The organism is Zhihengliuella sp. (assembly GCF_031178195.1).
GTDB lineage: Bacteria > Actinomycetota > Actinomycetes > Actinomycetales > Micrococcaceae > Zhihengliuella.
Map to the genome: position 1 here is coordinate 361,254 of NZ_JAPSJL010000002.1, position 57,671 is coordinate 418,924.

The 57,671-nt window shown below is 70.6% G+C and carries 47 protein-coding genes and 1 tRNA gene (2 of these 48 cut by a window edge); 39 read left to right on the forward strand and 9 right to left on the reverse strand.

What is annotated here, in order from left to right:
- Nucleotides 1-1,381, reverse strand: the 5' portion of a protein-coding gene (gene aceE / locus RIN46_RS04310; RefSeq protein ID WP_309080120.1) for a pyruvate dehydrogenase (acetyl-transferring), homodimeric type. 1,358 nt of this gene lie to the left of the window's left edge; 1,381 of the gene's 2,739 nt are visible here — the first part of the coding sequence; it begins with the start codon at nt 1,379-1,381; its stop codon lies beyond the left edge, outside the window.
- A 323-nt stretch (nt 1,382-1,704) separates the two neighbouring features.
- On the opposite strand from aceE, the gene RIN46_RS04315 reads away from it, so the two are divergent.
- The 19 genes from RIN46_RS04315 to RIN46_RS04405 all read left to right on the forward strand — a co-directional run bounded on the left by RIN46_RS04315 (nt 1,705) and on the right by RIN46_RS04405 (nt 23,767).
- Nucleotides 1,705-2,121 (forward strand): DUF3052 domain-containing protein, encoded by a 417-nt coding sequence (locus RIN46_RS04315; RefSeq protein ID WP_309079814.1) that lies wholly within the window; start codon nt 1,705-1,707, stop codon nt 2,119-2,121.
- A gap of 43 nt (nt 2,122-2,164) precedes the next feature.
- On the forward strand, nt 2,165-2,665 hold the full coding sequence (locus RIN46_RS04320; protein WP_309079813.1) for a redoxin domain-containing protein: 501 nt from the start codon (nt 2,165-2,167) through the stop codon (nt 2,663-2,665).
- Nucleotides 2,656-2,731: transfer RNA gene (locus RIN46_RS04325), tRNA-Val, on the forward strand. The genes RIN46_RS04320 and RIN46_RS04325 overlap by 10 nt, the downstream gene beginning before the upstream one ends.
- Before the next feature lie 292 nt (nt 2,732-3,023).
- Nucleotides 3,024-4,460: an NADP-dependent phosphogluconate dehydrogenase gene (gene gndA, locus RIN46_RS04330; RefSeq protein ID WP_309079812.1), complete on the forward strand. Its 1,437-nt coding sequence runs from the start codon at nt 3,024-3,026 to the stop codon at nt 4,458-4,460.
- 378 nt (nt 4,461-4,838) lie between these two features.
- Nucleotides 4,839-5,153 carry a DUF6504 family protein gene (locus tag RIN46_RS04335; protein WP_309079811.1) on the forward strand — a complete coding sequence of 105 codons (315 nt, stop codon included), beginning with the start codon at nt 4,839-4,841 and terminating at the stop codon, nt 5,151-5,153.
- Nucleotides 5,150-8,701, forward strand: coding sequence for a DNA polymerase III subunit alpha (locus RIN46_RS04340; RefSeq protein ID WP_309079810.1), 3,552 nt, complete (start codon nt 5,150-5,152; stop codon nt 8,699-8,701). Before RIN46_RS04335 ends, RIN46_RS04340 begins: the two co-directional genes overlap by 4 nt.
- 64 nt (nt 8,702-8,765) lie before the next feature.
- Nucleotides 8,766-9,374: a bifunctional pyr operon transcriptional regulator/uracil phosphoribosyltransferase PyrR gene (gene pyrR, locus RIN46_RS04345; protein WP_309079809.1), complete on the forward strand. Its 609-nt coding sequence runs from the start codon at nt 8,766-8,768 to the stop codon at nt 9,372-9,374.
- Complete coding sequence (locus RIN46_RS04350; protein ID WP_309079808.1) at nt 9,371-10,333, forward strand: aspartate carbamoyltransferase catalytic subunit; 963 nt, start codon at nt 9,371-9,373, stop codon at nt 10,331-10,333. Before pyrR ends, RIN46_RS04350 begins: the two co-directional genes overlap by 4 nt.
- A 147-nt stretch (nt 10,334-10,480) precedes the next feature.
- The gene (locus RIN46_RS04355; protein ID WP_309079807.1) at nt 10,481-11,827 is read left to right on the forward strand and encodes a dihydroorotase; all 1,347 of its coding nucleotides are present in this window, start codon (nt 10,481-10,483) and stop codon (nt 11,825-11,827) included.
- On the forward strand, nt 11,824-12,375 hold the full coding sequence (locus RIN46_RS04360) for a hypothetical protein (RefSeq protein WP_309079806.1): 552 nt from the start codon (nt 11,824-11,826) through the stop codon (nt 12,373-12,375). The genes RIN46_RS04355 and RIN46_RS04360 overlap by 4 nt, the downstream gene beginning before the upstream one ends.
- Nucleotides 12,372-13,553 carry a glutamine-hydrolyzing carbamoyl-phosphate synthase small subunit gene (gene carA, locus RIN46_RS04365; RefSeq protein WP_309079805.1) on the forward strand — a complete coding sequence of 394 codons (1,182 nt, stop codon included), beginning with the start codon at nt 12,372-12,374 and terminating at the stop codon, nt 13,551-13,553. Before RIN46_RS04360 ends, carA begins: the two co-directional genes overlap by 4 nt.
- The gene (carB, locus tag RIN46_RS04370) at nt 13,553-16,870 is read left to right on the forward strand and encodes a carbamoyl-phosphate synthase large subunit (RefSeq protein ID WP_309079804.1); all 3,318 of its coding nucleotides are present in this window, start codon (nt 13,553-13,555) and stop codon (nt 16,868-16,870) included. The genes carA and carB overlap by 1 nt, the downstream gene beginning before the upstream one ends.
- On the forward strand, nt 16,863-17,732 hold the full coding sequence (gene pyrF / locus RIN46_RS04375; RefSeq protein ID WP_309079803.1) for an orotidine-5'-phosphate decarboxylase: 870 nt from the start codon (nt 16,863-16,865) through the stop codon (nt 17,730-17,732). Before carB ends, pyrF begins: the two co-directional genes overlap by 8 nt.
- Nucleotides 17,733-17,941: 209 nt before the next feature.
- On the forward strand, nt 17,942-18,256 hold the full coding sequence (gene mihF / locus RIN46_RS04380) for an integration host factor, actinobacterial type (RefSeq protein ID WP_309079802.1): 315 nt from the start codon (nt 17,942-17,944) through the stop codon (nt 18,254-18,256).
- A 32-nt stretch (nt 18,257-18,288) separates the two neighbouring features.
- Entirely contained in the window at nt 18,289-18,867 is a 579-nt protein-coding gene (gene gmk, locus RIN46_RS04385) for a guanylate kinase (RefSeq protein ID WP_309079801.1), read from the forward strand.
- A 44-nt stretch (nt 18,868-18,911) separates the two neighbouring features.
- Nucleotides 18,912-19,175: a DNA-directed RNA polymerase subunit omega gene (gene rpoZ, locus RIN46_RS04390; RefSeq protein ID WP_309079800.1), complete on the forward strand. Its 264-nt coding sequence runs from the start codon at nt 18,912-18,914 to the stop codon at nt 19,173-19,175.
- Between the two features lie 19 nt (nt 19,176-19,194).
- Nucleotides 19,195-20,484: a bifunctional phosphopantothenoylcysteine decarboxylase/phosphopantothenate--cysteine ligase CoaBC gene (coaBC, locus tag RIN46_RS04395; protein ID WP_309079799.1), complete on the forward strand. Its 1,290-nt coding sequence runs from the start codon at nt 19,195-19,197 to the stop codon at nt 20,482-20,484.
- 10 nt (nt 20,485-20,494) lie between these two features.
- A complete protein-coding gene (metK, locus tag RIN46_RS04400) occupies nt 20,495-21,697 on the forward strand; it encodes a methionine adenosyltransferase (RefSeq protein WP_309079798.1) in 1,203 nt (400 codons plus the stop codon).
- A 12-nt stretch (nt 21,698-21,709) separates the two neighbouring features.
- Nucleotides 21,710-23,767, forward strand: coding sequence for a primosomal protein PriA (locus RIN46_RS04405; RefSeq protein WP_309079797.1), 2,058 nt, complete (start codon nt 21,710-21,712; stop codon nt 23,765-23,767).
- A 30-nt stretch (nt 23,768-23,797) separates the two neighbouring features.
- Here the strand turns inward: RIN46_RS04405 and RIN46_RS04410 are convergent, their stop codons facing one another.
- On the reverse strand, nt 23,798-24,745 hold the full coding sequence (locus RIN46_RS04410) for an alpha/beta fold hydrolase (RefSeq protein ID WP_309079796.1): 948 nt from the start codon (nt 24,743-24,745) through the stop codon (nt 23,798-23,800).
- Entirely contained in the window at nt 24,742-25,749 is a 1,008-nt protein-coding gene (locus RIN46_RS04415) for a sugar-binding transcriptional regulator (RefSeq protein ID WP_309079795.1), read from the reverse strand. Before RIN46_RS04415 ends, RIN46_RS04410 begins: the two co-directional genes overlap by 4 nt.
- A 187-nt stretch (nt 25,750-25,936) precedes the next feature.
- On the opposite strand from RIN46_RS04415, the gene RIN46_RS04420 reads away from it, so the two are divergent.
- From RIN46_RS04420 to holA, 8 genes are all read left to right on the forward strand, one after another.
- Nucleotides 25,937-27,628, forward strand: a complete 1,692-nt coding sequence (locus RIN46_RS04420; RefSeq protein ID WP_309079794.1) for a glycerol-3-phosphate dehydrogenase/oxidase — start codon at nt 25,937-25,939, stop codon at nt 27,626-27,628.
- Nucleotides 27,629-27,818: 190 nt separating this feature from the next.
- Nucleotides 27,819-28,550 (forward strand): MIP/aquaporin family protein, encoded by a 732-nt coding sequence (locus RIN46_RS04425; protein ID WP_309079793.1) that lies wholly within the window; start codon nt 27,819-27,821, stop codon nt 28,548-28,550.
- Nucleotides 28,551-28,593: 43 nt separating this feature from the next.
- Nucleotides 28,594-30,108: a glycerol kinase GlpK gene (glpK, locus tag RIN46_RS04430; protein ID WP_309079792.1), complete on the forward strand. Its 1,515-nt coding sequence runs from the start codon at nt 28,594-28,596 to the stop codon at nt 30,106-30,108.
- A gap of 246 nt (nt 30,109-30,354) precedes the next feature.
- Complete coding sequence (gene leuS, locus RIN46_RS04435; protein ID WP_309079791.1) at nt 30,355-32,847, forward strand: leucine--tRNA ligase; 2,493 nt, start codon at nt 30,355-30,357, stop codon at nt 32,845-32,847.
- A gap of 4 nt (nt 32,848-32,851) precedes the next feature.
- Nucleotides 32,852-33,799, forward strand: coding sequence for a DegV family protein (locus RIN46_RS04440; protein ID WP_309079790.1), 948 nt, complete (start codon nt 32,852-32,854; stop codon nt 33,797-33,799).
- 92 nt (nt 33,800-33,891) lie between these two features.
- Nucleotides 33,892-34,689, forward strand: a complete 798-nt coding sequence (locus RIN46_RS04445; RefSeq protein WP_309079789.1) for a ComEA family DNA-binding protein — start codon at nt 33,892-33,894, stop codon at nt 34,687-34,689.
- Nucleotides 34,686-37,274, forward strand: coding sequence for a ComEC/Rec2 family competence protein (locus RIN46_RS04450; RefSeq protein ID WP_309079788.1), 2,589 nt, complete (start codon nt 34,686-34,688; stop codon nt 37,272-37,274). Before RIN46_RS04445 ends, RIN46_RS04450 begins: the two co-directional genes overlap by 4 nt.
- A gap of 34 nt (nt 37,275-37,308) precedes the next feature.
- On the forward strand, nt 37,309-38,325 hold the full coding sequence (gene holA, locus RIN46_RS04455) for a DNA polymerase III subunit delta (RefSeq protein WP_309079787.1): 1,017 nt from the start codon (nt 37,309-37,311) through the stop codon (nt 38,323-38,325).
- A 102-nt stretch (nt 38,326-38,427) separates the two neighbouring features.
- On the opposite strand, the gene rpsT is transcribed toward holA, so the two are convergent.
- Both rpsT and RIN46_RS04465 read right to left on the reverse strand, forming a co-directional pair.
- Nucleotides 38,428-38,688 carry a 30S ribosomal protein S20 gene (rpsT, locus tag RIN46_RS04460; RefSeq protein WP_309079786.1) on the reverse strand — a complete coding sequence of 87 codons (261 nt, stop codon included), beginning with the start codon at nt 38,686-38,688 and terminating at the stop codon, nt 38,428-38,430.
- Nucleotides 38,689-38,870: 182 nt separating this feature from the next.
- A complete protein-coding gene (locus tag RIN46_RS04465) occupies nt 38,871-39,419 on the reverse strand; it encodes a type II toxin-antitoxin system PemK/MazF family toxin (RefSeq protein WP_309079785.1) in 549 nt (182 codons plus the stop codon).
- A 113-nt stretch (nt 39,420-39,532) separates the two neighbouring features.
- On the opposite strand from RIN46_RS04465, the gene lepA reads away from it, so the two are divergent.
- On the forward strand, nt 39,533-41,386 hold the full coding sequence (gene lepA / locus RIN46_RS04470; RefSeq protein ID WP_309079784.1) for a translation elongation factor 4: 1,854 nt from the start codon (nt 39,533-39,535) through the stop codon (nt 41,384-41,386).
- A gap of 1 nt (nt 41,387) precedes the next feature.
- The gene (gene hemW / locus RIN46_RS04475) at nt 41,388-42,617 is read left to right on the forward strand and encodes a radical SAM family heme chaperone HemW (protein ID WP_309079783.1); all 1,230 of its coding nucleotides are present in this window, start codon (nt 41,388-41,390) and stop codon (nt 42,615-42,617) included.
- Between the two features lie 54 nt (nt 42,618-42,671).
- Here the strand turns inward: hemW and RIN46_RS04480 are convergent, their stop codons facing one another.
- Together RIN46_RS04480 and RIN46_RS04485 are read right to left on the reverse strand one after the other, a co-directional pair.
- Nucleotides 42,672-43,079 (reverse strand): DUF4870 domain-containing protein, encoded by a 408-nt coding sequence (locus RIN46_RS04480; RefSeq protein WP_309079782.1) that lies wholly within the window; start codon nt 43,077-43,079, stop codon nt 42,672-42,674.
- A gap of 151 nt (nt 43,080-43,230) precedes the next feature.
- The gene (locus tag RIN46_RS04485) at nt 43,231-44,079 is read right to left on the reverse strand and encodes a DUF3097 domain-containing protein (RefSeq protein ID WP_309079781.1); all 849 of its coding nucleotides are present in this window, start codon (nt 44,077-44,079) and stop codon (nt 43,231-43,233) included.
- A gap of 176 nt (nt 44,080-44,255) precedes the next feature.
- On the opposite strand from RIN46_RS04485, the gene hrcA reads away from it, so the two are divergent.
- From hrcA to RIN46_RS04500, 3 genes are all read left to right on the forward strand, one after another.
- Nucleotides 44,256-45,269, forward strand: coding sequence for a heat-inducible transcriptional repressor HrcA (gene hrcA, locus RIN46_RS04490; protein ID WP_309079780.1), 1,014 nt, complete (start codon nt 44,256-44,258; stop codon nt 45,267-45,269).
- A 78-nt stretch (nt 45,270-45,347) separates the two neighbouring features.
- Nucleotides 45,348-46,478 carry a molecular chaperone DnaJ gene (dnaJ, locus tag RIN46_RS04495; protein WP_309079779.1) on the forward strand — a complete coding sequence of 377 codons (1,131 nt, stop codon included), beginning with the start codon at nt 45,348-45,350 and terminating at the stop codon, nt 46,476-46,478.
- A 10-nt stretch (nt 46,479-46,488) separates the two neighbouring features.
- Complete coding sequence (locus tag RIN46_RS04500; RefSeq protein WP_309079778.1) at nt 46,489-47,316, forward strand: 16S rRNA (uracil(1498)-N(3))-methyltransferase; 828 nt, start codon at nt 46,489-46,491, stop codon at nt 47,314-47,316.
- Between the two features lie 46 nt (nt 47,317-47,362).
- On the opposite strand, the gene RIN46_RS04505 is transcribed toward RIN46_RS04500, so the two are convergent.
- Nucleotides 47,363-48,328: a GerMN domain-containing protein gene (locus tag RIN46_RS04505; protein ID WP_309079777.1), complete on the reverse strand. Its 966-nt coding sequence runs from the start codon at nt 48,326-48,328 to the stop codon at nt 47,363-47,365.
- A gap of 553 nt (nt 48,329-48,881) precedes the next feature.
- Here RIN46_RS04505 and RIN46_RS04510 point away from each other — a divergent pair.
- From RIN46_RS04510 to RIN46_RS04540, 7 genes are all read left to right on the forward strand, one after another.
- A complete protein-coding gene (locus RIN46_RS04510) occupies nt 48,882-49,973 on the forward strand; it encodes a PhoH family protein (protein ID WP_309080119.1) in 1,092 nt (363 codons plus the stop codon).
- Nucleotides 49,974-50,447 carry an rRNA maturation RNase YbeY gene (gene ybeY, locus RIN46_RS04515; protein ID WP_309079776.1) on the forward strand — a complete coding sequence of 158 codons (474 nt, stop codon included), beginning with the start codon at nt 49,974-49,976 and terminating at the stop codon, nt 50,445-50,447.
- Complete coding sequence (locus RIN46_RS04520) at nt 50,444-51,763, forward strand: hemolysin family protein (protein ID WP_309079775.1); 1,320 nt, start codon at nt 50,444-50,446, stop codon at nt 51,761-51,763. Before ybeY ends, RIN46_RS04520 begins: the two co-directional genes overlap by 4 nt.
- A complete protein-coding gene (gene era, locus RIN46_RS04525) occupies nt 51,760-52,761 on the forward strand; it encodes a GTPase Era (protein WP_309079774.1) in 1,002 nt (333 codons plus the stop codon). Before RIN46_RS04520 ends, era begins: the two co-directional genes overlap by 4 nt.
- Before the next feature lie 237 nt (nt 52,762-52,998).
- Nucleotides 52,999-54,753, forward strand: coding sequence for a 2-isopropylmalate synthase (gene leuA / locus RIN46_RS04530; RefSeq protein WP_309079773.1), 1,755 nt, complete (start codon nt 52,999-53,001; stop codon nt 54,751-54,753).
- A gap of 78 nt (nt 54,754-54,831) precedes the next feature.
- On the forward strand, nt 54,832-55,581 hold the full coding sequence (recO, locus tag RIN46_RS04535; protein ID WP_309079772.1) for a DNA repair protein RecO: 750 nt from the start codon (nt 54,832-54,834) through the stop codon (nt 55,579-55,581).
- Complete coding sequence (locus tag RIN46_RS04540; RefSeq protein WP_309079771.1) at nt 55,581-56,441, forward strand: isoprenyl transferase; 861 nt, start codon at nt 55,581-55,583, stop codon at nt 56,439-56,441. Before recO ends, RIN46_RS04540 begins: the two co-directional genes overlap by 1 nt.
- Here the strand turns inward: RIN46_RS04540 and RIN46_RS04545 are convergent.
- Nucleotides 56,416-57,671: the 3' portion of an alpha/beta hydrolase gene (locus RIN46_RS04545; RefSeq protein ID WP_309079770.1), read on the reverse strand. It continues 37 nt past the right edge of the window; 1,256 of the gene's 1,293 nt are visible here — the last part of the coding sequence; its start codon lies off the right edge, out of view; it ends in the stop codon at nt 56,416-56,418. The genes RIN46_RS04540 and RIN46_RS04545 overlap by 26 nt on opposite strands.

Here is a 57,671-nt window from a genome sequence, read left to right on the forward strand (position 1 = left end):
CGGGTCCCGGATGGAAGTACGGGGGACGGTACGGGTCGGCCTCGATCTGCTCGTCCGTGATCGGGATCCGCAGGTGGTCGCGGAAGGCCTTCAGGTCATCCTGCGTCAGCTTCTTCATCTGGTGCGTCGCGTTCCGAGCCTCGAAGTGCGGGCCCAGGCCGTAGCCCTTGACGGTCTTGGCCAGGATGACGGTCGGCTTGCCCTTGAACTCGGTGGCGGCTTTGTAGGCGGCGTAGACCTTGTGGTAGTCGTGGCCGCCGCGCTTGAGGTTCCAGATCTCGTCGTCGCTCATGTCGGCGACGAGCTCCTTCGTCTCGGGCGACTTGCCGAAGAAGTGCTCGCGGACGAAGGCTCCCGACTCGGCCTTGTAGGTCTGGTAGTCACCATCCGGAGTCTGGTTCATGATGTCGACCAGGGCACCCGTCTGGTCCTTCTCGAGCAGTGAGTCCCACTCGCGGCCCCAGACGACCTTGATGACGTTCCAGCCGGCGCCGCGGAAGAAGGCCTCCAGCTCCTGCATGATCTTGCCGTTGCCGCGGACCGGGCCGTCGAGGCGCTGCAGGTTGCAGTTGATGACGAACGTCAGGTTGTCGAGCTTCTCGTTCGCCGCCAGCTGCAGGAAGCCGCGCGACTCGGGCTCGTCCATCTCGCCGTCGCCGAGGAAGGCCCACACGTGCTGGTCGGAGGTGTCCTTGATCCCGCGGTTGTGCAGGTAGCGGTTCGTCTGCGCCTGGTAGATCGCGTTGGCCGGACCGATGCCCATCGAGACCGTTGGGAACTCCCAGAACTCGGGCATGTTCCGCGGGTGCGGGTAGGACGGGATGCCGTTCTCGCCCTTGGACTTCTCCTGGCGGAACCCGTCGAGGTCCTCCTCGCTCAGGCGTCCCTCGAGGAACGCCCGGGCGTACATGCCCGGGGAGGCGTGGCCCTGGAAGAAGATCTGGTCGCCGCCCCCGGGGTGGTCCTTGGCCCGGAAGAAGTGGTTGAAGCCCACTTCGTAGAGGGTGGCCGCACCGGCGAAGGTGGAGATGTGGCCGCCGACGCCGATGTCCGGGTGCTGTCCGCGGTGCACCATGACCGCGGCGTTCCAGCGCATCCACGCCCGGTAGCGGCGCTCGACCTCCTCGTCGCCCGGGAACTCGGGCTCCTGGTCGACCGGGATGGTGTTCACGTAGTCGGTGGTCGTCACCATGGGGACGCCGACGCTCTTGGCGCCCGCACGCTGCAGCAGGGAGCGGACGATGAACTGGGCGCGCTCGGTGCCCTGACTGGCGACCAGGTCGTCGAAGGATTCGATCCACTCGGCGGTTTCTTCCGGATCGCGGTCCGGCAACTGACTGGTCAAGCCAGAGCGGATGTGTGAAATGTGATCGTCAGCCACGTCCAAATTCTCCTTGTAGCGGGTTACAGCGTGGTGCAGGCGGCGGGAGAGGACGATGTCGTAGTGGATCGTGCTCACCAGGCCGTGGCAGGTCGGCCGCCGTGCTCGGTTAGGTTCCCGCCGTGATGCAGCGGAAGCTATCCACGCCACTCTAATGCGCGTGGCTTGCGAATGCGTAGCTCGTGGCCGCCGGGTGCCGGAGGTCGGGCCGCTGGCCCGGCGGGCCCGTGCGAAAAGCGGCGTGTCAGGGGTCTCACGCTTGATACCGGGGGAGGAAACGTGTTGTCTTAGTGAGAGTAAGACCACCATAGAGGAGGAAGATTGTGAGCGAGGCCGCAGCAGCCACCGAATCGGCTGCCGCCAAGATGGGATTCAAAGAAGGGGATCTCATCCAGGAACTGGGTTATGACGACGACGTCGACTTCGATCTGCGCGACGCGCTCGAAGACGGCATCGGCTCAGAATTGCTCACCGAGGAAGACCAGGACGTCGTCGACGGCGTCATTCTGTGGTGGCGCGAAGGCGATGGCGATCTTGTCGACGCCCTCGTGGACTCGCTCACGCAGTTGGACGACGGCGGCGTCGTCTGGCTGCTGACCCCCAAGAACGGCCGCGACGGGCACGTCAAGCCGGCCGAGATCCTGGAGGCCGCCCCGACGGCCGGTCTGCACATGACGACCAGCGAGGGCGTGTCCGCGGAGTGGTCGGCGTCCCGGCTGGCTCCGCGGCGCAAGAACTGAACGGCCGCCCGAACTGAAAGACCACGAGGGGTCCCGCTGCGTCATGCCGTCTCCACGGCCGGGCGCGGCGGTGCCCGAGTTCGACCTCGTCAACCAGCACGGTGAGCCGGTCACGAGCCGGTCGCTCGGCGACCGCGCCTACTGCCTGGTCTTCTACCCGTTCGCCTTCTCCCGCGTCTGCACCGCCGAGCTGCGGGAGCTGGCGTCCGAGCACGCCCGCTTCGCGGCGGCCGGGGTGCGTCTCTTCGGGGTCTCGGTGGACCACAAGTACGCGCTGCGCGCCTACGCCGATCAGGAACGGCTGCCCTTCGAGCTGCTCGCTGACTTCTGGCCGCACGGGGCCGCCGCCCAGGCGTTCGGGTGCTTCGATCCGCAGGCCGGCAGGGCCGGGCGCTCGACGTACCTCGTCGCCGGGGGCCGGATCATCACGGCTTTCTCCTCCGAGGCCGGTCAAGCGCGGTCCCTCGGTGAGTACCGCCGGGCCCTGCTCGAGTTGGACGGTGACGAAGGTGTCGGTAGGCTTGTCCGGCGCAAGGGTCTTTAGCTCAGCTGGTAGAGCGCCACGTTTACACCGTGGATGTCATCGGTTCGATCCCGGTAGGACCCACCATCTGCAAACCCCGTCATCCCACGACTTCCGAGTCGGGCTGGCGGGGTTTCCGTGGTTCTCGGGGCAGTGCCGGAGCGCCGCCGGTTCCCACGTATTCCGGGAGTCCCCGGCCTGCACCTGCGGACAGAAGGCGCACGGAGGCTCCTCGATGGCCGCACGAAGGACCTGGAAACATGGCCGCGCAAAGGTATTACTTTTTGGCCTTCTGCGGGGCAGTGTGGGCTAGGCTACTGAGCAGCGTCTGGCGACCAGGCGCCCCGCACACATCAACCGTTCCGGAGGATCCTTCCGTATGCCTGCACAGATTGGCGTGACCGGCCTGGCCGTCATGGGCGCAAACCTGGCCCGCAACTTCGCGCGTAACGGGTACACCGTCGCCGTCCACAACCGGTCGGCCGGCAAGACCGACGCCCTCCTCGAGGCCCACGGCGGCGAGGGTGACTTCGTCCGGACGGAGTCCCTCGAAGAGCTGGTGCAGAGCCTCGAGACCCCGCGGCGGGTCATGCTCATGGTCAAGGCCGGCAAGCCGGTCGACGCCGTGATCGAGCAGCTCGTGCCGCTGCTGGAGCCGGGTGACATCGTCATCGACGGGGGCAACTCGCACTACGAGGACACGCGCCGCCGCGAGGCCGCGCTGGCCGAGAAGGGCCTGCATTTCGTGGGCGTCGGCGTCTCGGGCGGCGAGGAGGGGGCCCTCCTCGGCCCGTCGATCATGCCGGGCGGCTCGAAGGAGTCCTACCAGGCGCTCGGCCCGATGCTCGAGAAGATCTCCGCGAAGTACGACGGCGAGCCGTGCTGCGCCTGGATCTCGACCGACGGTGCCGGCCACTTCGTCAAGATGGTCCACAACGGCATCGAGTACGCGGACATGCAGGTCATCGGCGAGGCCTACGATCTCCTCCGTTCCGCTGCCGGCCTGGAGCCGTCCGCGCAGGCGGAGGTCTTCGCCGAGTGGAACAAGACCAACCTCTCCTCCTTCCTCATCGAGATCACCGCAGAGGTCCTCGGCCACGTCGACGCAGACACCGGCAAGCCGCTGGTGGACGTCGTCGTCGACTCCGCGGGCCAGAAGGGCACCGGCCGCTGGACCGTCATCTCGGCCCTGGAGCTGGGCACTCCGACGTCCGGCATCGCCGAGTCCGTGTTCGCGCGAGGCCTCTCCTCCCAGCGCTCGCAGCGCGCCATCGGCCAGGAGGTCCTGGAGGGGCGCGAGGGGCAGGTCGAGTTGCCGGAGGACTTCGTCGAGGATGTCCGGCAGGCGCTGTTCGCCTCCAAGCTGGTCTCCTACGCGCAGGGCCTGGACATGCTCGACAATGCCGCAGCCGAGTACGGCTGGGAGCTGAAGCTGGACGAGATCGCCTCGCTGTGGCGGGCCGGCTGCATCATCCGCGCCGAGCTGCTCGACGACATCATGAAGGCGTACTCCGGCGCGGAGAAGCCGGAGAACCTCCTGTTCGCCCCGGCCTTCTCCAAGGCCATCGCCGAGGCCGTGCCGGCCTGGCGCCGTGTCGTGGCCACGGCCGTCCAGCTCGGCATCCCGGTGCCGGTCTTCTCCTCCTCCCTCGCGTACTACGACGGCCTGCGCCGCAAGCGCCTGCCGGCCGCCCTGATCCAGGGCCAGCGCGACCTGTTCGGTGCGCACACCTACCAGCGCATCGACCGCGAGGGCACGTTCCATACGCAGTGGAGCGGCGACCGCACGGAGATCAGCGCGGTCGACACCCACTGACGCCTCCCCGTCCCGGGCGGTGCGGGCCCTCGGGCTGCGCAAGGAGCGGAGGGCACGGCGGCAGCTGAGCGCAGCGGCGGCATCCACCAGCAGGTGGATGCCGCCGCTGCCGTTTAATGCGCCGCCGGTTCGGGCCCACCCCCGATGAGCGGGGACGGTGGTCACGGACGGTTCCGAGCCGTCGTCCCCGGTCAGTGGGCGGTCGGGTGCTCGGGCGCCATTCTGAGGGCGGCAGACGCTAACGTCGCGTAGGCATTCGAACACATCTTCGAATACACTGGAGGTGTCGTCTTCCCCGCTTCCCGGAAGGCACCAGCTCCCCGTATCCACTCGCTGCGCGGGCACTCACACCGCGTAGCCGCTGGGCATGGAGGTCTCATGGGTCTGTTCACACAATCGCTCGACGTCGTCCTGACGGAGGGCGGCGTTCTCTCCGCACTGACCTGGCGCGGGCAGCGGTACGACGTGCTGGAGGAGCCGCTGCAATGGTACGAGCGCCGCAAATGGTGGGAGGAGGAGCAGCGCGCCGAGCGCGGACGCGGACGCGGTCTCGTTGACCACGAGATCTGGCGCGTGCAGGCCCGCGGCGCCCGTGACGGTGACCTGCGCACCTTCGATCTCTCCCACCATGTCTCCTCCGGCCGCTGGCGGATGATCCGTCTGCACGACGCCGTGCGCGAGGAGGCTGCATGAAGGGTGGATTCGTGCATCTGGACGTTGCCACCGCCTACAGCGCGCACTACGGCGTGTCCCGCCCGGCCGATCTGGCCGCCGCAGCGGGCGCCGACGGCCAGGACGCCCTCGCCTGCACCGACCGGGACGGCCTCTACGGGGCCGTGAAGCATCTGGGCGCCTGCATCGAGCAGGGCATCGACCCCATCCTCGGAGTGAATCTGGCCATCCTGTCCGGAGTCGGCTCTCCGCGGCGCGCGGGAAGCCCGCCCCGCCGCCACGTGATCGGCCGCGTCGTCGTCCTGGCCCGCGGGCACCGCCGGGGCGCGGGCTACGCCGCACTGTGCCGCCTGGTCTCCGCCGCGCACGGGATGGACGGGGTCGGTGACGCGGGGAAGGCCGGGGCCAGGATCGTCGGCGTGACCAGAGACGTGCTGGCCGACTATGCCTCCGGGCGGAGACTGCGCCCGGAACTGCGTCTGGCTGCGGGGGAGGAGCCCCTGCTCACCGTCCTGCTGGGACCGGAATCGGACGTCGGACAGGCGGCCGTCGGCCACGACCACCGCCTGCTGCGCCGACGCCTGTCCGCCTGGCGCCGGGCGCTCCCCGAGGGGGCACTGGCCCTGGCGGCCGTCACCCACCTCAACGTGCCCGGATCACGGCTGAGCACCTCGCACGCCGTCAGGATCACCCGGGCGGGGCGCGAGAGCGGCCTCCCCGTGGTCCTGACCAACGCCGTCCGCTACGCGGACCCCGACGGTGCCGCCACGGCAGATGTGCTCGATGCGGTGCGCGCCGCACAGCCCCTGCAGCAACTGGCCGAGGAGCAGGAGGCCTGGCAGCCCAACGGACAGGGCTGGCTGAAGAGCACGGCCAGCATGATCCGCGTGGCGCAGAGCGTCGGGCAGGCGGCCGGGGGAGTGGAGGTCGCCGTCGACCTCCTCGAGCAGACCCGACGGATCGCAGACCTGAGCAGACTCGACCCCGTGGCCGATGTCGGATGGGGCCTGCCCGTGGTGCCCGAGGCGCGCATCATCGGCATCGACGGTGACCCGGACCGGGAACTGAAGCAGCGGTGCGAGGCAGGCATCACGCGTCTCTACAACGGCCCGGCCCTGCCCCGCCTCGGCCGAGCGGACGAGGCGGCCCTCCGGGACCGTCTGGAGGACGAGCTCTCCGTGATCGCCGAGCTGGGCTTCGCCGCCTACTTCCTCACCGTCGCGGAGGTCGCCCAACTCATCAGCGACCTCGGGATCCGCAACGCCGCCCGCGGATCCGGCGCCTCCAGCCTCGTCAACTACCTGCTCGGCATCAGCCACGTGGACCCCCTGAAGCACGACCTCATCTTCGAACGGTTCCTCTCTCGGCGCAGGACCACGCTCCCGGACATCGACATCGACGTGGAGAGCGCCGAACGCCACCGCGTCTACCGGGAGATCTTCGACCGCTTCGGGGCGGAGCGCGTGACGCTCATGAGCATGCAGAACGCGTACCGCGCCCGCGGCGCCGTACGCGACGCCGGGCTGGCCCTGGGACTGGAGCCCGAGCGGATCGATGACATCGCCAAACAGCTGTGGCGCTTCTCGGCGGGGAGCTTCCGCGAGGCCCTCGAGGAGAAGCCCGAGCTGGCCCGGTTCGCCGAGCAGGTCAGCTCCCACCGGCAGCTCGACCTGCTCGTGGACCTCACGGAACGGCTCGACCGGCTGCCGCGCCATATCTCCATGCACCCCTGCGGCGTGATCCTCTCCGACGCCTCGCTGCTGGACCGCACCCCCGTGCAGGCCAGCGGGCTCGGCCTCCCGATGAGCCAGTTCGACAAGCACGACATGGACCCGATGGGCATGATCAAGCTCGACGTGCTGGGCGTGCGGATGCAGAGCGCCATGGCCTACGCGGTCGCGGAGATCCGCCGCCTCCACGGCAGCGCCGGGGAGGTCGCCGCCGCCGGGGCGCACGGAACCGACTACGTCCACTCTGATGGGACCATCATGCTCGAGCACATCCCGCAGGACGACGAGGCGACGTTCGAGCTGATCCGCAGCACGCACACTCTCGGCTGCTTCCAGATCGAATCGCCGGGCCAGCGCGAACTGGTGGGCAAGCTCGCGCCCCAGCGGTTCAACGATCTCATCATCGACATCTCCCTCTTCCGACCCGGGCCCATGAAATCCAACATGGTCAAGCCCTATCTCGAGAACCGGCACGGCTTCGCCCCGGAGGTCTACCCGCACCCCGATCTGAGGCCCGCGCTCGCCGAGACCCACGGAGTCACCGTCTTCCACGAGCAGATCCTGCGGATCCTCAATGTCATGACCGGCTGCGCCTACGACGAGGCGGACGTCCTGCGCCGCTACCTCGGCAACCCGGACCGCGAACCCGAGGTGGAGGAGTTCTTTCGCACCGAGGCGACCCGGAAGAACTACGACCGGGCGGTCGTCGACGAGGTCTGGGAGACGCTCCGGGCCTTCGGCAGCTTCGGTTTCTGCAAAGCACACGGGGCGGCCTTCGCCGTCCCCACCTACCAGAGCGCCTGGCTCAAGACACACCATCCGGAGGCGTTCCTCGCCGGACTCTGGGAGCACGATCCCGGCATGTACCCCAAGCGCCTGCTGGTCGCCGAGGCGCGCCGGCTCGGGATCCCCATCCTGCCCCTCGACGTCAACGAGTCCGACGTCTCCTACCGGGTGCAGCGGTGCGACGACGGTCGACTGGGGATCCGGCTCGCGCTCAGCGGTGTCTACGGGGTCTCGGCGACCGAGGTGCGCCGCCTGCGGGCGGGACAGCCCTACGGTTCCCTGAGCGACGTCCGCGAGCGCTCCGGGCTGCGCCGGGTGTCCCTGGAGCGATACGCCGCCCTCGGTGCCTTCGACTCGCTGCAGCGCGGACGCGGCAACCGCGCCGATCTGGTCCGGCACTGGGGGCGGAACGCCGCAGCGAGCGTGCCGGCACGGTACCAGCCGATCGCCGGGCAGCTCCCGCTCCCGCTGCCCGACCTCGAGCTCGCGACGCTCCAGCTCGGCGCCCCCGCCCCGACGGCGGAGGAGACGGTCGGCACCGAGCTCGACCTGCTCTCGCTGGACGTCAGCGCGCACCTCATGGACTCGCATGCTGGGACCCTGCGACGCCTGGGCACCACGACGGCCGCCGATCTGCTCGGTCTGCGCAACGGCTCCGAGGTCCTCGTGGCAGGAATCCGCGTCGCGACACAGACGCCGCCGATGCGCGGCGGACGACGCGTGGTCTTCATCAGCATCGACGACGGGACCGGCTGCGTGGACTGCACGTTCTTCCACGAGGCACAGCAGGCCTCGGCGCCCTTCCTGTTCGGGACGCGCCTGCTCCTCATCCACGGGATCACCCGGCGCACCGGACCACGCGGCATCAGCGTCCAGGCCGTACAGGCATGGGACCTCGCCGACGCCGCCTCGTTGCCTGATCGCGAGGAACTGCCCGACGCACGCCAGCTGGCGCGGCACCGGGCCAGCCCGGTCCCGCAGCTGCGGGCCGCGGAACGCCTCGACACCCTCATGGAGGCCGAGGGGCTCGACAACCGGGTGGCCGCCTCGTGATAACTTGGGAACCGCAAGTCCACCCTTTAAGTCCGTCCAGTGAGGCGGGGAAGGAGGCGGCACCATGAGCTCTGCGGACTCCAACGAGAAGCCCAGCGGCACCAGTGTGTCCACGACGTCGCGCACGGTCCTGACCGGCAGCGACATCGAGCGCGTCCTCACGCGCATCGCCTACGAGATCATCGAGGCCAACAAGGGAACCCAGGATCTCATCCTGCTCGGCATCCCCACCCGCGGCTACCCGCTGGCGCGTCGCATCGCCCAGCGCATCGCCGCGACCGACCCGCAGCTCGACGCCGACGCCCTCGTCGGCCAGCTCGACGTCACCATGTACCGGGACGACCTGCGCCACGGCACCTCCCGCACCCCCTCGCCGACCCGCATCCCCGGGGCCAGCATCGACGGCAAGGTGGTCGTCCTCGTCGACGACGTCCTCTACTCCGGGCGCACCATCCGCGCGGCCCTCGACGCGCTCGCCGACCTGGGGCGTCCCCGCATCGTGCGACTGGCCGTCCTCGTGGACCGGGGACACCGCGAGCTCCCGATCCGCGCCGACCACGTCGGCAAGAACCTCCCCACCGCCACCAGCGAGAAGGTCCGGGTCCACCTCCAGGAGACCGACGCCGTCGACGGCGAGCGGGTCAACGAGGTCGTCATCGAGGGGGCCGCATGAAGCACCTGCTCTCCACCCACGACCTGAGCCGTGAGGACGCCGTGCGCATCCTCGACACCGCGGAGCAGATGGCGGCCGTCGGCACACGCGAGATCAAGAAGCTCCCCGCCCTGCGCGGCCGGACCGTGGTCAACCTCTTCTACGAGGACTCCACCCGGACCCGGATCTCCTTCGAGGCCGCCGCCAAGCGGCTCAGCGCCGACGTGATCAACTTCGCGGCCAAGGGCTCCTCCGTCTCCAAGGGTGAGTCGCTCAAGGACACCGCCCAGACCCTCGAGGCCATCGGCGCGGACGCTGTCGTGCTCCGCCACTGGGCCTCCGGCGCCCCGGCGCGACTGGCCGCCACCGATTGGATCAACGCCGCCGTCGTCAACGCCGGCGACGGCACCCACGAGCACCCCACCCAGGCCCTGCTCGACGCGTTCACGCTGCGCCGGCACTGGTCCCGAGTCCGCGGGATCGAGTCCACCGGCGCCGACCTGGACGGCATGCGCGTCGTGATCGTCGGCGACGTCCTGCACTCCAGGGTCGCGCGCTCCAACCTCTGGCTGCTGCGCACCCTCGGCGCCGAGGTGACCCTCGTCGCCCCGCCGACGCTGCTGCCCGTCGGGGCCGACGCCTGGCCGTGCGCCATCAGCTTCGACCTCGACGAGACACTCAGCACCGGCCCCGACGCCGTCATGATGCTCCGTGTCCAGGCCGAACGGATGAACGCCGCCTTCTTCCCGAGCGTCGCCGAGTACTCCCGGCGCTGGGGCTTCGACGACGTCCGCCTCGCCGCCCTCGACGAGCACGGCTTCGAGCACACGGCGATCCTGCACCCCGGGCCGATGAACCGCGGATTCGAGATCTCCTCGGGGGCCGCCGACTCGAAGCGTGCCCTGGTCCTCGAGCAGGTCGCCAACGGCGTCTCCGTGCGCATGGCCGTGCTCTACCTCCTGCTCTCCGGCGACAACTGACCCGACCGGCCGGGCCAGCGCCTGAACCGGCAGAGACGAACTGAATCCGGGCCGCCGACGGCGTGCCCGACCCGCACCTCGCCCGCGCCCCGCGCGCCGTAACAGCGACCGGCGCGACGCGTGCGAGAACTAGACTTGGGAGTCACCATGACCAGCACCGAAAACCACCCCGAGGCCTTCCTGATCCGCGGGGCCTCCCTGCTCGGGGGCGACCCCGAGGACTTCCTCCTCGCCGACGGCGAGATCGCCGCAGTCGGCCCCGACGCGGCCGCCCACCCCCGCGCCGCCGGCGCCCGCGAGATCGACGCGGCCGGTCTGATCGCCCTCCCCGGCATGGTGGACCTCCACACCCACCTGCGCGAGCCGGGCCGCGAGGACGCCGAGACCGTCGAGACCGGCACCCGGGCCGCCGCCCGCGGCGGGTTCACCGCCGTGCACGCCATGGCCAACTCGAACCCGGTCGCCGACACCGCGGGGGTCGTCGAGCAGGTCTGGAGCCTGGGCCGCCGCAGCGGCTGGGTCGACGTCCGCCCGGTCGGCGCGGTCACCGTCGGCCTCGCGGGGGAGCGGCTCTCCGAACTCGGGGCGATGGCCGAGTCCCGCGCCGGTGTCCGCGTCTTCTCCGACGACGGCATCTGTGTCTCCGACCCCGTCCTGATGCGCCGGGCCCTCGAGTACGTCAAGGCGTTCGACGGCGTCATCGCCCAGCACGCGCAGGAGCCCCGCCTGACCGAGGGGGCGCAGATGAACGAGGGCGAGGTCTCCGCCGTGCTCGGCCTGCCCGGCTGGCCGGCGGTCGCCGAGGAGTCGATCATCGCCCGCGACGTGCTGCTGGCCGAGCACGTCGGATCACGTCTGCACGTCTGCCATGTCTCCACCGCCGGAAGCGTCGACATCATCCGCTGGGCCAAGGCGCGCGGCATCGCCGTCACCGCCGAGGTCACGCCGCACCACCTGCTCCTCACCGAGGAGCAGGTCCGCACCTACGATCCCGTGTACAAGGTCAACCCGCCGCTGCGCCGGGAGGCCGACGTCCTGGCGCTCCGCGAGGCCCTCGCCGACGGAACGATCGACATCGTCGGCACCGACCACGCACCGCACCCGGACGAGGCCAAGGAGTGCGAGTGGGCCCAGGCCGCCATGGGCATGACCGGCCTGGAGACGGCCCTCTCGGTGGTCCAGCACACGATGATCGAGACGGGCATGATGACCTGGGCGGACTTCGCCCGCGTCACGTCGACGATCCCGGCGGCCATCGGCCGACTCGCCGACCAGGGCCGCCCGCTGGCCGTCGGCGAGCCGGCCAACGTCGTCCTCGTCGACCCGGCGCACCGCTGGACGGTCGACCCCGGCACGATGGCTACGATGGGGCGGAACTCACCGTTCGCCGGCATGGAGCTCCCCGGCCGCGTCGAGGCGACGTTCTACCGCGGCACCCCCACGGTGCTCGACGCCGAGCTGAACACCCCGCGTGCCCTCGGGGAGCAGGCGTGAGCGACTACGGCCTCGCACTCGCAGCGACCCTCGGCGTCGCCGCAGTGCTCGTTCTGCTGATCGTGCGCGGCTGGCGGGGGCGCCTCAAGCGCCAGTCCGACGTCGCGGAGCCACGGCCGGCCCCGCGAGGCCTCGGCGAGCCGCTGGCCTCCGCCGATGGGCAGTATGTCAGCACGACGACGGCGGGGGACTGGCTGGACCGCATCGCCGTGCACACGCTCGGCTACAAGGCCAACGCCACGCTCACCGTCCATCCCGAGGGTGTCCTCTACGCCCGCTCCGGCGCCCGGGACGTCTTCGTCCCGGCACGGGACGCGATCGGCGTGCGCCGCGAGTCCGGAATGGCCGGGAAGTTCGTCGAGCGCGACGGACTGATCGTGCTCGAATGGCGCCTCGGCGGACGCCCGGTGGACACCGGGTTCCGCGCCCGACGACCGGAGGCGGTCGCCGCCGTCCTCTCCGCCCTCGAAGAACTCACCGCGCCCGCTGCCGGCGGGCCCACGACCACACCTGACGCAGAACAGCCTGAACAGAAGGACACCAAGTGACTGCACAGAAGACCTCCGAGCCCGCGCTGCTGGTGCTCGAAGACGGCCGCATCTTCCGCGGCCGCTCGTACGGCGCCGTCGGCACCACGCTCGGCGAGACGGTGTTCGCGACCGGCATGACGGGCTACCAGGAGACCATCACGGATCCGTCCTACGCCCGCCAGCTGGTCGTCCAGACCGCCCCGCACATCGGCAACACCGGCATGAACCGCGAGGACGCCGAGTCCCGTCGCATCTGGGTCGCCGGCTACATCCTCCGCGACGCCGCCCGCCGCCCGTCCAACTGGCGCAGCGAGAAGCCGCTCGACCAGGAGCTTGCCGAGCAGGGCATCGTCGGCATCCAGGGCATCGACACGCGCGCCTTGACCCGGCACCTGCGCAGCGTCGGCTCGCTCAAGGGCGGCATCTTCGCCGGTGACGCCGCTCGCCGCCCGGAGGCCGACCTGGTCGCCGAGGTGCAGGACCAGCCCTCCATGAAGGGTGCCCGCCTGGCCGAGGAGGTCAGCGTCGACGAGGCGTACGTCGTCGAGCCGGCCGACTGTGGCTGGACCGGTGAACCCCGTTTCACGCTCGCCGCCATCGACCTGGGCATCAAGGGGATGACGCCGTTCCGCTTCGCCGAGCGCGGCGTGCGTGTGCACGTTCTGCCCGCAGCCTCGACCTACGAGGAGATCATGGCCGTCCAGCCGGACGGCGTGTTCATGTCCAACGGTCCCGGCGACCCCGCCACGGCCGACGTCCAGGTGGAGCTCCTGCGGCGGGTCCTCGACTCCGGCACGCCGTTCTTCGGCATCTGCTTCGGCAATCAGATCCTCGGCCGCGCCCTCGGTTTCGGCACCTACAAGCTGCGCTTCGGGCACCGCGGCATCAATCAGCCGGTCATGGACAAGACCACCGGCCGGGTGGAGATCACCAGCCAGAACCACGGCTTCGCCGTCGACGCGCCCACCGATGGCGTCGTCACGGCCCCCGAGGAGCGCTTCGGCCGCGTCGAGGTCAGCCACGTCTCCCTGAACGACGACGTCGTCGAGGGCCTGCGCTGCCTGGACCGCCCCGCCTTCTCGGTCCAGTACCACCCCGAGGCGGCGGCCGGACCGCACGACTCCGCCTACCTGTTCGACCGCTTCATCGATGTGATGGCCGCCCACGCCGAGACCCAGACCAAGGAAGTCAACTAATGCCGAAGCGCGAAGATCTCAAGTCCGTCCTCGTCATCGGCTCCGGCCCGATCGTCATCGGCCAGGCCGCTGAATTCGACTACTCGGGAACGCAGGCCCTGCGAGTCCTGAAGGAGGAGGGCCTGCGGGTCATCCTCGTCAACTCGAACCCGGCCACGATCATGACCGACCCCGAGTTCGCCGACGCGACCTACGTCGAGCCGATCACCCCTGAGGTGGTCGAGAAGATCATCGCCAAGGAGCGCCCCGACGCCGTCCTGCCCACGCTCGGCGGCCAGACGGCGCTGAACACGGCGATCGCCCTGGACAAGAACGGGGTCCTGGAGAAGTACGACGTCGAGCTGATCGGTGCGAACATCGCCGCGATCGAGCTGGGCGAGGACCGCGAGAAGTTCAAGGGCGTCGTCGAACGCTCCGGTGCGGAGTCCGCGCGGTCCGTCATCGTGCACAGTCTCGACGAGGCGTTCGCCGCCGTCGACTACCTCGGATACCCGATGGTGGTCCGCCCGTCCTTCACGATGGGCGGGCTCGGCTCCGGCATGGCCTACAACGCGGAGGACCTCCGCCGAATCGCCGGTGCGGGTCTGCAGTACTCTCCGACCACCGAGGTGCTCCTCGAGGAGTCCATCCTCGGCTGGAAGGAGTACGAGTTGGAGATGATGCGCGACAAGAACGACAACGTCGTCGTCGTCTGCTCCATCGAGAACTTCGACCCGGTGGGCGTGCACACGGGTGACTCCATCACCGTCGCCCCGGCGATGACGCTGACCGACCGCGAGTACCAGCGGCTGCGCGACATCGCGATCAACGTCATTCGCGAGGTCGGTGTCGACACCGGCGGCTGCAACATCCAGTTCGCGATCGAGCCGGACACCGGCCGCGTGGTCGTCATCGAGATGAACCCGCGCGTCTCACGCTCGTCCGCCCTGGCGTCCAAGGCCACCGGCTTCGCGATCGCCAAGATCGCCACGAAGCTCTCGCTCGGCTACACGCTCGACGAGATCCCGAACGACATCACGAAGAAGACGCCGGCGAGCTTCGAGCCGACGCTCGACTACGTCGTCGTGAAGGTCCCGCGCTTCGCGTTCGAGAAGTTCCCGGCCGCGGACAAGACCCTGACCACCACGATGAAGTCGGTGGGCGAGGCCATGGCGATCGGCCGCAACTTCACCGAGGCCCTGCAGAAGGCGTTGCGCTCGCTCGAGCAGAAGGGCGCCGAGCTGACGTTCGACGCGCCGGACGCGGACGAGGTCCAGCGGCTCCTGGACGCGTCGGAGAAGGGCAGCACGGAGCGCCTCTCCAACGTCCAGCGGGCCCTGCTCGGCGGTGCGTCGATCGAGCGGGTCTTCGAGGCTACCAAGATCGACCCGTGGTACCTGGACCAGTTGGCCCTGATCAACGAGATCGCCGCCGAGATCCGCGACGCCGAGTCGCTGACCGAGGATGTGCTGCGCAATGCCAAGCACCACGGGTTCTCCGACGCGCAGATCGGCTCGCTGCGGAACCTGGACGAAGCCGTGGTCCGTGGCGTCCGCCATGCCCTCGGCATCCGCCCGGTCTACAAGACCGTCGACACCTGCGCGGCCGAGTTCGAGGCCTTCACGCCGTACCACTACTCCTCCTACGACGAGGAGAACGAGGTCGGCCGGCACGAGAAGCCCAGCATCATCATTCTCGGCTCGGGCCCGAACCGCATCGGTCAGGGCATCGAGTTCGACTACTCGTGCGTCCACGCGACGATGGCGCTGCGCGAGGCCGGCTACGAGACCGTGATGGTCAACTGCAACCCGGAGACGGTCTCCACGGACTACGACGTCTCCACGCGCTTGTACTTCGAGCCGCTGACCCTCGAGGACGTCCTCGAAGTCATTCACGCGGAGCAGGCCACCGGCGGCGTGCACGGCGTCTTCGTCCAGCTCGGCGGCCAGACCCCGCTGAAGCTGGCGGCCGACCTCAAGCGCGCGGGCGTGCCGATCCTCGGCACCAGCCCCGAGGCGATCGACCTCGCCGAGCACCGTGGCGCCTTCCAGCGGGTGCTCGACGCGGCCGGCCTGATCGCCCCGAAGAACGGGACCGCCGTCTCCTTCGAGGACGCCAAGCGCATCGCCGACGAGATCGGCTACCCGGTCCTCGTGCGGCCCTCCTACGTGCTCGGCGGCCGCGGCATGGAGATCGTCTACGACGAGCCCAATCTGGCCCGCTACATCGAGAACGCCACGGAGATCACCGAGGACCACCCGGTCCTCGTGGACCGCTTCCTCGAGGACGCGATCGAGATCGACGTGGACGCGCTCTTCGACGGGACCGACCTCTACATGGGCGGGATCATGGAGCACATCGAGGAAGCCGGCATCCACTCCGGCGACTCCGCATGCGTCCTGCCGCCCATCACGCTGGGCTCGGACGTCATCGACCGCGTCCGCGAGGCCACCCGCCACATCGCCGCCGGCGTGGGCGTCCGCGGCCTGATCAACATCCAGTTCGCGCTCGCCTCCGACGTGCTGTACGTCATCGAGGCCAACCCGCGCGCGAGCCGGACGGTGCCGTTCACCTCGAAGGCCACCGGCGTCCAGCTGGCCAAGGCCGCCGCCCTCATCGGCACGGGCGCCACCATCGCGGCGCTGCGCGCCCAGGGGCTGCTCAATGCCGCCGGCGACGGCTCCACGCTGCCCCTGAGCGCACCCGTCTCGGTCAAGGAGGCGGTCCTCCCGTTCGCCCGCTTCCGGACCCCGGAGGGGCGCGTCGTCGACTCGCTGCTCGGCCCGGAGATGCGCTCGACCGGCGAGGTCATGGGCATCGACAAGTACTTCGACACCGCCTTCGCGAAGTCGCAGGCCGGGGCGAACAACCCCCTGCCGACCTCGGGCCGGGTCTTCGTCTCGGTCGCCAACCGCGACAAGCGCTCCATCGTCATCCCGGTCAAGCACCTGGCCGACCTCGGCTTCGAGATCGTGTCCACCGGCGGCACCGCGGACGTGCTCCGTCGCAACGGCATCGGCGCGACCGTGGTCCGGAAGGTCAGCGACGAGGCCGCCGAGGGCCAGGAGAGCATCGTGGACCTCGTCACCGACGGGAAGATCGACCTCATCCTGAACACGCCGTCCGGCGGCGATGCCCGCGGGGACGGGTATGAGATCCGCGCGGCGGCCACGAGCGTGGGCGTCCCCGTAATCACCACCGTCGCCGAGCTCGGCGCGGCGATCCAGGCGATCGCCGCGATCCGCGAGTTCGCCTGGGACGTGACGAGCCTCCAGGAGCACGCGGCCGTGATCGCCGAGGGCATCGCGGATCAGGCGGAGGTCGTCGCCGGTGTCTAGCCTGGCGCCCGCCCGCCCGGAGCCGTTCGGCGCACGCCTCGCTGCGGCGATGGCGGAGCGAGGACAGCTCTGCGCCGGCATCGACCCCCACCCCGGGTTGCTCGCGGCGTGGGGACTCGGCGACGATGTCGACGGCCTCCGCTCCTTCTCGCTGGCCGCACTCGAGGCGTTCGCCCCGGTCGTCGCGGCGATCAAGCCCCAGGTCGCCCTGTTCGAGCGGTACGGATCGGCCGGGATCGCCGTGCTCGAGGAGCTGCTCGCCTCGGCCCGCGGGGCCGGGGTCCTCACCATCGCCGACGCCAAGCGGGGCGACATCGGGTCGACGATGGCCGCCTATGCGGAGGCATGGCTCCGCGACGGGTCGCCACTCGCTGCGGACTCCGTCACGCTGAGCCCGTACCTCGGGTTCGAGTCCCTCCGCCCGGCCCTCGACCTCGCGGAGGCCACCGGCCGAGGTGTCTTCGTGCTCGGACTGACCTCCAATCCGGAGGGCGCGTCGGTCCAGCACGTCGGGGGAGACCGCTCGGTCGCCCGGGGCATCGTCGACGCCGTCCGGGCGGAGAATGTCGCCGCAGCCCAACGGACGGATGCAGTCCCAGGACTCGGGCACACCGGACTCGTCATCGGCGCGACCGTGGGGGAGGCGCTGGAACGCCTGGGCATCGACCTCGGCACCACGGCGGCCCCGATCCTGGCGCCGGGGTTCGGTGCCCAGGGGGCGACGGCCGAGGACCTGCGTGTGCTCTTCGACACCGCCTGGCCGCAGGTCCTGGCCACCAGCAGCCGAGGGTTGCTCGCGGCCGGGCCCGACGGGTCCGCGCTGCGGGCCGCGGCCGAACGGACCCGCGACGCCCTGGCCTGAGCCGCGTCGCGCCGCTCCGCCGTTCCACGCGGCGCTGACAGGGGAGGATCCGGCCCGGCCGCCGCGGGCCGGATCCTCCACGTTCACTCAAACACCGTTGCTTCTTAGCCGACTGTTCGCTAGGTTCGGAGCCACACCGAAGGTTTCGGGATGGCTCGTCTGGGGGCCGCCTCCGGGAACCGTCGAGCCGGCCAAAGGGGTACAGTGTCATGGTTCTGAAATCGCTGTCCGATGAAGATCGTGCAAACGCGCGTGCCAAGGCACTGCGTTCCCGGAGCCGCAGGGCCGAGGTCAAGGAGGCCTTCCGGCAGGGGGTCATGGACATCGGCGAGATTCTGGAGCTTGGCGCCACCGACGAGGCCGTCGGCCGGCTACGCGTCGCCGACCTCCTCGAGGCCGTGCCCGGCATCGGCGAAGTCAGGGCCACAGCCCTGATGGAGAAGCTGGGTATTTCGCCCAACCGCAGGGTCCGTGGGCTCGGACGCAAGCAACAAGCGGCGCTGATCGAACACTTCTCCCAGTAGGCCCGGCGAAGCGGGCCCAGACGAAAGGCACCATGACCGCGCCGCAGCACCCGCAGATCACCGTTCTCGCCGGACCGACCGCTGTCGGAAAGGGCACCGTCTCCACCTACATCCGTGAGAACTACCCCGAGGTCTGGCTCTCCGTCTCCGCGACGACCCGCCCCCCGCGCCCGGGCGAGCAGGACGGCGTCCACTACTACTTCATCTCCCGCGAGGAGTTCGACCGGCTGGTCCAGGCCGATCAGATGCTCGAATGGGCCGTCGTCCACGGCAAGAACTGCTACGGCACCATCCGGGACAAGGTCCTCCAGGCCGCTGCCGGAGGGCGGCACGTGCTGCTGGAGATCGACTTGCAGGGTGCCCGCCAGGTGAAGAAGACCCTCCCGGACGCCAGGTTCGTGTTCCTGGCCCCTCCGTCCTGGGAGGAGCTGGTGCGCCGTCTGGTGGGCCGCGGCACCGAATCGGCCGAGGAGCAGCAGCGTCGCCTCGAAACCGCTAAACTGGAACTTGCCGCCGAGCCGGAGTTCGACGTCACGATCGTGAACGACGACGTCAAGCGCGCCGCCGACGAGCTGGTCTCCCAGATGGGGCTGGCCCCGCGCGACGTCTAGCCGACTCCAACCGAAACGACTTTCTACAGAAATCTGGAGGCTTCGTGTCCACGAACCTTGAGGGTGTTATCAACCCGCCGATCGACGACCTGCTGAAGACCACCGACTCCAAGTACGCGCTGGTCATCAACGCTGCCAAGCGGGCACGTCAGATCAACGCCTACTACGCCCAGCTTCACGAAGGCCTGTTCGAATACGTCGGCCCGCTCGTCGACACCAAGCTCAACGAGAAGCCGCTCTCCATCGCCCTGCGCGAGATCAACTCCGGTGTCCTCCAGGTCAAGCCACTGGACGAGTCCGCCGCCTGACCGGCGACGGGTCCACCCCATGACGCAGCAGCGAATCGTCCTCGGTGTAGGCGGCGGCATCGCCGCCTACAAGGCCGCTTCGCTGCTGCGGCTGTTTAAGGAGCACGGCTTCCACGTCGACGTCGTCCCGACGGCCGCAGCCCTCGAATTCGTCGGGAAGCCCACCTGGGAGGCCTTGAGCGGCAACCCAGTCACCGACACGGTCTTCGAGGCCGTCGACGCCGTCAACCACGTCCGGCTCGGCCAGCAGGCCGACGCGGTGATCATCGCCCCGGCGACCGCCGATCTCCTGGCGAAGGCGGCTGCGGGCATGGCCGCGGACCTGTTGACCAACACGCTCCTGGCCACGCGCGCCCCCGTGCTCATGGCCCCTGCCATGCACACGGAGATGTGGGAGCATCCGGCGACTCGGACCAACGTCGAGACGCTGCGTAGCCGGGGAGTCCACGTGCTCGACCCCGCCGTCGGACGGCTCACCGGCCGGGACACGGGTCCCGGCCGCCTCCCCGACCCGGAGGCGATCTACGCCGCGGCCCTGCGGTTACTCGCCGCCCCGGGGGCCAGTGGCGCTCCAGCCGCTGGAGTATCGCCCGCCCAGGACACGCCCGGCGCCTCTGGCCCCCTGGCCGGCCGAACCGTCGTCGTCACCGCGGGCGGCACCCGCGAACCGCTCGACCCGGTCCGCTTCCTCGGCAACCGATCCTCGGGGAAGCAGGGCATCGCCGTGGCCCGCGTGGCCCTCGCTGCAGGTGCCGCCGTCCGTTTCGTCGCGGCGCACATGGACGAACCGGCGCCGGAGGGCGTCGAGCTGACCAGGGCCGGCAGTGCCCTGGAGCTCCAGCACGCCGTCTCCGAGGCGGCCCGCGGAGCCGATGTCCTCGTCATGGCGGCGGCCGTCGCGGACTTCCGCCCGGCGGACTACACCGAGGCCAAGATCAAGAAGGACGACGACGGCGGCGCCCCGACGATCCGGCTCGTGCGCAACCCCGACATCCTGGCCGATCTCGTCGAGGCCCGCGCAGCAGGCGGTCGGGCCGGGGCGGACCTGCCGTCGATCATCGCCGGATTCGCCGCGGAGACCGGCGACGGTGCATCCAGCGTGCTCGACTACGGGCGCCGGAAGCTCCAGCGGAAGGGCTGCGACCTCCTCGTCGTCAACGAGGTCGGCGTCGATCGCACCTTCGGACAGGACACCAACGACGCGACCATCCTGTTCCGGGACGACTCCGATCCGGTGCGCGTCGCTGGAACCAAGGACGACGTCGCCCGGGCCGTAGTCGACGCCATCGTCAGGGTGGGCAACCGGTAATGTTGTGCAGGTGACTGAAGCCAAAGCCCTCCGCCTTTTTAGTTCCGAGTCCGTGACCGAGGGGCATCCGGACAAGATCTGCGATCAGATCAGCGATGCGATCCTCGACGCCATGCTCGAACAGGACCCGAACGCCCGCGTCGCCGTCGAGACGATGACGACGACCGGACTCGTCCACGTGGCCGGCGAGGTCACCACGGAGGGATACGTCGAGATTCCCCGCCTCGTGCGCAGCACCATCCTGGGCATCGGGTACGACTCGTCCGCGAACGGGTTCGACGGTGCGCGGTGCGGCGTGTCGATCTCCATCGGCCAGCAGTCGCCGGAGATCTCCGACGGCGTCAACAAGTCCCTCGAGGCCCGCGAGGGCCGGCTCGAGGATCCGCGCGACGCGCAGGGCGCCGGCGATCAGGGCTTCATGTTCGGATACGCCAGCGATGAGACCGACGCGCTCATGCCCACCCCCATCTTCCTGGCCCACCGGCTCTCCGAGCGGCTGACGGAGGTGCGCAAGACCGGCGCCCAGCCGCTGCTGCGCCCCGACGGCAAGACGCAGGTCACCATCGGGTACGACGGCGACCGGCCCGTCGCCGTCGACACCGTCGTCGTTTCCGCCCAGCACGCCCGGGAGCTCGCGCTCGAGGACGTGCGGGAGATCCTGCAGGACGACGTCGTCGCACCGGTGCTCGGGGCCAGCGGGCTCGACACGAGCCGGACCAAGGTCATCCTCAACCCGGCGGGGCCGTTCATCGTCGGGGGCCCCGTCGGCGACGCCGGTCTGACGGGCCGCAAGATCATCGTCGACACCTACGGCGGCTTCGCCCGTCATGGTGGCGGCGCGTTCTCCGGCAAGGACCCCTCGAAGGTGGACCGCTCCGCCGCCTACGCCATGCGCTGGGTCGCTAAGAACATCGTGGCCGCGGGGCTGGCCCGCCGCGCCGAGGTCCAGGTCGCCTACGCGATCGGCCAGGCCCGTCCCGTCGGACTCTATGTCGAGACATTCGGCACGGAGACGGTCGACCCGGCCCGGCTGCCGCAGGCGATCCAGGAGATCTTCGACCTGCGCCCGCTCGGCATCATCCAGGAGCTCGACCTGCTCCGTCCCATCTACCAGGCGACCGCCGCCCACGGACACTTCGGCCGCACCGGGGCCGGTTTCCCCTGGGAGGAGACCAACCGGGTCGACGAGCTCCGGGCCTACTTCGGCGCCTAGGCGGTACCGAGAGTGGACGCCTCCCAGCCGTCCCTCCTGAGGGGCTTCGATGTCAGCGGTCCCGCCCCCGGGGGGCCGAAGGCAGCCGCGGATCACCCGATCGCCCGCGTCCTGCTGGAGACCCCCGTACCGCACCTCGACCAGCTGTACGACTACCTCGTGCCGGCCGACCTGGCCGCCGCCGCCGTCCCCGGCGCGCGCGTCCGGGCCCGGTTCGGCGGTCAGGAGCTCGGCGGTTTCATCGTCGAGCGCACCGATACGGCCCAGCCCGGCGTGAAACTCCAGCCGCTGCACCGGGTAGTCTCCGCCGAGCCGGTGCTGATCCCCGAGGTCCTCGACCTCTGCCGGGCGGTCGCCGAGCGCTACGCCGGAGTCGTGCCCGACGTCGTCCGGGCCGCCGTCCCGCCCCGCGCGGCGCGCGTGGAGAAGGAGGAGCAGCAGCCGGTCCCCGCTGCGGGTGCCGGCGGGACGGGTCCGTCCGACTCGTCGCCGACCGCCCCCGCGCCGGGGCGGGGCGGCGTGCTGTCCCGCTACGACGGCGGAGCAGACTTCCTGGGTGCAGTCGCGCGCGGCGAGACGGTCCGCGCCGTCGCGACCATCGCTGCGACCCACGGGTGGCGCAGCGGGTTCGTGGCGGTGACGGAAGCGGTGGAGGCGGCCACGGCTGCCGGCCGCGGCGCCATCGTCGTGGTGCCCGACCAGCGCGACGTCGAACGGCTCTGCCGGCACTTCGACGAGCACCTCGGCGCGGAGACGTTCGCCCGGCTGGCGGCGGACGACGGCGCCTCCGAACGGTACCGCCAGTTTCTGGCGCTGAGCCGGGGGCGCGTCCGCATCGCCGTCGGCACACGGTCCGCGGCCTTCGCCCCGGTGCAGGACCCGGGGCTGCTCGTCATCTGGGAGGACCACGACCCGTCGCACGCGGAGCCGCGCGCGCCCTACCAGCATGCCCGCGAAGTGCTCCTCCTGCGGAGCGGGCTGCAGGACGCGGCCCTCCTGATCGTCGGCACATCGCGCACGCCCGAGGCGCAGCGGCTCGTGCTCACCGGCTGGGCCACCGAGCTGACCCTGCCGAGGAGCGAGCTGCGCCGCACCGCTCCGCGCGTGCTCGCGACCTCCGATTCCTACCAGGCGGAGCGCGACCCGGTCCTGCACGCGGCCCGGCTGCCCCGCGCCGCCTGGCAGGCGGCCCATGACGGACTGGAGCGCGGTCCCGTGCTGGTCCAGGTCGCCCGCACCGGATTCATCCCGGCGCTGCGCTGCGAGCGGTGCCGCGAGGCGGCGCGCTGCCTCGAGTGCAACGGCCCGCTGGCGCTCTCCGAGCAAGGCGGGACGCCGCAGTGCCGCTGGTGCGGCGTCGTCGCCCACGGGTGGGCCTGCCTCGCCTGCGGGTTCCAGCGGCTCCGTGCGGCCAGTGTCGGGGCCGACCGCACCGCTGAGGAGCTCGGGCGGGCGTTCCCGCGCGCGCGGGTCGTCTCCGTCACGGGCGCGAACCCGCGGGACAGCGTGGCGGGCGCCGGAACACTGGTGGTCGCGACGCCCGGGGCCGAGCCGGTCGCCGACGGCGGCTACGCCGCTGTGCTCCTGCTCGACGGGGACCGCATGCTGGCACGGGACTCGCTGCGCACCGCGGAGGAGGTCCTCCACCGCTGGATGGCCGCCGCCTACCTCGGCCGGTCCAGCACCGACGGGGGAGTCGCGGTGGTGACCGCGGCGGACTCCGATCCGGTCCGCGCGCTGGTGCGCGGGGACGCGCCGGGCTATGCCGAGCGGGAACTGCTGCTGCGGCGCGAGCTCGGCCTGCCGCCGGCTGTGCGCAGCGCCGCCGTCACCGGTCCGTCGGCCGCCGTCGAGCGGTTCGTCTCCCGCCTGGAGCTGCCGGAGTCCGTGCGCCGGGTCGGACCCGTGATCGTCGAGGACGACGACGCCGTCAGGCATCGCTGGCTCCTCTTCTTCCGACACGCCGACGGCCCGTCGGTGACCGGGCAACTGCGGCACCTCAAGGCCGTCTCCTCGGCCAACCGGGAGCCCGTGGTCAACGTCCGGGTCGACGGGGACACGCAGCTCTGAGCGGACCGACCCGTCCTCGTTGCTGCGGCGTCACGGGCGCCATCGCCTCTGCCGCGACGACGCCCGGTGCGGCGCGCCGGCGAGGAATCCGCGCACCAGGGAAGCCGCCGCAGGGGCGGCTTCGTAGTGGATCAGATGCCCGACCCCGTCGATCATGCGCAGACGCGCGTCAGGGAACAGGTCGGCCAGCGCCCGCTGCGACGCCGGGCTGCCGAGTTCGTCCAGCGCCCCGGCCACGAGCAGCGTCGGCAGTGGAATCGAGGCGGCATAGTCGCGCACGGTGCAGGAGATCGAGGCGCCGAACGCCTCGAGGAGCGCGCGCCGGCTCGTGAACCCGCCGAAGTAGCGGCGGTGCTGCTCCCGGACGTAGTCCCGCGTCGCGCGGTCCCGTGACTTGGTCATGGCCAGACTCATCACATCGGTGACCAGCCGCCAGCGCAGCAGCCGTTCGCCGATCGGCGCTGGCAGCGCCTCGCCGCAGCGGTAGAAGAGGTGCGCCAGACGGGACAGGACCGCCTCCGAACCCTCCAGGGCCGGCTCGCTGATCGGGTTGATCAGGATGAGCCCCGACCACCGGTGCGGCGAGGCCGCGGCGTGGGCGGCAGCCACGATCGAACCGAACGAGTGACCCAACAGGACGGCGTGGTCACCAATGGCGAGGTCCTCCACCAGCGCGGACAGCACGGCCGCATAGCCGTCGATGTCGTGCCGGTGCGGAGAGTCCTCGGGGATCTCCGTCGAGGAGCCGAAGCCGGGCAGATCCGGGACGACGAAGGTCGTTTCGGGCAGCGCCTCGATCAGGCGCGCGAGACCATGGTGGTCGCCGCGGAAACCATGGACCGCGACGACCGCCTCGGGGGGCGGGAGACGACGGGCGCGGCCGGCCGCAACGGCGTCGGCGCTGCCGGGATAGGTCCAGCACCGCACGGTGGCGCCATGCAGCTCGTGGGTGCTGACCAGGGCGCGGCGGGGGCTCATGCCTCCAACCTACCGCCCTCCCGGCTGGGCGACCGGCGTGCCTGCTTCCGCTCGTGGAACTGGATCAATCGCCTGGCCGCGCCCTCGTCGACCACGAGGTCGGTGATGTATCCGGCGGTCAGGGCCGCGGCGAGGGCGGGGACCTTGGACTTCCCGGCCACGGCGCAGACACGGCGCGGGACCTGGCGCAGCTGCTCCAGCGCCGGGCCCGTGGACCGGCGGTTGAGGTCGATCTCGGCCGTGCCGCCGTCGGACCGGTAGAACACCGTGGCGATGTCGCCGACCACTCCCTGCCTGCGGAGCTCGCGCACGTCGGCGGGGGAGAGGTAACCGCCTCGATACACGTGGCTGGGCACCTCGGCCCCGATGGTCCCGAGTCCGAACACGGCCAGCCCCATGTGCGCGTGCAGGTCCAGGACGCGGCGGACCGAGCGCTCCTGCCACATCAGCTCGCGGGTCTCCGGGTGGTCGAAGAACGTGGGAACGGGGAACTGCTCCACCCGGGCCGTGAAGGCCGTCTCGAACCGGTGCAGGATGTCGGAGGCGTAGCCGATGCCGGAGGACTGCGGGTTGCCCGAGCCATTCAGCTGGACGATCACCGTGTCGTGCGTGGGCTTGCGCTTGAGGTGCCTGCTCAGGGCCGTCACGGTGGAGCCCCAGGCGACGCCGACGGTCATCTCCGAGTCGACCAGCTGGCCCACCAGGCCCGCTGCATGGAGGGCCACGCGGTCCAGGACCTGCGATTCGCCCAGCCCGCCGTCGGTCGGGACCACGTGGGCGCGGACATCGAAGAGCCGCGCGATCGCCGCGGCCGTCTCCGGACCCTGCAGCTGATGGTCGGTGATCGAGATCGTGACCATGCCCGAGTCGCGGGCGTAGGCGAGCAGCCGCGAGACGGTGGAACGGGATGTGCCCAGGTCTCGGGCGATCGAGTCCATGGTGAGGTGCTGGACGTAGTACAGCTGCGCTGCCCGCAGGGCCTGCGCGTCCCGACGTTGGGGCATGCCCCCTCGGTGATCGGCCTCACGTTTTCTCACGGACCAGCTCACCTCCCGCCGTCGGATCGTGTCCCAGGGCACCATTTTTGCACATTCGTGCAGTTCGTTTGACCGGCTGTGCAGGGAGTTCAAAGACTGAAGCCGCGCCCCCCGGACGGGGCCGCGAGTTCCCGACCAAGGAGTCCACCGCATCGTGCACACCGACCAGACCCGCCAGATCGTTCGTCAGCTCCGAGACCGCCCGCGGGCGCGAGTCCTCATCGTCGGGGGCGGCATCAACGGAGTCGCCACCTTCCGCGACCTCGCGCTGCAGGGCGTCGATGTGACGCTCGTCGAGCGCGGAGACTACTGCCAGGGAGCCTCTGGCGCCTCCAGCCACATGATCCACGGCGGCATCCGCTATCTGGAGAACGGTGAGTTCCGGCTCGTCCACGAGTCGGTCCAGGAACGCAACGGATTGCTGGCCGTCGCACCGCACCACGTCAAACCGCTGCGCACGACCATCCCGATCTTCTCCACGTTCTCCGGCATCCTGTCGGCGCCGATGCGCTTCCTGACCCACCGCTCCGGCACGCCGACCGAGCGCGGCGCCGTCCTGATCAAGCTCGGCCTGACGATGTACGACGCGTTCGCCGGCCTCCGTCGCCGCACGCCGTGGCACACCTTCCACGGCCGCCGCGCCAGCCTCGAGCAGCTCCCGGCGCTGCGCCCGGACGTGAAGTACACGGCGACCTACTTCGACGCCTCGGTGCACAATCCCGAGCGCCTCACGCTCGACGTCCTGCGCGACGGCCTCGCCGCCAACCCGAGGGCCCGGGCCGCCAATCACCTCGCCCTCGTCGGGCACGACGGCGAACGAGTCACCCTCCGCGACGAGCTCACCGGCGAGTCGTTCGAGTTCGCCGCCGACGTCGTCGTGAACGCGACGGGTGCGTGGACCGATCTGACGAACTCCGACCTCGGGACCGGCACCCAGTACATGGGCGGGACCAAGGGGTCCCACATCGTGCTGGACCACCCGGAGCTGCACGCCGCGTGCGCGGGTCGCGAGATCTTCTTCGAGCACACCGACGGACGGATCGTGCTGATCTACCCGTTGGGCGACCGGGTCCTCGTCGGGACCACCGACATCGACGCCGACATGAGCGAGGACCCCGTCTGCACCGAGGCCGAGGTCGACTACTTCTTCGAGCTCATCGGCCACGTCTTCCCGGGCCTCACCGTGGAACGGGAGCAGATCGTGTACCGGTTCTCCGGCGTGCGCCCCCTCCCGCGGCACGACGAGACCGCCCCGGGATTCGTCTCCCGCGACTACCGCATCGAGCGGCGCCAGGGCGGGAACACCGTCCTCTCGCTGGTCGGCGGCAAGTGGACGACCTTCCGGGCCGTCGCCGAGCACCTGACCGACGAGGTCCTCGGCGAGCTCGGGCTCCAGCGCTCCGTGCCGACCCGCGGCCTGGCGATCGGAGGCGGCCGGAACTACCCGACCACCGACGCCGGACGCCGCGCCTGGGTCTCGGCCCGCACCGACTTCGCCAGTGCGGAGCGACTCGACCTGTTCCTCGAGCGCTACGGCACCCGGGCCGACGAGGTCCTGCCGTACCTCGGCCCGGACGACGCGCCCCTGCGCGGGCTCGGCAACCCGAACGAGCTGTCCACGGGCGAGCTCGAGTACCTCGTCGCGAACGAGCAGGTCTTCCGCCTCGTCGACGTCCTCGTCCGCCGGACCTCGCTGGCCTTCCGCGGGCTGGTGACCCATGAGCTGCTCGAGCACCTGGCCGACGAACTGGCCGACCGGCTCGGCTGGGACGCAGCGCGCCGCGACGCGGAGCTCGCCGACAGCACGTCCGTGCTCGAGCGCCTGCACCAGGTCGCGCTGGCCTGATCTCCACGGCCTGGTCTCCACGGCCTGATCGCCACGGCCGGGCACCCCGGGCCTTCACCGTCCGGGGTGCCCGGGCCGACCCACAGTCCTGCCTCGATGGGCGTGTCCTTCCGCGCCCGAGGCCTCCACCACTGCACCTCGGACCGCACCACCCACCACCCGCAATCCACGACTGACAACGGAGTCAACCATGACCCTGGAAGTGTTCCTCGCCGAGATGCTCGGCACCATGACCCTGCTGGCGTTCGGCGGCGGCGTCGTCGCCAACGTCGTCCTGGCCCGCACCAAGGGCTTCAACGGCGGCTGGCTGCTCATCAACTTCGGCTGGGGCCTCGGCGTCTTCTCGGGCGTCTTCGTGGCGGCCCAGTCAGGGGGTCATCTCAATCCCGCCGTGACGGTCGGGCTCCTCGCGAACCCGGACGTCACCGAGTACGCGCCGGGCGTCGCCATCACGCTGGCGAGCACGCTCCTCTACTTCGCGGCCCAGATGCTCGGTGCGTTCCTGGGAGCCGTGATCACCTGGCTGACCTACCGCAACCACTTCGATGCCGACGGGAACGACGCCGCGGTCAAGCTCGCCGTCTTCTCGACCGGCCCGGAGATCCGCAACAAGCCATGGAATGTGCTCACGGAGGTCGTCGGCACCTTCTTCCTCGTCTTCGTCATCGCCCGCTTCGGCGACACCCCGCACTCCCTGGGCCCGCTGGCGGCCGGCCTCCTGGTCCTCGCGATCGGCGCCTCCCTCGGCGGCCCGACCGGGTACGCCATCAACCCCGCCCGCGACCTCGGCCCCCGCATCGCGCACGCCCTGCTCCCCATCAAGGGCAAGGGCAGCAGCGACTGGGGCTACTCCTGGGTCCCGATCGTCGGCCCGCTGATCGGCGGCGCCCTCGGCGGCCTCGTCGCCGGCGCGGCCTTCTAAACCCCAGCCCACCCGCCTACACTCACCAGTCAAAGGAGACCCCATGAGCTACATCATCGCGATCGACCAGGGCACCACCAGCAGCCGCGCCATCGTCTTCGACCACTCGGGCGACATCGTCTCGGTCGGGCAGAAGGAGCACGAGCAGATCATGCCGCGCGCCGGCTGGGTCGAGCACGACCCCGCCGAGATCTGGACCAACGTGCGCGAGGTCGTCGGTCAGGCGCTCTCCCGCGCCAACCTGACCCGGCACGACATCGACTCCGTCGGCATCACCAACCAGCGGGAGACCGCCGTCGTCTGGGACAGGAACACCGGCGAGCCGGTCTACAACGCCATCGTCTGGCAGGACACGCGGACGCAGCGGATCGTCGACGAGCTGGCCGCCGACGGCGGCACGGACCGATACAAGGACCGCGTCGGCCTCCCGCTGGCGACCTACTTCGCCGGGACCAAGGTCAAGTGGATCCTGGACAACGTCGACGGCGCCCGGGAGCGGGCCGAGGCCGGCGACCTGCTCTTCGGCACCACGGACTCGTGGGTCCTCTGGAACCTCACGGGCGGGACCAACGGGGGCGTCCACGCCACCGACGTCACGAACGCCTCGCGCACCCTGTTCATGGACCTGGAGACGCTGACCTGGAACCAGGAGATCCTCGACGACTTCGGCGTCCCGGCGTCGATGCTGCCGGAGATCAAGTCCTCCTCCGAGGTCTACGGCACCGTCGCCGGATCGCAGCTGCTCCGCGAGGTGCCGGTCGCCGGCATCCTCGGCGACCAGCAGGCGGCCACCTTCGGCCAGGCCGCCTTCGGGCAGGGCGACGCGAAGAACACGTACGGCACTGGTTGCTTCCTCATCTTCAACACCGGCGAGGAGATCGTCCGGTCGCAGAGCGGGCTCCTGACCACGGTCGCGTACAAACTCGGTGACGAGCGGACGGTCTACGCGCTCGAGGGCTCGATCGCCGTCGCCGGCTCCCTGGTGCAGTGGTTCCGCGACCAACTGGGCATCATCGCCACGGCCCCCGAGATCGAGCAGCTGGCCAGCAGCGTCGAGGACAACGGCGGGGTCTACATCGTGCCCGCCTTCTCGGGGCTCTTCGCCCCGCACTGGCGACCCGAGGCCCGCGGGGCGATCGTCGGCCTGACCCGCTTCGCCAACCGGAACCACCTGGCCCGGGCAGCACTGGAAGCCACGGCGTTCCAGACCCGCGAGGTGCTCGACGCGGTCAACTCCGACGCCGGGGTGCCGCTCAGCGAGCTCCGCGTCGACGGCGGCATGGTCGCCAACGACGCGCTGATGCAGTTCCAGGCGGACATCCTCGGGGTGCCGGTGGTCCGGCCCCGCATCATCGAGACCACGGCCCTCGGCGCGGCCTACGCCGCTGGCCTGGCCACCGGGTTCTGGAACGATCTCGGCGAGCTCACGGCCAACTGGTCCGAGGACCAGCGCTGGGCGCCGGCGATGGAGGAGGCTGAGCGCGAGCGTCAGATGCGCCTCTGGCGCAAGGCCGTCCAGCGCACCCTCGACTGGGTCGACGAGGACGTGTCCGGCTGACGTCCGGCCCCGCGGTCCCGGCACGGAAGAGCGACGGAGGCGAGGGGACGACGGCGGCGCGCACCGCCGTCGTCCCGTCGCCGGTGCGCTAAACTGACCGCATGGATCTGTCCCTCCAGCTAACGTAGCCGCGCGGAGCCCCGCCATCCGGGGCCATCGTGCGGCGACCCCTTGTCTACAAGGGGTTTTTGTTTGTCTGGGAGGAAATCTCCCGCACCCGTTCAACCAGCGAAGGCGAATCGACCCGTGAGCACGCAGCACAGCGAAACCCCAGAGGCCACGTACAGCTTCAAGGACATCGAAGCGAAGTGGGGGCCGGTGTGGGAGCAGACGGGCGTCTTCACGGCTGCGGAGGACGACGCCCGCGAGCGGCGCTACGTGCTGGACATGTTCCCGTACCCCTCGGGCGACCTGCACATGGGCCACGCCGAGGCCTTCGCCATGGGCGACGTCGTGGCGCGCTACTGGCGCCAGTGCGGTTACAACGTCCTGCACCCGATCGGTTGGGACTCCTTCGGTCTCCCCGCGGAGAACGCCGCGATCAAGCGCAACGCGCACCCGGCGGAGTGGACCTACACGAATATCGACACCCAGGCGGCGTCGTTCAAGCGCTACGGCATCAGCGCGGACTGGTCCCGCCGTCTGCACACCTCCGACCCCGAGTACTACCGCTGGACCCAGTGGCTCTTCGCCCGCTTCTACGAGAAGGGGCTGGCCTACCGCAAGAACCACCCGGTGAACTGGTGCCCCAAGGACCAGACCGTCCTGGCCAACGAGCAGGTCGTCGACGGTGCCTGCGAGCGGTGCGGAACACCCGTGACCAAGAAGTCCCTCAACCAGTGGTACTTCCGGATCACGGATTACGCAGACCGGCTGCTCGAGGACATGGACCAGCTCAAGGGGCACTGGCCGGAGCGCGTCCTGCTGATGCAGAAGAACTGGATCGGCCGCTCCGAGGGCGCGCACGTCGACTTCGCCATCGAGGCCGCCGGCGAGCGACCGGAGCAGAAGGTCACCGTCTTCACCACGCGCCCGGACACCCTCTACGGGGCCACGTTCTTCGTGGTCGCCGCGGACGCCGAGCTCGCCGACGAGCTGGTGACCGCCGACCGGCGCGCCGAGCTCGCCGCCTACCAGGAGCGGATCAAGGCCCTCAGCGAGATCGAGCGTCAGTCCACCGAGCGCGAGAAGACCGGCGTCTTCACCGGACGCTATGCGATCAACCCGCTCTCCGGCGAGAAGCTGCCCGTGTGGGCGGCCGACTACGTGCTGGCCGACTACGGGACCGGCGCCATCATGGCCGTGCCCGCCCATGACCAGCGCGACCTCGATTTCGCCCAGACCTTCGACCTACCCGTGCGCGTCGTCGTCGACACCGGCGAGGAGGACCCGGCGGAGACGGGCGTCGCAACGGCCGGAGAGGGCACCCTGGTCAACTCCGGCGAGCTGGACGGCCTGGCCAAGGCCGAGGCGATCGCCCGCGCCGTCGAGATCCTCGAGGCCGCCGGCACGGGGGAGCGGACCGTGAACTTCCGTCTGCGCGACTGGTTGCTCTCGCGGCAGCGCTTCTGGGGCACGCCCATCCCGATCGTCCACTGCCCGGACTGCGGCGAGGTCCCCGTTCCCGACGACCAGCTGCCCGTCCGTCTCCCGGACGACCTGAAGGGCGAGGACCTCGCGCCGCAGGGAACGAGCCCGCTCGCCGCTGCGACCGACTGGGTCAACACCGACTGCCCGGCGTGCGGCGGACCCGCTCAGCGCGACACCGACACGATGGACACGTTCGTCGACTCGTCCTGGTACTTCCTGCGCTACCTGTCCCCGGACTACACGGAGGGGCCGTTCGACCCCGAGGCCGCCCGGCAGTGGATGCCCGTCGGCCAGTACGTCGGCGGGGTGGAGCACGCCATCCTGCACCTGCTCTACGCCCGGTTCTTCACCAAGGTCATCCACGACCTGGGTCTGCTCGAGGTCTCCGAGCCGTTCGCGGCCCTGCTCAATCAGGGGCAGGTGCTCAATGGCGGCAAGGCGATGAGCAAGTCACTCGGCAACGGCGTGGACCTCGGCGAGCAGCTGGACCTGTTCGGCGTCGATGCCGTCCGCCTGACGATGATCTTCGCCTCCCCGCCCGAGGACGACGTCGACTGGGCTGACGTCTCCCCGTCCGGCTCCGCGAAGTTCCTGGCCCGCGCGTGGCGCCTGGCCGGCGACGTCTCGAGCGAGCCGGGCGCCGACCCCGCGGCGGGGGACCCGGGCCTGCGTTCTGTCACGCACCGGACCGTCGCAGAGTCCGCCGAGCTGCTGGACGCGGGCAAGTTCAACGTCGTCGTCGCCAAGCTCATGGAACTGGTCAACGCGACCCGCAAGACCATCGACACCGGTGCGGGCGGGGCGGACCCGGCCGTGCGCGAGGCCGTCGAGGCCGCGGCCGTCATCCTCAGCCTCTTCGCGCCCTACACCGCGGAGGACATGTGGGCCCGCCTCGGCCACGAGCCGTCCGTGGCCAACGCGGGCTGGCCCGCTGTCGACCCGGACCTGCTCGTCGAGGACACCGTCATCGCCGTCGTGCAGATCAAGGGCAAGGTGCGCGATCGTCTCGAGGTCGCCCCCGACATCTCCGAGGACGAGCTACGCGCGGCCGCCCTCGCGTCCTCGGCCGTCCAGCGGATCCTCGACGGTCAGGAGCCCCGGAAGGTGATCGTCCGGGCGCCCAAACTGGTCAACATCGTCACCGCCTGACGCCATGGCAGCCGTGCGTGAGGGGACCGGGACGGGCTGGTTCGCGCGGCTGCGCGGACGGGCCGGCCGCGCGGACCCCTCCCGGTCGGCTCCCCGGCGGGTCGCCGTCGTCACGGACAGTGCTGCGGGGCTGCCGACCGCCTGGCTCGCACCGCACGGCGGCGGCGCGGTCGTGGTCCCCATCCCGGTCCTGATCGCGGGGGAGGAATTCCGGGAGGGGCACGACGACGTCGCGACCAGGCTCGCCATTGCCCTCGCCAGCGGGACTCCGGTCACGACGTCCCGCCCGGGTCCGGGGGCCTTCGCCGTGGTCTACGCGGAGCTCGCCGCGGCCGGGTATGAGTCCATCGTCTCGATCCATCTCTCGGGCCGGCTCTCGGGGACGGTCGATGCCGCCCGCATCGCGGCGGCCCAGGTGCGGCGGGAGCGGAACGTCGAGGTCACCGTCGTCGACTCCCGCACCGCGGGCCTGGCCGAGGGATATCTGGTCCTGGACGCGCTGCAGGCGGCGGCGGCAGGCGCCGGGGCGGAGGCAGTGGCGGCGGCCGCATCCCCGCCTCGGCTGCCCAGCATCGACTTCGTGGTGCCCAGCCTCGAACAGCTGCGGAGGGGCGGACGGATCTCCCGGGCCGCGTCGGTCGTGGGAACCATGCTGGCCGTGAAGCCGTTGCTCTCCGTCCAGGACGGTGCGATCCAGGCGCGTGAGAACCCCAGGACCCTGGCCCGGGCAGTCGCCCGACTCGTCGACGTCGCCCGCGGCGAGGCGGAGGCCGTGATCGCCTCGGGCCGCAGACCGCGCATCGCCCTGCACTACTTCGGTGCCCCGGAGCAGGCCGAGGAGATCCGCCACGAGCTGCTGGATCTGGCGGACGAGGACGTGCAGCTCGTCCCCCTCCCCGCGGTGCTCGGTGCGCACACCGGCATCGGCGTGGTTGCCATCGTCGTGGCCTGACTCGTCCTCCACAGGGCCGGGGCGGAGTGCCGGGATCAACAGGGCCGTCCCGTGCTGCCGGCCCGAGCGGAGGCGCCGCCTAGCGTCGACGCATGGTTCGTCATCGCTGGCAGACACGCCCCGGGGCCGGGATGCAGCCCCCGCCGCCGCAGCGGTTCCGGCTGACCTTCGGCCGGGGAGCCCTGATCTGCGTGCTCGTCGGTGTGCTGGCCTGGATCGCCGTGAGCCTGGTCGTCCGGCCCCTGGTCCTCAGCCCGGACATCGTCGGCACCGTGGCTCTGGAACGCGGGGCGGCCGGCGACGGAGAGGCCGGCGAGCCCGGAGCGGCGGGCGTGTCCGACGGGAGTCCCGCCCGGGACGCGGCGTCGCCCGATCCGACCGATGCGTCCGACCCCTCGGTGGCTACGGAGGGCGGCGGGTTGGACGAGGGGTCAGCGCCCGGCGTCGGCGACGAGCCGTCGATCGTCATCGTCCACGTCGCCGGCGCCGTCGAGAAGCCGGGGGTCTACGAGCTGCCGGCCGGCGCCCGAGTCCATGACGCAGTGGATAGAGCCGGCGGCACGACGGCCGACGCCCAGACGAGCGCAGTGAACCTCGCCGCGGCCGCCGTCGACGGCCAGCAGATCCTGATCCCCACCGAGGACCAGGTGGCTGCCGGAGGCGCGGCACCGTCCCCCGCCGGCCCGGCCGGGGACGGTGTCCGCGTGCCGGTCAACACCGCCGATGCCGCCGGGCTGGAGGAGCTCCCCGGGATCGGGCCTGCTCTAGCGGCCCGGATCATCGAGTTCCGCGAGTCCAACGGTCCCTTCCAGGATCTGGCCGATCTCGACGCCGTCTCCGGAATCGGGCCCGCCATGATGGAGGAGCTCGACGGGCTGGTCTCGTTTTGATTCGGCTCCAGGACCGGGCGCGCACGCTGGGGAAGGCCTGGGAGGCGCTCGGACGGGGACGGCCTCGTCAGGAGCCGGCCCTGGCCCTCCGCCAGCGCCTGCGGGAGGCCACCCGCCTGGATGCGCGGAGCCTGTGTGGGGTCGTCGGCGCCTGGAGTGCGGCCACACTGCTTCCGCCGGGCGAGCCGCTGATCGCAGTCTGGTCCGTGGTCGGCGGCAGCGCGCTGCTGGTCGGTGCCCTCTGGTTCATCTGGCGGAACACCGGTGTCGTGGCATGGTCGTCGCACTGGTGGGGGCCCGTGGCCGTCGCAGCGGCGGGGTTCGTGCTCGTGGGCCTGCCTGTGGCCGCCGCGGCGCTGGCGGGGCACGCGCCGCAGCTGGACGATCATGTCGCCTCCCTCGATACTGTGCGGGCAGAGCTGACCCTCATAGACGATCCGCGCGAGGTCCGGGTTCCCGCGGGCGGGGGTGGGGAGAGCGGCGCAGACGTCGTCGTCGACGGCACCACGCGCCCAGGGGAGCGGGGGAGCGCGGCCGCGCTCACGGCGGACGCGCGCATCGAGCGGTACTACTCCGAGGGCCGCTGGTTCCGCACCGGGACCCCGGTGGTCCTGCGGTTCCCGCCGTTGGAGGCGGGAGCCGCAGAGGGGAAGGGACCCACCGACCTCTCCCGCGGCGACCGGGTATACGGCCTCGTCCGGCTCTCGCCGACCGGTCCGGGGGCCACGCACCGGTTCTGGGCGGAGACCGCCGCGCCCCCGGATATCGTGCGGGCGGAGCGCGGCGGCCTCGCCGACACGCTGCGCGACCGGTTCTCGGACGCTGCCGTGCCCCTTCCGGAATATGGGCGTGCCTTGCTGCCCGGGATGGTCATGGGCGACCGGAGCGGCCAGGACGCTGCACTCGAGGACGCCATGAAGGCCGCCGGACTGGCGCACCTGACGGCGGTGAGCGGGGCCAATTGCGCGCTCGTCATGGGATCGGTTCTCTGGACGGCACGTCTGTGCAGGGCCCCGCGCGGACTCGGCTTCGCCGCCTCGGTCGCCTCGCTCGCGGCGTTCGTCGTCCTCGTCGGCCCGGATCCGAGCGTCATCCGGGCGGCTGCCATGGGCGCGATCGCCTGCGCCGCCGTGTACGGTGGGCGCGGGCGCCGCGCGTTTGCCGCCCTGTGCGCCTGCATCGTCATCCTGCTCGCGGTCGAGCCCGTCCTCGCCGGGGAGCCGGGGTTCCAGCTCTCCGTGCTGGCCACGGCCGGCATCGTCCTCCTCGGCCGGCCCCTCGCTCTCCTGCTGGCACGCGGTGTACCGGGATGGCTGGCCGATGGGCTGGCGATCAGCATCGCCGCCCAGCTCTTCTGCCAGCCGGTCATCCTCCAGATGACACCCACGTTCTCGACGTATTCAGTCCTGGCCAACCTCGTCGTCGCGCCGCTCGTCCCGGTCGTGACAGTCGTCGGAACGCTCGCGCTCGTCGCCGGCCTGCTGCCGGCCATCGTCGTCGCACCCCTCGTCTGGACGGCGGGGCTGCCCGCCCAGGCAGTCGGCGTCGTGGGGACGAGGGTCGCGGCGTGGCCAGAGGCCCGCATGCCGTGGCCCGCGGGCGCGCTCGGGGCGGCCCTCGCGATCTCGATCCTGCTTCTCGCGCTGTCGGCCGTCTGGCTGGCCTCCTCCGAGCAGCGCTCACGGCGGGTGCTCGCCGGCACCGCCGGTACCCTCGCAGGAGCCGTGCTGCTCGGCACCGTCCTCCCCGCCACCCGGTGGTTGGAGCCGGAGGTCGGTCAGTGGCGGGTCGCCGCCTGCGACGTAGGACAGGGCGACGCCTTGATCCTGAACCTCGGCGACCAACGCGCGGCCATGATCGATGTGGGCAACGAACCGGATCTGTTGGCGGACTGCCTCCGCGCCGTCGGCGTCTCCAGCATCGAGCTCCTCTTCATCACGCACCTCCACGCGGATCACTACGGGGCCTGGAGGGAGCTAGCCGACGTAGCGACTATTGGCACCGTCTACTATTCGACCGGGGACCCGGCCGCCGCCGCGGAATGGTCCGCGGAGATGGCAGACCTCACGGGTGTCCGGCCGGCGCAGCTCGCCGCCGGCCGTCACGGGAAGCGAGGACCGGTGGCATGGGAGGTGCTCTCGCCGGCCCACGGTGAGACGCCGCGGAGCGAGAACGACGCTTCGCTCGTCCTCGACATGACCCTGGCCGGGACGCCCGTGCCGCTTCGCCTCCTGGCCACAGGGGACATCGAGATCGAGTCGATGAGTCGCCTGATCGACACGGGCGCGGTGCCCGACGTCGATGTGCTCAAGGTGGCCCACCACGGCGCCCGGAACGGTGGTCTGGAGATTCTGGACGCGGCCCGTCCGGAGGCGGCGATCGTGAGCGTCGGCGCCGACAACAGCTACGGGCACCCTGCACCCGAGATCCGGGCCGGGTTCCGCAAGGCCGGGGTGCCCCTGTTCAGGACGGATGAGCACGGCACCCTCCTGCTCTCCGTCGAGAACGGCTCCGAGGGTCCCGAGCTCGTCGTGAGGTCTCTGCCGGCCGCTCGCGTCCACCGCCGTCGCTACGGGCCGCGGTAGGATCGACTGTCGATCCCGACCCAGGAGGAAACCCATGGCTGCTCCCCGCGCGCGACGCTCCGGCGGTCGGAACGCCGCGGACCCCCACGCGTGGCGTGGCCTCGAGCCCGCCCCCTTGATCCTGCTCACCGGGCCCGAGGAGTACATCGCCGCGCGGAGCGTCGACCGCGTCCGGCGCCGGCTGCTGGAGCGTCGGCCCGACACGGAGGTGACGCGCTTCGACGCCGCGTCCTACAACCGGGGCGAGCTTCTGATGGCTGCCAGTCCGTCACTCTTCGGTGAGGACAAGCACCTCGAGGTCAGCGGCCTGGCGGCCATGAACGAGGACTTCCTCGAGGACGCCCTGCAGTTCCTCCGTCACGGCGCCGACACGGCGACCGTGGTGATGCACCATTCGGGGGGCAACCGAGGCAAGAAGCTGCTGGACGCGGTGAAGAAAGCGGGCGCCGTCGTCGTGGAGTGCCAGCCGCTGAAGAAGGACTCCGACAAGCTCGAGTTCGTCGCGCAGGAATTCAAGGAAAGCCGCCGGCGCATCGACTCCGAGGCGGCCCGTGCGCTCGTCGCCGCCGTCGGCAGTGACCTGTCCGAGCTCGCGGCGGCCTGCAGCCAGCTCGTCCAGGACACGACCGGCGAGGTCACGCACGAAGTCGTCGACCAGTACTTCGGAGGCCGCGTGGAGGCGACCGGATTCAAGGTCGCAGACGCCGCCCTGTCCGGTCGCGGATCGATCGCGCTCTCGACGCTTCGCCACGCGCTCTCGACGGGGACCGATCCGGTCCCGATCGTCGCCGCGCTGGCCGTGAAGCTGCGACAGGTCGCGAAGGTCGCTGGACAGCCGAGGTCGGTCGGGCAGCTGGCCCAGGAGCTGGGCATGCCGCCCTGGCAGGTCCAGCAGGCCCAGGAGCAGGCGCGGTACTGGTCGCAGGGCGACCTGGCGTCGTGCCTCCAGCTGCTCGCGGAGACCGACGCCATGGTGAAGGGTGCCGGGCGCGACCCCGAGTACGCCATCGAGCGGGCCGTCGCACGGATCGCGGCCGCCGCGGGGCGGTAGGCGCCCGACGGCGGCGGCGAGTCGGACCGCCGAGCGGGCATAGCAAAAGGCGGGCCGTTCCGTGGAGGAACGACCCGCCCGAAGCTTGAGCGACCCGACGGCCTAGAGCGCGGCGACCTTCTTGGCGATGGACGACTTGCGGTTGGCAGCCTGGTTCTTGTGCAGCACACCCTTGCTGACGCCCTTGTCGAGCTTGCGGTTGGCCGTGGTCAGGGCGGCCTCGGCGGCCTCCTTGTTCCCGGACTCAACAGCAGCGCCGACCTTGCGGATCAGGGTCTTCAGCTCGGACCTGTATGCGGCGTTGCGCAGACGGGCCTTCTCGTTGGTGAGGATGCGCTTCTTCTGGGACTTGATGTTTGCCACTTAGGTAAACTCTCTTGCTCTTGCGGATAAGGTCTGAGGGTTCTCTCCGAAGCCATTGACTGAGCGGCGTGGGGATACCTTTGGCGACCCCGGAGAACGCGTCCGCCGACCTGCGCGGACACTCAGCTATCCATACTAGCCGTCCGCCGTGCTCGGGGCAATGCCGGCGGGTCGGTGCGGCGTCAGCGGATCAGTCCGTCCGTCACGCGCTCGAAGTGTCTGCGGGGCAGGACTGCCCCCTCCCGCCGTATTCCCTGGGGCAGGAGGCGGATGACGCGGTCGAGCTTGACTTCGCTCTCGCGACCGCGCGGATCCCACGGCCCGGCGCCGATGTCGACGTAGTCGGCGTCGTGGGCCCGGGCGTTGTTGCGATCCCGGCTGGTCAGCATGAGGCCGAGCAGGTAGGCGCCGTCGTGGCCGACGAGCAGGACCGGCCGGTCCTTGCCCTGTCCGAAGTCCTCCTCGTACGGGACCCAGGCCCAGACGATCTCGCCGGGATCCGGGAGCCCGTCCGGTGAGGGGGAGTAAGCGGGAGTGAGCGGTCCCGTGTAGTCGCCGGGGTAGCCGCCGTCGCGCCAGCTGCCGCCGTCGGCTCCGGGCGGGACCGGGCCGTTGCGTCGAGAGCTCTCGGGGGAGGAGGCGGGACGGCCATCTCGGGAACCGCTGCGGGCCCGCTGCACCTCGCGGTAGACCCGGGTGGCGATCCGGGCGAACCGCCTCAACGAACGCATATTGATCTGCATACCGAAAAAAGTATCAGCCGGGTTCATGGGAGAATGATCGGGTCGTCCCGCAGGGAACGATCCCTGCCCCTGTCCGAAAACCCAGCGAGGTCCCCGAAACCGTGTCTCCTTTGGCCCGCAATGCTCCGGCCCCTTCGAAAACCGATCCGTCGGTGATCCGGAACTTCTGCATCATCGCCCATATCGATCATGGCAAGTCCACGCTGGCGGACCGCATGCTCCAGGCCACGGGCGTGGTGCAGCCGCGCGACATGAAGGCCCAGTACCTCGACCGCATGGACATCGAGCGCGAGCGCGGCATTACGATCAAGTCCCAGGCCGTCCGCATGCCGTGGGAGGACGAGAACGGCGTCACCTACGCGCTGAACATGATCGACACCCCGGGACACGTGGACTTCACGTACGAGGTCTCCCGTTCGCTCGCCGCGTGCGAGGGGGCAATCCTCCTCGTGGACGCGGCCCAGGGCATCGAGGCGCAGACCCTGGCGAACCTCTACCTGGCCATGGAGAACGATCTGACGATCATCCCCGTGCTCAACAAGATCGACCTTCCGGCGGCGCAGCCGGAGAAGTACGCCGCAGAGCTGGCGCACCTCATCGGCGGGGACCCCGATGACGTCCTGCGGGTCTCGGGCAAGACCGGCGAGGGGGTCGAGGCGCTGCTTGACGAGATCGTCCGTCAGCTGCCCCCTCCCGTCGGCGACGCGGACGCTCCGGCGCGCGCGATGATCTTCGACTCCGTCTACGACACCTACCGCGGGGTCGTCACCTACATCCGTGTGGTCGACGGCAAGCTGCAGCCGCGCGAGCGGATCAAGATGATGTCGACCGGCGCGACCCATGAGCTGCTCGAGATCGGTGTCAGCGCTCCCGAGCCGGTTCCGACGCAGGGCCTCGGCGTGGGTGAGGTGGGCTATCTCATCACGGGCGTGAAGGATGTGCGCCAGTCCAAGGTCGGTGACACGGTCACGAACCTGAACCGCCCGGCCGAGCAGCAACTCAGCGGCTACGCTGATCCGAAGCCGATGGTGTTCTCCGGCCTCTACCCGATCGACGGCTCGGACTACCCGATCCTGCGCGACGCGCTCGACAAGCTCCAGCTGAACGACGCCGCCCTCGTCTACGAGCCGGAGACCTCCGTGGCCCTCGGCTTCGGCTTCCGGGTCGGGTTCCTCGGCCTGCTCCACCTCGAGATCGTCCGCGAGCGGCTCGAGCGGGAGTTCAACCTCGACCTCATCTCCACGGCTCCGAACGTCGTCTACGACGTCATGACCGAGGACAAGCAGATCGTCACGGTCACCAACCCCAGCGAGTTCCCCGAGGGGAAGATCCTCGAGGTCCGCGAGCCGATGGTCTCCGCCACGGTGATCGCACCGAGCGAATTCGTCGGCGCGATCATGGAGCTCTGCCAGGGCAAGCGCGGCATCCTCGGCGGGATGGACTATCTCTCCGAGGAGCGCGTCGAGATGCGCTATCGCCTCCCGCTGGCCGAGATCGTCTTCGACTTCTTCGACCAGCTCAAGTCGCGCACCCGGGGCTACGCCTCGCTCGACTGGAAGGCGGACGGCGAGCAGACCGCGGATCTGGTCAAGGTCGACATCCTCCTGCAGGGCGATCAGGTCGACGCGTTCAGCGCGATCACCCACAAGGACAAGGCCTACTCGTACGGCGTCATGATGACCCGGAAGCTGCGCGAGCTGATCCCGCGCCAGCAGTTCGAGGTGCCGATCCAGGCGGCGATCGGCTCGCGCATCATCGCCCGTGAGAATATCCGTGCCATCCGCAAGGACGTTCTCGCCAAGTGCTATGGCGGCGACATCAGCCGCAAGCGCAAGCTGCTCGAGAAGCAGAAGGAGGGCAAGAAGCGCATGAAGATGGTCGGCCGCGTCGAGGTGCCCCAGGAGGCCTTCATCGCCGCGCTGTCGTCCGATTCCTCGGCGGACAAGAAGAAGTAGCGTGCCCTCCACCCTCCCGCTGGGCGATCCGGCGCCGTCCGACGGCGTGCTCCCGGCCTCCGCGGGCGTCGGGGCCGCGGAGCGCAGCTTCTCCGTCTACGTGCACATCCCGTTCTGCGCCGTCCGGTGCGGGTACTGCGACTTCAACACCTATACGGCGACGGAGCTCGGCAGCGGCGCGAGCCAGGACGGCTATGCTGCGGCGGCGAGCCGCGAGGTCGTCTTCGGGGCGAAGGCCCTGCGGGCCTCGGGACTCCCGGCCCGGCCCGCCGAGACGGTGTTCTTCGGCGGCGGCACGCCCACGCTGCTGCCGGCATCGGACCTCGTCTCCATTCTCGACACCGTCCGGGAGGAGTGGGGCCTCGCCCCCGGTGCCGAGGTGACGACCGAGGCGAACCCCGAGTCGGTCACCCCGGAGACCTTCCGGATCCTGGCCGAAGGCGGCTTCACCCGCGTCTCGCTGGGCATGCAGTCGGCCGTCCCGCACGTACTGCGGGTCCTCGACCGGACCCACCGCCCGTCCCGAGTGCCGCTGGCCGTGCAGTGGGCCAAGGACGCCGGCCTGCAAGTCAGCGTGGACCTGATCTACGGCACGCCGGGGGAGGCGCTGTCCGACTGGGAGCGCAGCCTGAGCGAAGCGATCTCCTACGCGCCCGATCACATCTCCGCGTATGCGCTCATTATCGAGGAGGGCACGCGGCTCGCCGCCCGGATCCGTCGCGGCGAGGTGCCGGATATCGACGACGACGATCACGCCGACAAGTACCTCCTCGCCGAGCAACTGCTCTCCGCAGCCGGGTTCGGCTGGTACGAGGTCAGCAACTGGTCGCGAGGCCCGGAGAGCGAATGCCGGCACAACCTCGCCTATTGGCGCGGGGGTGACTGGTGGGGCGTCGGGCCGGGTGCGCACTCGCACGCCGGCGGGGTCCGGTGGTGGAACGTCAAGCATCCCGCGGCCTATCAGCGCCGGGTCGACGCCGGGGAGTCGCCGGCGGCCGGGCGCGAGCAGCCGGACGCCGAGGCCCGGCTGCTCGAGGACGTCATGCTGCGCTCCCGGCTCTCGGAGGGACTGGAGCTCCGGCGCCTGCCGGATGCCGCCCGAGAGGCCGTGGCGGGTCTGATCGCCGACGAGCTCGTCGACGGGCCCGAGGTCTTCCGGGGCCGGCTGCGACTCACCCTCAGGGGCCGGCTGCTCGCCGACGCCGTGGTCCGACGACTGCTCGGATTCTGAACCGGTCCTCGGAATGCGGTTCCGGCCGGGCACCGATCACTCGCTGTGCGTGGACTACTTGAAGAGGCGCAGGTTGAAGCGGTAGCGGTAGGGACGCCCGCGGTTCGCCTCGAGGCCGGCGACGAGTCCGTTGACCGTCAGGCCCACCCAGACGGCGACCGCGATGACGGCGAAGAATCCGCCGATGACGGGGATGAGCGTCAGCAGGTTGCAGAGCAGGGCCACCACGGTGAGCGGGAACGTGAAATTCAGGGCCTCGCGGGACTCCTGGGCAGTGAACGGTCCGCGGTCGCGGTAGATGTAGTAGATGACAGCGGACGGAATGCAGCCCAGGATCGCCCCGAAGTGGGCCATGGTGGCCCATTGGCGATCCTGAGTGGGGGTCAGCCGTTCGGCGGCCGGCGAAGAACCGTCAAACTGCGTGCTCGCGCGTTCCGTGGGTTCGCTGTACCTCTCGGGCATGTTGTCCTTTGTCCACCTGTCCTGGTCGTCTGCCGGGATGCCGACACCGCCAGTCTAATGGGGCGAGCCGGGAGGAGCCGCCACGCCGGCACGCCGGCCGCGTCCGCGTCCACGTGGGACGGGCGACGCGATGCCGTCACAGCCCGGCCACTCAGCCGCCGTCGGCCGTGAGGAAATCGATGACCTCCTCGACTCTGCCGAGCAGGCTCGGCTCGAGGTCGGCATAAGTGCGCACGGCCCCGAGTAGTCGCTTCCATCCGTCCGCGACGTCCGCCTGCGATTCATGGGGCCATCCGAGCCCACGCAGGATCCCGGTCTTCCAGTCGAGCCCGCGGGGCACCACCGGCCAGGACTCGATGCCGATGACCTGCGGCTTGATGGCCTGCCAGACGTCCACGTACGGGTGTCCGACGACCAGCAGGTTGCCGGAGGCGCCGGGCACCCGCATGGCCTCGTCGGCGATCCGGGACTCCTTGGACCCCGGGACGAGGTGGTCCACGAGGACTCCGAGCCGGCGTTTCGGGCCGGGAGCGAACTCGCGCACCAGTCCCGCGAGGTCGTCGACCCCGTGCAGGGGTTCGACGACGATGCCCTCCACGCGCAGGTCGTGGCCCCAGACCTTCTCGACGAGCTCGGCGTCGTGCTTGCCCTCGACCCAGATGCGCGAGGCCCGGGCTTCGCGTGCGCGGTGGTCCTGGACGACGACCGAGCCCGAGGCCGAGCGCAGGGAGCCGGTTGGAGGCTTCCGCTGGGGCGGGACGAGTTCGATGGGTTCGCCGTCGAGGAGGAATCCGAACCCCAGGGGGAAGCTCTTGGTCCGCCCGCTGCGGTCCTCCAGGGCCACTGTGATCATTCCGCCGACGCGTTCGATCCGGACCACGGCACCGACCCAGCCGGACTCGACGTCCTCGAGGACCATGTCCCGCTCTGCGGGGACCCGGCGGAGCTCCCTCTTCTGCTGCGGGGCGAGCTGCTGCGCACCCCAGGAGTAGTCGAACATGCGGCTCCTTCGGGTGGCGGTCGGGGCGTGCGGCGGCGCGGGGAGGCCGGTGCGCTCCACGCCCACCGGAAACCTGCGGGCGCGGTCTGCCGGCGATCATGCTAGCAAGGCCCCATCCGTACTAGACTTAGCACTTGAACGTGTCGAGTGCTAAGCAGTGGAGACGGAGGAGAACGATGTCCGATGCACGCCGCCTCGAGGTCCTGCGAGCCATCGTCGAGGACTTCGTCCAGTCCCGGGAGCCCGTGGGCTCCAAGGCGCTCCTGGACCGGCACAATCTGGGTGTCTCGGCGGCGACCGTGCGCAACGACATGGCCCTGCTCGAGGAGGAGGGCCTGATCGTCGCGCCGCACACCTCGTCCGGCAGGATCCCCACCGAGCGCGGCTACCGTCAGTTCGTCGACCGGATCGAGGAGGTCCGGCCGCTCTCGCCCGCAGAGCGGCGCGCGATCCACTCGCTCATGGAGGGCGCCGCCGACGTCGACGACATCCTCGAGGGCACCGTGCGCCTGCTGGCGCAGCTGACGAATCAGGTCGCCGTCCTCCAGGTCCCGCAGTTCAGCAACACGGCGGTGCGGCACATCGAGCTGGTAGGGCTGGGGGACCGTCGGGTGCTCGTCGTGCTCATCGGCTCGAATGGCAAGGTGGAGCAGCGGGTCGTACACTTGCAGGCCGATGTCTCGGACGAGGACCTGGTCCTCGTGAAGACGACGCTGCTGAACTCTCTGCACGGTCGCCGCCTGGATGAGATCGGCGGTCTGCTCGGCACGGCGGTCCACGCACTCCCACCGGCTCTCCAGTCCACCGGCGACGAGATCGCGGCAGCCGTCCACGGGCTCTCGGAGCACGGAGTCGTCGACCGGATCATCATGGCCGGGACGGCGAATCTGGCACGCTCGGATCGGGACTTCGCCCTGACCATCACGCCGGTGCTGGAGGCCCTCGAGGAGCAGGTGGTGCTGCTGCGCCTCCTCTCCGAGATGGAACTCGACGCGCGCGGCATCGCCGTGAAGATCGGACGGGAGAACGTCTACGACGGACTCACGGAGACGTCGGTGGTCGCCACGGGGTACGGCCCCGAACAGCGCGCGAAGGTCGGCGTTCTCGGGCCCACGCGCATGGACTACGGGAGCTCCATGTCGGCCGTCCGTGCGGTGGCCCGCTACCTATCCCGCATTCTCGCCGGCTGACCGGCGAGACCAACAGACGTGGGTCCGCCTCCTTGGTTGGACTGACAGACGGACGTTCGAAAGGACAGAGTTAGCAACGTGAGCGACTACTACGAGGTGCTGGGCGTCTCCCGGGACGCCTCCGCCGAGGAGATCAAGAAGGCCTACCGCAAGCTGGCCCGGAAGCTGCACCCGGACGTGAACCCGGGTGCCGATGCGTCCGACCAGTTCAAGCAGGTCACCCGCGCCTACGAAGTCCTCTCGGACCCGCAGAAGCGTCAGAACTACGACGCCACCGGCGACGAGAACGGGAACCCGCAGGGCTTCGGCGGCGGGTTCGGGGACGCTGGATTCGGCGGCTTCGGGGACATCTTCGAGCAGTTCTTCGGCGGTGGCGGACAGTCCGGGCCGGTCTCGCGCACGCAGCGCGGCCGCGACGCGCTCATCACGGCGTCGATCTCGCTGAAGGACGCCGTCCAGGGCGTGGTCTACCCGCTCGAGATGGAGACCGCCGTGACCTGCGGGACCTGCCAGGGCAGCTGCTGCCGCCCCGGCACCTCTCCGAAGACCTGCCCCAACTGTCAGGGCCGCGGCAAGGTCCAGCGGCCCGTTCGCTCCGTCCTGGGGCAGATGATGACCCTCGAGACCTGCCACATCTGCCGCGGCCACGGGGACGTCATCGAGGACCCCTGCAACGAGTGCAACGGCCAGGGGCGCGTCCGCGAGCACGTCAGCAAGCAACTGAAGGTGCCCGCCGGTGTGGCCTCCGGCACGCGCATCCACCTCGCCGGGCAGGGTGAGGCAGGCCCCGGCGGTGGTCCTGCCGGAGACCTCTACGTGGAGATCGACGTGCGCCGCCATGCCGTGTTCGAGCGCGACGGCAACGATCTGCACGCCGTCATGAACATCCCCATGACGGCCGCGATCCTCGGCGCCGATATGAAGCTGGACACCTTCGACGGCGAGCAGGACATCACGGTCGAGCCCGGCACGCAGTCGGGGCAGACGATCCGGCTCCGGGAGCTCGGCGTGCCCCGGCTGCGGGGGTCGGGCCGCGGCGACCTCATCGTGACGCTGCAGGTCGAGACGCCCACCAAGCTCACGGACGAGGAGCGGGAGCTGATCGAGAAGCTGGCCGAGCTGCGCGGGGAGGTCGTCGCCGAGGGCCGCCTCGCCGAGCGTGGCGGCATGTTCTCGCGACTGTTCGAGAAGCTCGGTCACCGGAACTAGGCGTCCGGCGATGAGCAACCAGGCGTTCCTGGCGGCAGACGGGCAGCTCGACGGCGTCGAGCCGGGATCGCTCGTCACCGTCGACGGCGACGAGGGACACCACGCGGTGACGGTCAAACGCGTCCGACCGGGCGAAGGACTCGACCTGCTGGGCGGTCGCGGTCGCCGGGCCGCGGTCACGGTGGCGGACGTCGCCAAGCGTTCCTTCACGGCGCGCGTCGACCGGATCGTGGACGAGCCAGGGCCGGGGACCCGGGTGGTGCTGGTCCAGGCACTGGCCAAGGGCGACCGGGACCTGCAGGCCGTGGAGGCCGCCGTCGAACTCGGCGTCTCCGCCGTCGTGCCCTGGCAGGCGGAGCGGTGCGTGGTGCGCTGGGGCGGCGAGAAGACCGCCAAGGGACGCCAGAAGTGGGAGTCCACGGTCCGGTCGGCGGTCAAGCAGTCCCGACGCGCCTGGATTCCCGAGGTCGGCGTGCCCAGCACGACGGCGCAGCTCGCCGCCACGATCGGCGATCCGTCCGTGTCTGGGCCGCTGCAGAGCGCGGATCCCCACGGGCCGTCCGGCTCGCCCCGGCTGGTGCTCGTCCTCCACGAGGCCGCAGCCGAGCCGTTGACCGCACGAGTCCGCGCCGCCCTGCAGGACCTGGAGGCGGGATCCTCCCTCGGCGAGGTCTGGCTCCTGGTCGGCCCCGAGGGCGGGATCTCCGAACCGGAGATCGAGACGCTGCGGGCCGCCGGTGCACTGCCGGCCGTGCTCGGCCGTCACGTCCTGCGGTCCGGGACCGCCGGGCCGGCGGCGCTCGTCCTGACCCGTCACCTGGTCGGAGAGCTCGACTGATCATGCGGCGGAGGCCCGACCCGCGGCGGCGGCGGCCTCTCGGCGACTAGTCCTCGGCGGCGACCCTGAAGACCTTGGACTCCCGTCCGGCCACCGAGCCGTCGCCGTCCTCGCCCCAGACCGAGACGCGGTAGAGCCCGTCGTCGAGGACCACGGGCACATCGAACTGGTCCTCGGGCAGATCGCCACGTCCGACGTCGACGACGCCACCGTCGACCGGAACCGGATTCTCCAGCAGGTCGGCCTCCGTGCCGGTGCCCGCGGAGCCGATCCGCTCGACCCGCCAGTGCATGCCGCCCGGGTAGTCGATGCCGACGCCGGTCACGTGGACCGTGCCGGGCGAGCGGAGCGAGCCGAACTGGGGCTCGATGATCCAGATCGGCGCCCGCAGCTCCGGGATCCGCGGCATCGGCTCGCCTGTCCGCAGGTGCCCGAACACCTCCCGATCGCTCCGGCCGTCCACGAGGAGGCGGACGCTCGGGCTCGAAGCATCGGAGAGCAGCCCTGCGGACGCGGCCGCTGCCGTCGCGGTGTAGACGATCTGCTGGACGGCCAGGCGGGCGTCGTCGGCGTCGAGGGTGCGGCGGAAGGCGTCGGAGGAGATGTCCACCGTGATGACGTTGTCCACGTCGATGGAGGCTCCGACCGTGGGCGTCGGGCTCAGGAGCGAGGCGTACTCCGAGTCGTAGGGCATGCCGTTGAGGAGGTGCCGCAGCGCGGTCACCACGGGGTCGCCGTGGTCGTGGGCGCGGACGAACTCCCGGTAGAGCCGGCGCTCACCGTCGACCGTTCCGACCCAGTAGACAGGGGAGAGCTGCTTCGAGGAGAGGTCCTCCTCGCGGCCGTCCGCCGAGGACCCGACGCCGCTGGGGGCGTGGGTGGGCGCGGCCGTGCTCAGGTGGGTCGCCATGGAGGCATCCTCGACCGGCGCGCACGCCGTGAGCACGCAGAGGCACGCGGACGAGGCTGCAGCCCAGCGGGCCAGCTTCAGTCTGCGGTGCGTCGATTCCATCCATGTCCTCGGCTCGGCGGGGCCCGGGTCTGCTGTGGTCCGGGTCCCGGTGGTTCTGGGGCCGGCCTCCATTGGCCGCGTCGAGCACGCGCGCACGCGGTTTGGCCGCGCGCACAGTGCACCGCAACAGCGTGCCACACCGGGGGCCCCAGCGCACCCGGTTCCGCAGGCTCCCGTGGAATCGTTTCCCGATCGAGACCAAAGGCGGGGTGTGGCGCCCCCTCCGTGCTCTCGCCGTGACCTGCGGTCCCGCGGGGTCGACGCCTCACCCGGTTCGCGTCCTGCGGGCCCCGACGGTCCCACGGCTCTGCATACCCGTCCGCAGGGGCTCGCGTAGACTGGACGGCGGCACGTCACAGGCGTGCTGCGGCGACAGCGCCGCTCGATTCACGCAGGAGGCGTTCCCGCTTTTATGACCCAGGACCGAGACGCACGGGTGACCCGGGAGCAGGGCACCGACCCAGTTCGGGAGTCGGCTGCTGGCTCCGACGACGGCGGCCCGGCCGGGGACGTCGGGCCCGTGCATGTGGTGACGTTCGGATCGACCGAGCAGATGGTCGCCTCGCTCGGCGCCCATGACGAGGTCCTACGGATCCTGGAGTCGGTGTACCCGGCTGCCACGCTGCACGTCCGCGGGAACGAGCTCTCCATCGGCGGTGCCGGACCGCACGCGGACAAGGCGCTCCGCGTGGTCCAGGAGGCCAGGACGCTGGCCGGCAAGGGGACGCGCGTGAACCCGCAGCTCGTGGAGCAGCTGGTCCGCATGGTCAATGAGGGCCAGCCGGCGGCGCCGGCGGGGGAGATCTTCGGGCTGAACATCCTGTCCAGCCGAGGCCGCAGCATCCGGCCCAAGACCGTGAACCAGAAGACCTACGTCGATGCCATCGACGATCACACGGTGATCTTCGGCATCGGCCCGGCCGGAACGGGCAAGACTTACCTGGCCATGGCCAAGGCGGTCCAAGCGCTCCAGGCCAAGGAGGTCAGCCGGATCATCCTGACCCGCCCCGCGGTCGAGGCGGGGGAGAAGCTCGGCTTCCTGCCGGGAACTCTGACGGACAAGATCGACCCGTACCTGCGGCCCCTCTACGACGCGCTGCACGACATGATCGATCCCGAGTCGATCCCGCGCCTGATCGCCGCGGGGACGATCGAGGTGGCTCCGCTGGCCTACATGCGCGGCAGGACGCTCAACGACGCGTTCATCATCCTGGACGAGGCCCAGAACACCACGCCCGAGCAGATGAAGATGTTCCTGACCAGGCTCGGCTTCGGGTCCAAGATCGTCGTCACCGGCGACGTCACCCAGGTGGACCTGCCGGGTGGCACCAGCTCGGGTCTGCGGGTCGTCACGGACATCCTCCGCGGCGTCGAGGACATCGCCTTCTGCGAGCTCAGCGCCTCGGACGTGGTCCGGCACCGGCTGGTCTCGGACATCGTCACCGCCTACGAGGTCTGGGGCAACGAGCACGACGACGCCGCGGGACAGTCCCGTCGCTCGCCGTCCGATCGTCGGCGTGCTCCCCGCCGCTCCGCCGCGGGCACGCGTGCCGACGACGGTGCGCGGACGACCCGCAATCCCGCCGACGGCGCGCCCGGCAACGAGGCCGCGGACGGCGCCGCCACAGAGAGGAAGGGCGCCTAGATGGCGGTCGACGTCAACAACGAATCCGCCGTCGACGCGGACCTGGAGTCGATAGCGGCCCTCGGTCGCCACATCCTCCAGCAGCTCTACGTCCATCCCGAGACCGAGGTGTCCGTCATCCTCGTCGACGAGGAACCCATGGAGCGGCTGCACTTGGAGTGGATGGACCTGCCGGGACCCACCGACGTCATGTCCTTCCCGATGGACGAGCTCAGCCCCGGACGCCCCGGGTCTCAGACACCGCCCGGCACGCTGGGCGACATCGTCATCTGCCCGCAGGTGGCCCGCGAGCAGGCGCGTCGCGGCGGGCACTCGACCGCCGACGAGCTCCTCCTGCTCACCACCCACGGCATGCTCCACCTGCTCGGCTTCGATCACGGCGAGCCGGCGGAGCGGGAGGAGATGTTCACGCTCCAGCGGAACCTTCTCGCGGAGTTCCTGGGCCGGCCCGCGCCCCAGGAGACGATCGATTGATCGTTCTGGTCCTGACCGCCCTCGCGGTCTTCTGCGTCTCCTGCGCGGCGCTCCTCACCGCCGCCGAGTCCGCGTACTTCTTCCTCTCCCGCCAGCGGGCAGAGCAGATGCTCGCGGAGCGCCCGCGGCCGAAGCTGCGCCGTATCCTCGCCGACCCCGCGCCGCACACGCAGGCGGTCCGCTTCTGGCGCATCTGGTTCGAGACGGCCGCCGCAGTCGCGCTCGGCATCCTCTACCACGACCTGCTCGACAACCTGTTCCTCGCCGGCCTGCTCGCCACGGCCTCGATGGCCGCCGTCGGGTTCGTCCTGGTCGGGGTGTCCCCGCGACGCCTGGGCCGGCTGCACGCCGACCGCGTCGTGGTGCTGACCGCCCCGCTGGTCCGCTTCCTGCGCTGGATCCTCGGGCCCGTGCCGTCCTGGTTGACGGCGCTCGGCTCCCGGCTCAGCCCGGGCGACCACGCCGACGACGAGGCCTTCTTCACGGAGGAGCAGTTCCGCGACATGGTCGACCGCGCCAACGAGGCGGACGTGCTCGAGGACGTCGAGGCGGACCTGATCCACTCCGTCTTCGAGCTCGGCGACACCCGGGTGCGCGCGGTCATGGTGCCGCGGACCGACATGGTCACCGTGGACGCCGGGACGGACCTGCACTCGAGCATGTCGCTGTTCCTCCGCTCGGGCTGCTCCCGCATCCCGGTCATCCGGGACAGCGCCGACCAGGTGCTCGGCGTCGTCTACCTCAAGGACGTCGCGGCGGCGGTCCACGCCCGGCACGACGACGACCGGCGGATCGAGGACCTCGCCCGCGACGTCCGCTACGTTCCCGAGTCCAAGGGCGTCGCCGAACTCCTCCAGGAGCTCCAGCACGAGTCCACGCACGTCGCGATCGTCATCGACGAGTACGGGGGCACGGCGGGCCTCGTGACCCTCGAGGACCTCATCGAGGAGATCGTCGGCGAGATCGACGACGAGTACGATGCGACCCGATACGAGACCGAGGAGGTCGAGCCGGGCGTGTTCCGGATCGATGCCCGGCTCGCGATCGACGACCTGGGGGAGATCTTCGACAAGGAGTTCGACGAGGAGGAGGTCGACACCGTCGGAGGGCTCCTCGCCAAGACCCTCGGCCGGGTCCCGATCGTCGGCTCGGAGGTCTCGGTGGGCGGGCTCCGCCTCCATGCCGAGAGCCTCGAGGGCCGGCGCAACCGGGTGGGGCGCATCCTCGTCTGGCGCGAGGGCCCCGGCCAGACCGAACTGCAGGACGGCTCCGTAGGGCGCCGGACCACCGAAGACATCGCCGAGGAGACCGCATGAAGAAATCAGACCGCGACGTGGACCTGCCCGTCAGCAAGACCGCAGCCGGTGGCGAACTGTTCCGCTCCGAGATCCCGGAGGGCTACCGGGCAGGCTTCGCCTCCTTCGTCGGCCGGCCCAACGCCGGGAAATCGACGCTGACCAACTCCCTCGTGGGGCGCAAGGTCGCCATCACGTCGAACAAGCCGCAGACGACGCGTCACACCATCCGGGGAATCGTCCACCGCGACGACGCCCAGTTGGTGCTCGTCGACACTCCGGGCCTGCACCGGCCCCGGACCCTGCTGGGGCAGCGCCTCAATGATCTGGTGGCGGAGACCCTCTCCGAGGTCGACGTCGTCGGCTTCTGCCTCCCCGCCAACGAGAAGATCGGGCCGGGGGACCGGTTCATCGGGCAGCAGCTCGGCCTGCTCCAACGCAAGCCCGTCGTCGCCGTCGTCACCAAGGCTGACCTGGTCTCCCGCGACGCTCTCGCGGAGCAGCTGCTGAGCGTCACCCGCCTCGGCGAGGAGATCATCGACGGCGGCGGCTTCGCTGCCATCGTCCCCGTCTCCGCAACCAAGGACTACCAGGTGGACGAGGTCGCCGACGTCCTGGTGGGGCTGCTGCCGGAATCGCCGCCGCTGTACCCGGACGGGGAGCTGACCGACGAGCCCGAGATCAAGATGGTCGCCGAGCTCATCCGCGAGGCCGCCCTCGAGGGCGTCCGCGACGAGCTGCCGCACTCGCTCGCCGTGGTGGTCGAGGAGATGATCCCGCGCGAGGACCGGCCGGCGGACAAACCGCTGATCGACATCCACGTCAACCTCTACGTGGAGCGTCCCTCGCAGAAGGCGATCATCATCGGCAAGGGTGGCACGCGGCTGCGCGAGGTCGGCTCCCGGTCGCGCAAGAGCATCGAGGCGCTGCTCGGCGTGCGCGTCTTCCTCGACCTGCACGTGAAGGTCGCCAAGGAGTGGCAGCGCGACCCCAAGCAGCTCGGGCGGCTCGGCTTCTGAGCCGCCCGCCGGAGCGGTCCGCGGTCGCAATAATGCCGCGGCGACTTGCGGCGTCGGCCCGCGCCGGTGCTAGCGTGTGCCCATGCGTTGGACGTCGCTTCTTCTAGTTCGCCGCGGTGAGGGCCCACGGGGAGACTGATCCCCCAGGCCGACCCCTCACTGCGGAGACTTCGTGCTGCCGGCCGTGCTCCCACGGGAGCGAGTCCCAACCGCTAGAAAGACAGAGGCGTCACCACCATGAACAACGCTCAGAAGCCCTCCGGAATGCCGATCCACAAGTACGTGCCGTTCCAGGAGCAGATCCAGGTCGACCTCCCGGACCGCACCTGGCCGGACAAGGTCGCGACCAAGGCCCCGCGCTGGTGCGCGGTCGACCTCCGCGACGGCAACCAGGCCCTGATCGACCCGATGAACGCCGAGCGCAAGCACAAGATGTTCGATCTGCTGGTCCGCATGGGCTTCAAGGAGATCGAGGTCGGCTTCCCCTCGGCCTCGCAGACCGACTTCGACTTCGTCCGCCAGCTGATCGAGGGTGATCGGATCCCGGAGGACGTCACCATCCAGGTCCTCACCCAGTCCCGCGAGCACCTGATCCAGCGGACGTACGAGGCCATCGACGGCGCCAGGAACGCGATCGTCCACCTCTACAACTCGACATCGGTGCTGCAGCGCCGCGTCGTCTTCCGCCAGGACGAGGACGGCATCGTCGACATCGCCACGTCCGGCGCCCGGCTCTGCAAGAAGTTCGAGGAGACGCTGAGCCCGGGAACCAGCGTCACCTACGAGTACTCGCCCGAGTCGTACACCGGCACCGAGCTGGAGTTCGCGAAGCGCATCTGCGACGCCGTCGCGGACGTCCTCGAGCCGACCCCCGAGCGCCCCCTGATCCTCAACCTGCCGGCCACGGTCGAGATGTCGACGCCGAACGTCTACGCCGACTCCATCGAGTGGATGCACCGCAACCTGAAAAACCGTGAGTCCATCTGCCTGTCCCTGCACCCGCACAACGACCGGGGCACCGGCGTCGCCGCCGCGGAGCTGGGATACCTCGCCGGCGCGGACCGGATCGAGGGCTGCCTCTTCGGCAACGGCGAGCGGACGGGCAACGTCGACCTGGTGACGCTGGGGATGAACCTCTTCACCCAGGGCGTGGACCCGCAGATCGACTTCTCGAACATGGACGAGATCCGGCGCACCGCGGAGTACTGCAACCAGCTCAAGGTCCCCGAGCGCTCGCCCTGGGCCGGCGACCTCGTCTTCACGGCGTTCTCCGGCTCGCACCAGGACGCGATCAAGAAGGGCTTCGAGGACATGGAGGCCCGTGCGGCCGCCGAGGGCAAGGCCGTCGACGATCTGGTCTGGGGCGTCCCGTACCTGCCCGTCGACCCGCGCGACATCGGACGGTCCTACGAGGCCGTCATCCGCGTCAACTCGCAGTCCGGCAAGGGCGGCATCGCCTACCTGCTCAAGCACGACTACCACCTGGACCTGCCGCGCCGCGCGCAGATCGAGTTCTCCGGCGTCATCCAGCGCAAGACCGACGGCGACGGCGGCGAGATGAGCTCGGAGGCCATCTGGGAGACGTTCCAGGACGAGTACCTGCCCACTGGCTCCGGCGCGACCGGAGGGTCGTGGGGGCACTACCGGCTGGCCTCGGCGACCGCCACGACGCGCGAGGACGGCTCCTTCTCGCTGGACGCCAAGCTGCTGGTCGACGGCACGGCCACTGAGCGCAGCGCCAGCGGCACGGGGCCCATCAACGCCCTGGCCACGATCCTGGCCGAGGACGGCGTCGACGTCCGCGTGCTCGACTACTCGGAGCACGCCCTCAGCGAGGGCGGCACCGCCACGGCCGCGGCGTACGTGGAGTGCGCGATCGGCGAACGCGTCCTCTGGGGCGTCGGGATCGACGCGAACACGGCGACTGCGGCCATGCGCGCCGTGATCTCCGCCGTGAACCGGGCGATCCGGGACCGCGCCGAGGAGGCCTGACCGGCCCGGGCCGGGCTCCCGCCCGAGGCGCGGGGTCCGGAGCCGGGCCCCGCACCGGTTCGGTGCGATAATTCATAGGTGCCCCGCTACAGCTTCACCTCCAAGTCGTATCGCTCCGCGGCGATCGTGCTGCGGACGCACAAGCTGGGCGAGGCGGACCGCATCGTCATCCTGCTCACCCCCAGCAACGGCCAGGTCCGGGCCGTCGCCAAGGGCGTCCGGCGGACGAGCTCCAAGCTCGGGGCCACGCTGGAGCCCTTCATGCTGGTCGAGGCGCAGCTCAGCCGTGGCCGGACCCTGGACATCGTCACCCAGGCGCAGCTGAAGTCGCCGTACGGGCACGCCCTCTCGCAGGACTACGCGCGCTTCACAGCGGCCAGCGCGATGGCCGACGTCGCCGAGCGGCTCTCCGCGGACGAGCCGGACACGGCCGCCCAGTACCGCCTGCTCCACGGAGCCCTCGCGGCCCTCGCCCGCGGCGACGTCGACCCGGTCCTGCTGCTGGACTCCTATCTCCTGCGCTCGCTGGCGACGGCCGGCTGGGCACCCAGCTTCTCGGCCTGCGTCCGCTGCGGCGCACCGGGGCCCCATCAGGCGGTCAACATCCCGCTCGGCGGCGCCGTCTGCCACGCGTGCCGCCCGGCCGGCTCGATGTCACCGGCGCCGGAGGCGATGGCCCTGCTCGACGCACTGCTCCGCGGCGACTGGGCCACCGCCGAGGCGAGTGAGGGGCCGGCCCGCCGGGAGGCGGCCAACGTTGTGGCAGGATACGTCCAGTGGCACCTGGAACGGGTCGTCAAGTCGCTCAAACTCGTCGAAAGATCGTAATGGCCGGATTCTCGCAGCGCTCCTCCAGCAGTACCTCCGGCCTGGCCGGGTCGCGGCGTGGCCGGCCCGCCCCGGAGCGCCCGGCACCGCACCCCAGCGGGGCGACCCCGCCGCCGATCCCGTCGGAGCTCGTCCCGCGGCACGTCGCGATCGTGATGGACGGCAACGGCCGCTGGGCCAACCAGCGGGGCCTGCCCCGCACCGAGGGCCACCGCGCGGGGGAGGCCGCCCTGCTCGACGTCGTCGCCGGGGCGGTGGAGATGGGAGTCGAGTACGTCTCCGTCTACGCGTTCTCCACGGAGAACTGGCGCCGCAGCCCGGACGAGGTCCGCTTCCTCATGGGATTCTCCCGGCAGGTCCTGCGCAACCGCAGGGACCAGCTGGACCGATGGGGCGTGCGGGTCAAGTGGTCCGGCCGCACCCCGCGGCTGTGGCGCAGCGTCATCAACGAGCTGAAGGCCGCCGAGGAGCTGACAGCCGGGAACGAGGTGTGCCAGCTGACCATGTGCGTGAACTACGGTGGCCGCGCCGAGGTCACGGATGCCGTCCGGAGCATCGCCGCCGACGTCGAGGCCGGCCGGCTGAAACCGGGCGGCATCACTGAGCGGACCATCGGCCGCTACCTCTATGCGCCGGAGCTGCCGGACGTCGACCTCTTCCTGCGCAGCTCCGGCGAGCAGCGCACGTCCAACTTCATGCTGTGGCAGTCCGCGTACGCCGAGATGGTCTTCCTCGACGTCCTCTGGCCGGACGTGGACCGGCGGACGCTCTGGCGCGCCATCGAGATCTACGCCCGTCGCGACCGCCGCTACGGGGGAGCGGTGGACGCTCCGGTCAGTCCGTCGTCCGAAGGCCGCTGACGTAACCGCCGACCCAGCGCCGGACGGCGTCGTAGGCGAACCTGCGGGGCTCCTCCTGCGACGTGAACACGTCGTGCATCCCACGATCCACGCTCACCACCGTGACTTCGGGGCCGAGCTTCAGGGCGCGCTGGCGGGTCAGGTCGACGTCGAGCACCGAGTCCGCCTCCAGGTGGTCCGGCTTGAAGTGGGTGCTGATCAGCGTGCGCCGACTGGTCAACACCAGGACCGGAGCCCGGACGTCCAGCCCGGCGGCGACCCGGGCATGGCCCTCGAGGATCCCGGCCATCCAGCCGGCTCGGATCGGGAAGGCGAAGCGCGGCCGCCACCGCGGATGCAGGTCCCACTGCCCCTGACCCGAGCTGCTCAGGGACTGCCAGTAGAAATCGACCTCGGGCAGGCGCACGCGGGCCTTGGGGCGCCGCCGCGCGACCGGCTCGAGGAGGCCGGTCGCCGCCAGCCGCATCACCCAGCTGCCCTGGAACTCCAGCCAGGGCGAATTGAGGATCAACGCGTGGACGGCTCCCGGGTTGCGGTGGGCCCACAGCGAGGCGATCAGGCCGCCGGTGGAGTGGGCGACCACGACGATCCGCTCGGTCGGCGCCTCCCGACGGATGAGCTCCAGCGCCCCCTCGAGGTCGGCGTCGTAGTCCTCCAGACGCTCCATGTAGCCCGGCGTCTGCCAGGGCCGGAGGCTCCGCCCGTAGCGATGCAGGTCCAACGCGTAGAACCGGGCTCCCAGCCGGTCCCAGAACTCGGCCATCGGGGCGTTGTAGAAGTAGTCGCTCCATCCGTGGAGGTACAGGACGGCGGTGCGCGGAGGACCCTGGGTCGCGGGCACCTGGGCCCGCCCGGCTTCCTGATCGCCTCGGGCGCCGTGCCCGGTGGCGCGGGGCCGGCCGGCTGCCCAGCTCCGCCACGTGTCGGAGACCGTGTCCAGGAGTCGCTCGATGCGCCGCCCGACCCCGGGGCCCGGCACCGAGCGGACCGTGTCCGAGGGGGCGGCGGCCTCCGCCGCCGGCGCGCCGTCCCACGACGGTTCGGGCCGATAGCGCACCAGCGAGGCGTACAGCGCGGTGTCCGTCGTCTGCGGATCCGCCTCGTCGTCGTCCCCGACCCGGAAGTTCGTGTACTCGAAGCCCGCGCCGAGCACGTCCGGACGCCACTGGCCGGGCGGGACGGTGGCCGCGTAGTCCTCGGACTCCGCCGGGTCCGGCACATCGGCCTGCT

What these genes read in the sequence shown, in the direction of transcription:
- RIN46_RS04415 (WP_309079795.1), bottom strand. Translation starts at nt 25,749, where the DNA reads ATGCCCCAACGTCGGGACGCGCAGGCCCTGCGGGCAGCGCAGCTGTAC.
- RIN46_RS04320 (WP_309079813.1), top strand. Translation starts at nt 2,165, where the DNA reads ATGCCGTCTCCACGGCCGGGCGCGGCGGTGCCCGAGTTCGACCTCGTC.
- carB (WP_309079804.1), top strand. Translation starts at nt 13,553, where the DNA reads ATGCCGAAGCGCGAAGATCTCAAGTCCGTCCTCGTCATCGGCTCCGGC.
- RIN46_RS04480 (WP_309079782.1), bottom strand. Translation starts at nt 43,079, where the DNA reads ATGCCCGAGAGGTACAGCGAACCCACGGAACGCGCGAGCACGCAGTTT.
- RIN46_RS04445 (WP_309079789.1), top strand. Translation starts at nt 33,892, where the DNA reads ATGGTTCGTCATCGCTGGCAGACACGCCCCGGGGCCGGGATGCAGCCC.
- RIN46_RS04510 (WP_309080119.1), top strand. Translation starts at nt 48,882, where the DNA reads ATGGTCGCCTCGCTCGGCGCCCATGACGAGGTCCTACGGATCCTGGAG.
- gmk (WP_309079801.1), top strand. Translation starts at nt 18,289, where the DNA reads ATGACCGCGCCGCAGCACCCGCAGATCACCGTTCTCGCCGGACCGACC.
- holA (WP_309079787.1), top strand. Translation starts at nt 37,309, where the DNA reads ATGGCTGCTCCCCGCGCGCGACGCTCCGGCGGTCGGAACGCCGCGGAC.
- glpK (WP_309079792.1), top strand. Translation starts at nt 28,594, where the DNA reads ATGAGCTACATCATCGCGATCGACCAGGGCACCACCAGCAGCCGCGCC.
- hrcA (WP_309079780.1), top strand. Translation starts at nt 44,256, where the DNA reads ATGTCCGATGCACGCCGCCTCGAGGTCCTGCGAGCCATCGTCGAGGAC.
- coaBC (WP_309079799.1), top strand. Translation starts at nt 19,195, where the DNA reads ATGACGCAGCAGCGAATCGTCCTCGGTGTAGGCGGCGGCATCGCCGCC.
- RIN46_RS04340 (WP_309079810.1), top strand. Translation starts at nt 5,150, where the DNA reads ATGAAGGGTGGATTCGTGCATCTGGACGTTGCCACCGCCTACAGCGCG.
- RIN46_RS04410 (WP_309079796.1), bottom strand. Translation starts at nt 24,745, where the DNA reads ATGAGCCCCCGCCGCGCCCTGGTCAGCACCCACGAGCTGCATGGCGCC.
- mihF (WP_309079802.1), top strand. Translation starts at nt 17,942, where the DNA reads ATGGTTCTGAAATCGCTGTCCGATGAAGATCGTGCAAACGCGCGTGCC.
- RIN46_RS04440 (WP_309079790.1), top strand. Translation starts at nt 32,852, where the DNA reads ATGGCAGCCGTGCGTGAGGGGACCGGGACGGGCTGGTTCGCGCGGCTG.
- RIN46_RS04505 (WP_309079777.1), bottom strand. Translation starts at nt 48,328, where the DNA reads ATGGAATCGACGCACCGCAGACTGAAGCTGGCCCGCTGGGCTGCAGCC.
- leuA (WP_309079773.1), top strand. Translation starts at nt 52,999, where the DNA reads ATGAACAACGCTCAGAAGCCCTCCGGAATGCCGATCCACAAGTACGTG.
- RIN46_RS04540 (WP_309079771.1), top strand. Translation starts at nt 55,581, where the DNA reads ATGGCCGGATTCTCGCAGCGCTCCTCCAGCAGTACCTCCGGCCTGGCC.
- RIN46_RS04350 (WP_309079808.1), top strand. Translation starts at nt 9,371, where the DNA reads ATGAAGCACCTGCTCTCCACCCACGACCTGAGCCGTGAGGACGCCGTG.
- ybeY (WP_309079776.1), top strand. Translation starts at nt 49,974, where the DNA reads ATGGCGGTCGACGTCAACAACGAATCCGCCGTCGACGCGGACCTGGAG.
- pyrR (WP_309079809.1), top strand. Translation starts at nt 8,766, where the DNA reads ATGAGCTCTGCGGACTCCAACGAGAAGCCCAGCGGCACCAGTGTGTCC.
- RIN46_RS04465 (WP_309079785.1), bottom strand. Translation starts at nt 39,419, where the DNA reads ATGCGTTCGTTGAGGCGGTTCGCCCGGATCGCCACCCGGGTCTACCGC.
- era (WP_309079774.1), top strand. Translation starts at nt 51,760, where the DNA reads ATGAAGAAATCAGACCGCGACGTGGACCTGCCCGTCAGCAAGACCGCA.
- RIN46_RS04335 (WP_309079811.1), top strand. Translation starts at nt 4,839, where the DNA reads ATGGGTCTGTTCACACAATCGCTCGACGTCGTCCTGACGGAGGGCGGC.
- RIN46_RS04485 (WP_309079781.1), bottom strand. Translation starts at nt 44,079, where the DNA reads ATGTTCGACTACTCCTGGGGTGCGCAGCAGCTCGCCCCGCAGCAGAAG.
- RIN46_RS04355 (WP_309079807.1), top strand. Translation starts at nt 10,481, where the DNA reads ATGACCAGCACCGAAAACCACCCCGAGGCCTTCCTGATCCGCGGGGCC.
- gndA (WP_309079812.1), top strand. Translation starts at nt 3,024, where the DNA reads ATGCCTGCACAGATTGGCGTGACCGGCCTGGCCGTCATGGGCGCAAAC.
- RIN46_RS04425 (WP_309079793.1), top strand. Translation starts at nt 27,819, where the DNA reads ATGACCCTGGAAGTGTTCCTCGCCGAGATGCTCGGCACCATGACCCTG.
- RIN46_RS04500 (WP_309079778.1), top strand. Translation starts at nt 46,489, where the DNA reads ATGAGCAACCAGGCGTTCCTGGCGGCAGACGGGCAGCTCGACGGCGTC.